Origin of the sequence: Pseudomonas sp. YY-1 (genome assembly GCF_002843095.1) — a bacterium.
Classification (GTDB): Bacteria; Pseudomonadota; Gammaproteobacteria; order Pseudomonadales; family Pseudomonadaceae; genus Aquipseudomonas; species Aquipseudomonas sediminis_A.
Genome location: NZ_PJLX01000005.1, coordinates 1 through 52,991 on the forward strand (window position 1 = coordinate 1; position 52,991 = coordinate 52,991).

General features: G+C 62.3%; 66 protein-coding genes and 2 riboswitches (1 of these 68 running past the window's edge). Of the genes, 54 read left to right on the forward strand and 12 right to left on the reverse strand.

What is annotated here, in order from left to right:
- The first annotated feature begins 184 nt into the window (after positions 1-184).
- The 30 genes from rpsJ (at position 185) to bfr (ending at position 17,004) form a co-directional block, all read left to right on the forward strand.
- Positions 185-496 carry a 30S ribosomal protein S10 gene (gene rpsJ, locus CXP40_RS08485; protein ID WP_003463313.1) on the forward strand — a complete coding sequence of 104 codons (312 nt, stop codon included), beginning with the start codon at positions 185-187 and terminating at the stop codon, positions 494-496.
- A gap of 83 nt (positions 497-579) precedes the next feature.
- Positions 580-1,209 carry a 50S ribosomal protein L3 gene (gene rplC / locus CXP40_RS08490; RefSeq protein WP_017675621.1) on the forward strand — a complete coding sequence of 210 codons (630 nt, stop codon included), beginning with the start codon at positions 580-582 and terminating at the stop codon, positions 1,207-1,209.
- Between the two features lie 14 nt (positions 1,210-1,223).
- Positions 1,224-1,826, forward strand: a complete 603-nt coding sequence (rplD, locus tag CXP40_RS08495) for a 50S ribosomal protein L4 (RefSeq protein WP_036999711.1) — start codon at positions 1,224-1,226, stop codon at positions 1,824-1,826.
- The gene (gene rplW, locus CXP40_RS08500; protein ID WP_003463306.1) at positions 1,823-2,122 is read left to right on the forward strand and encodes a 50S ribosomal protein L23; all 300 of its coding nucleotides are present in this window, start codon (positions 1,823-1,825) and stop codon (positions 2,120-2,122) included. Before rplD ends, rplW begins: the two co-directional genes overlap by 4 nt.
- A 14-nt stretch (positions 2,123-2,136) precedes the next feature.
- A complete protein-coding gene (rplB, locus tag CXP40_RS08505) occupies positions 2,137-2,961 on the forward strand; it encodes a 50S ribosomal protein L2 (RefSeq protein WP_106733404.1) in 825 nt (274 codons plus the stop codon).
- 16 nt (positions 2,962-2,977) lie between these two features.
- Entirely contained in the window at positions 2,978-3,253 is a 276-nt protein-coding gene (gene rpsS, locus CXP40_RS08510) for a 30S ribosomal protein S19 (RefSeq protein WP_003463302.1), read from the forward strand.
- An 11-nt stretch (positions 3,254-3,264) separates the two neighbouring features.
- Positions 3,265-3,597 carry a 50S ribosomal protein L22 gene (rplV, locus tag CXP40_RS08515; RefSeq protein WP_003103908.1) on the forward strand — a complete coding sequence of 111 codons (333 nt, stop codon included), beginning with the start codon at positions 3,265-3,267 and terminating at the stop codon, positions 3,595-3,597.
- Positions 3,598-3,610: 13 nt separating this feature from the next.
- Positions 3,611-4,297 (forward strand): 30S ribosomal protein S3, encoded by a 687-nt coding sequence (rpsC, locus tag CXP40_RS08520; protein WP_017675617.1) that lies wholly within the window; start codon positions 3,611-3,613, stop codon positions 4,295-4,297.
- Positions 4,298-4,309: 12 nt separating this feature from the next.
- Entirely contained in the window at positions 4,310-4,723 is a 414-nt protein-coding gene (gene rplP / locus CXP40_RS08525) for a 50S ribosomal protein L16 (protein ID WP_003243901.1), read from the forward strand.
- Positions 4,723-4,914, forward strand: a complete 192-nt coding sequence (rpmC, locus tag CXP40_RS08530) for a 50S ribosomal protein L29 (RefSeq protein ID WP_003463299.1) — start codon at positions 4,723-4,725, stop codon at positions 4,912-4,914. Before rplP ends, rpmC begins: the two co-directional genes overlap by 1 nt.
- A 2-nt stretch (positions 4,915-4,916) precedes the next feature.
- Entirely contained in the window at positions 4,917-5,183 is a 267-nt protein-coding gene (gene rpsQ / locus CXP40_RS08535; RefSeq protein WP_026088453.1) for a 30S ribosomal protein S17, read from the forward strand.
- Positions 5,184-5,206: 23 nt separating this feature from the next.
- Positions 5,207-5,575, forward strand: coding sequence for a 50S ribosomal protein L14 (gene rplN / locus CXP40_RS08540; RefSeq protein ID WP_003243907.1), 369 nt, complete (start codon positions 5,207-5,209; stop codon positions 5,573-5,575).
- 11 nt (positions 5,576-5,586) lie between these two features.
- Complete coding sequence (rplX, locus tag CXP40_RS08545) at positions 5,587-5,901, forward strand: 50S ribosomal protein L24 (RefSeq protein ID WP_017675615.1); 315 nt, start codon at positions 5,587-5,589, stop codon at positions 5,899-5,901.
- A gap of 19 nt (positions 5,902-5,920) precedes the next feature.
- Positions 5,921-6,460, forward strand: coding sequence for a 50S ribosomal protein L5 (gene rplE, locus CXP40_RS08550; RefSeq protein WP_017675614.1), 540 nt, complete (start codon positions 5,921-5,923; stop codon positions 6,458-6,460).
- Positions 6,461-6,475: 15 nt separating this feature from the next.
- Positions 6,476-6,781 (forward strand): 30S ribosomal protein S14, encoded by a 306-nt coding sequence (rpsN, locus tag CXP40_RS08555; protein ID WP_003463288.1) that lies wholly within the window; start codon positions 6,476-6,478, stop codon positions 6,779-6,781.
- 325 nt (positions 6,782-7,106) lie between these two features.
- Entirely contained in the window at positions 7,107-7,499 is a 393-nt protein-coding gene (gene rpsH, locus CXP40_RS08560; RefSeq protein WP_003243915.1) for a 30S ribosomal protein S8, read from the forward strand.
- A 12-nt stretch (positions 7,500-7,511) separates the two neighbouring features.
- The gene (gene rplF, locus CXP40_RS08565) at positions 7,512-8,045 is read left to right on the forward strand and encodes a 50S ribosomal protein L6 (protein WP_017675613.1); all 534 of its coding nucleotides are present in this window, start codon (positions 7,512-7,514) and stop codon (positions 8,043-8,045) included.
- A gap of 11 nt (positions 8,046-8,056) precedes the next feature.
- Entirely contained in the window at positions 8,057-8,407 is a 351-nt protein-coding gene (gene rplR / locus CXP40_RS08570) for a 50S ribosomal protein L18 (RefSeq protein ID WP_017675612.1), read from the forward strand.
- Between the two features lie 3 nt (positions 8,408-8,410).
- Positions 8,411-8,911, forward strand: a complete 501-nt coding sequence (rpsE, locus tag CXP40_RS08575; RefSeq protein ID WP_099526267.1) for a 30S ribosomal protein S5 — start codon at positions 8,411-8,413, stop codon at positions 8,909-8,911.
- A 2-nt stretch (positions 8,912-8,913) separates the two neighbouring features.
- Positions 8,914-9,093, forward strand: a complete 180-nt coding sequence (gene rpmD / locus CXP40_RS08580) for a 50S ribosomal protein L30 (protein WP_003243922.1) — start codon at positions 8,914-8,916, stop codon at positions 9,091-9,093.
- 2 nt (positions 9,094-9,095) lie between these two features.
- A complete protein-coding gene (gene rplO / locus CXP40_RS08585) occupies positions 9,096-9,527 on the forward strand; it encodes a 50S ribosomal protein L15 (RefSeq protein ID WP_099526268.1) in 432 nt (143 codons plus the stop codon).
- A complete protein-coding gene (gene secY / locus CXP40_RS08590; protein WP_099526269.1) occupies positions 9,528-10,856 on the forward strand; it encodes a preprotein translocase subunit SecY in 1,329 nt (442 codons plus the stop codon).
- Positions 10,857-10,884: 28 nt separating this feature from the next.
- Positions 10,885-11,001 (forward strand): 50S ribosomal protein L36, encoded by a 117-nt coding sequence (rpmJ, locus tag CXP40_RS08595; protein WP_002555468.1) that lies wholly within the window; start codon positions 10,885-10,887, stop codon positions 10,999-11,001.
- 133 nt (positions 11,002-11,134) lie between these two features.
- Positions 11,135-11,491, forward strand: a complete 357-nt coding sequence (rpsM, locus tag CXP40_RS08600; RefSeq protein ID WP_003463275.1) for a 30S ribosomal protein S13 — start codon at positions 11,135-11,137, stop codon at positions 11,489-11,491.
- Between the two features lie 30 nt (positions 11,492-11,521).
- Positions 11,522-11,911: a 30S ribosomal protein S11 gene (gene rpsK, locus CXP40_RS08605; RefSeq protein WP_003243933.1), complete on the forward strand. Its 390-nt coding sequence runs from the start codon at positions 11,522-11,524 to the stop codon at positions 11,909-11,911.
- A gap of 17 nt (positions 11,912-11,928) precedes the next feature.
- Positions 11,929-12,549, forward strand: a complete 621-nt coding sequence (gene rpsD, locus CXP40_RS08610) for a 30S ribosomal protein S4 (protein WP_099526270.1) — start codon at positions 11,929-11,931, stop codon at positions 12,547-12,549.
- 22 nt (positions 12,550-12,571) lie between these two features.
- Positions 12,572-13,573 (forward strand): DNA-directed RNA polymerase subunit alpha, encoded by a 1,002-nt coding sequence (rpoA, locus tag CXP40_RS08615; protein WP_099526271.1) that lies wholly within the window; start codon positions 12,572-12,574, stop codon positions 13,571-13,573.
- Positions 13,574-13,617: 44 nt separating this feature from the next.
- Positions 13,618-14,004 (forward strand): 50S ribosomal protein L17, encoded by a 387-nt coding sequence (rplQ, locus tag CXP40_RS08620; RefSeq protein ID WP_003243945.1) that lies wholly within the window; start codon positions 13,618-13,620, stop codon positions 14,002-14,004.
- Between the two features lie 249 nt (positions 14,005-14,253).
- Positions 14,254-16,404 carry a catalase/peroxidase HPI gene (gene katG / locus CXP40_RS08625; protein ID WP_106733405.1) on the forward strand — a complete coding sequence of 717 codons (2,151 nt, stop codon included), beginning with the start codon at positions 14,254-14,256 and terminating at the stop codon, positions 16,402-16,404.
- A gap of 135 nt (positions 16,405-16,539) precedes the next feature.
- Positions 16,540-17,004: a bacterioferritin gene (gene bfr / locus CXP40_RS08630; RefSeq protein ID WP_106733406.1), complete on the forward strand. Its 465-nt coding sequence runs from the start codon at positions 16,540-16,542 to the stop codon at positions 17,002-17,004.
- 46 nt (positions 17,005-17,050) lie between these two features.
- Here the strand turns inward: bfr and uvrA are convergent, their stop codons facing one another.
- Positions 17,051-19,885 (reverse strand): excinuclease ABC subunit UvrA, encoded by a 2,835-nt coding sequence (gene uvrA / locus CXP40_RS08635; RefSeq protein ID WP_106733407.1) that lies wholly within the window; start codon positions 19,883-19,885, stop codon positions 17,051-17,053.
- 291 nt (positions 19,886-20,176) lie between these two features.
- On the opposite strand from uvrA, the gene CXP40_RS08640 reads away from it, so the two are divergent.
- Genes CXP40_RS08640 through CXP40_RS08655 form a run of 4 tightly spaced genes read left to right on the forward strand, consistent with a single transcriptional unit; the run spans position 20,177 to position 23,892 of the window.
- Complete coding sequence (locus CXP40_RS08640; protein ID WP_106733408.1) at positions 20,177-21,562, forward strand: MFS transporter; 1,386 nt, start codon at positions 20,177-20,179, stop codon at positions 21,560-21,562.
- Between the two features lie 18 nt (positions 21,563-21,580).
- On the forward strand, positions 21,581-22,072 hold the full coding sequence (locus CXP40_RS08645; RefSeq protein ID WP_003463262.1) for a single-stranded DNA-binding protein: 492 nt from the start codon (positions 21,581-21,583) through the stop codon (positions 22,070-22,072).
- A gap of 19 nt (positions 22,073-22,091) precedes the next feature.
- Positions 22,092-22,976 carry a sugar nucleotide-binding protein gene (locus CXP40_RS08650; RefSeq protein WP_099526276.1) on the forward strand — a complete coding sequence of 295 codons (885 nt, stop codon included), beginning with the start codon at positions 22,092-22,094 and terminating at the stop codon, positions 22,974-22,976.
- Complete coding sequence (locus tag CXP40_RS08655) at positions 22,969-23,892, forward strand: NAD-dependent epimerase/dehydratase family protein (protein ID WP_106733409.1); 924 nt, start codon at positions 22,969-22,971, stop codon at positions 23,890-23,892. The genes CXP40_RS08650 and CXP40_RS08655 overlap by 8 nt, the downstream gene beginning before the upstream one ends.
- A 55-nt stretch (positions 23,893-23,947) precedes the next feature.
- Here CXP40_RS08655 and CXP40_RS08660 read toward each other — a convergent pair whose 3' ends face one another.
- On the reverse strand, positions 23,948-24,640 hold the full coding sequence (locus CXP40_RS08660; protein WP_106733410.1) for an OmpW family protein: 693 nt from the start codon (positions 24,638-24,640) through the stop codon (positions 23,948-23,950).
- Between the two features lie 193 nt (positions 24,641-24,833).
- Between CXP40_RS08660 and CXP40_RS08665 the strand changes: the two genes are divergently transcribed.
- The 6 genes from CXP40_RS08665 to CXP40_RS08690 are packed head-to-tail and all read left to right on the forward strand — an operon-like array spanning position 24,834 to position 29,699.
- Positions 24,834-25,607 (forward strand): DUF3450 domain-containing protein, encoded by a 774-nt coding sequence (locus tag CXP40_RS08665; RefSeq protein WP_099526279.1) that lies wholly within the window; start codon positions 24,834-24,836, stop codon positions 25,605-25,607.
- Positions 25,604-26,953, forward strand: a complete 1,350-nt coding sequence (locus CXP40_RS08670) for a MotA/TolQ/ExbB proton channel family protein (RefSeq protein WP_106733411.1) — start codon at positions 25,604-25,606, stop codon at positions 26,951-26,953. The genes CXP40_RS08665 and CXP40_RS08670 overlap by 4 nt, the downstream gene beginning before the upstream one ends.
- Complete coding sequence (locus CXP40_RS08675) at positions 26,946-27,494, forward strand: MotA/TolQ/ExbB proton channel family protein (protein WP_003463249.1); 549 nt, start codon at positions 26,946-26,948, stop codon at positions 27,492-27,494. Before CXP40_RS08670 ends, CXP40_RS08675 begins: the two co-directional genes overlap by 8 nt.
- A gap of 11 nt (positions 27,495-27,505) precedes the next feature.
- Positions 27,506-27,916, forward strand: coding sequence for a biopolymer transporter ExbD (locus CXP40_RS08680; RefSeq protein ID WP_003463247.1), 411 nt, complete (start codon positions 27,506-27,508; stop codon positions 27,914-27,916).
- Positions 27,916-28,599: an energy transducer TonB gene (locus CXP40_RS08685; protein ID WP_106733412.1), complete on the forward strand. Its 684-nt coding sequence runs from the start codon at positions 27,916-27,918 to the stop codon at positions 28,597-28,599. The genes CXP40_RS08680 and CXP40_RS08685 overlap by 1 nt, the downstream gene beginning before the upstream one ends.
- Before the next feature lie 2 nt (positions 28,600-28,601).
- Entirely contained in the window at positions 28,602-29,699 is a 1,098-nt protein-coding gene (locus CXP40_RS08690; RefSeq protein ID WP_106733413.1) for a tetratricopeptide repeat protein, read from the forward strand.
- 152 nt (positions 29,700-29,851) lie between these two features.
- On the opposite strand, the gene CXP40_RS08695 is transcribed toward CXP40_RS08690, so the two are convergent.
- The 4 genes from CXP40_RS08695 to CXP40_RS08710 form a co-directional block, all read right to left on the reverse strand.
- Complete coding sequence (locus CXP40_RS08695) at positions 29,852-30,373, reverse strand: DUF3299 domain-containing protein (protein WP_106733414.1); 522 nt, start codon at positions 30,371-30,373, stop codon at positions 29,852-29,854.
- Positions 30,374-30,431: 58 nt separating this feature from the next.
- On the reverse strand, positions 30,432-31,838 hold the full coding sequence (locus CXP40_RS08700; protein ID WP_106733415.1) for an FtsX-like permease family protein: 1,407 nt from the start codon (positions 31,836-31,838) through the stop codon (positions 30,432-30,434).
- 1 nt (position 31,839) lies between these two features.
- Positions 31,840-32,547 (reverse strand): ABC transporter ATP-binding protein, encoded by a 708-nt coding sequence (locus CXP40_RS08705; RefSeq protein WP_099526285.1) that lies wholly within the window; start codon positions 32,545-32,547, stop codon positions 31,840-31,842.
- Positions 32,548-32,622: 75 nt separating this feature from the next.
- A complete protein-coding gene (locus CXP40_RS08710) occupies positions 32,623-33,210 on the reverse strand; it encodes a DUF2796 domain-containing protein (protein ID WP_106733416.1) in 588 nt (195 codons plus the stop codon).
- A gap of 113 nt (positions 33,211-33,323) precedes the next feature.
- Here CXP40_RS08710 and CXP40_RS08715 point away from each other — a divergent pair, with 113 nt between their 5' ends.
- A complete protein-coding gene (locus tag CXP40_RS08715; protein ID WP_106733417.1) occupies positions 33,324-33,665 on the forward strand; it encodes a hypothetical protein in 342 nt (113 codons plus the stop codon).
- A gap of 232 nt (positions 33,666-33,897) precedes the next feature.
- Here CXP40_RS08715 and trxA read toward each other — a convergent pair whose 3' ends face one another.
- The 3 genes from trxA to CXP40_RS08730 are packed head-to-tail and all read right to left on the reverse strand — an operon-like array spanning position 33,898 to position 35,921.
- On the reverse strand, positions 33,898-34,770 hold the full coding sequence (trxA, locus tag CXP40_RS08720; RefSeq protein WP_106733418.1) for a thioredoxin: 873 nt from the start codon (positions 34,768-34,770) through the stop codon (positions 33,898-33,900).
- Between the two features lie 54 nt (positions 34,771-34,824).
- Entirely contained in the window at positions 34,825-35,484 is a 660-nt protein-coding gene (locus CXP40_RS08725) for a methyltransferase (protein ID WP_106733419.1), read from the reverse strand.
- The gene (locus CXP40_RS08730; RefSeq protein ID WP_099526290.1) at positions 35,481-35,921 is read right to left on the reverse strand and encodes a hypothetical protein; all 441 of its coding nucleotides are present in this window, start codon (positions 35,919-35,921) and stop codon (positions 35,481-35,483) included. The genes CXP40_RS08725 and CXP40_RS08730 overlap by 4 nt, the downstream gene beginning before the upstream one ends.
- A gap of 143 nt (positions 35,922-36,064) precedes the next feature.
- Here CXP40_RS08730 and nrdR point away from each other — a divergent pair, with 143 nt between their 5' ends.
- The 13 genes from nrdR to CXP40_RS08795 all read left to right on the forward strand — a co-directional run bounded on the left by nrdR (position 36,065) and on the right by CXP40_RS08795 (position 45,914).
- Positions 36,065-36,532 carry a transcriptional regulator NrdR gene (gene nrdR, locus CXP40_RS08735; protein WP_003243991.1) on the forward strand — a complete coding sequence of 156 codons (468 nt, stop codon included), beginning with the start codon at positions 36,065-36,067 and terminating at the stop codon, positions 36,530-36,532.
- Positions 36,529-37,644, forward strand: a complete 1,116-nt coding sequence (gene ribD / locus CXP40_RS08740; protein ID WP_106733420.1) for a bifunctional diaminohydroxyphosphoribosylaminopyrimidine deaminase/5-amino-6-(5-phosphoribosylamino)uracil reductase RibD — start codon at positions 36,529-36,531, stop codon at positions 37,642-37,644. Before nrdR ends, ribD begins: the two co-directional genes overlap by 4 nt.
- 64 nt (positions 37,645-37,708) lie before the next feature.
- Positions 37,709-37,863: riboswitch (FMN riboswitch) on the forward strand.
- A 126-nt stretch (positions 37,864-37,989) separates the two neighbouring features.
- Positions 37,990-38,652, forward strand: coding sequence for a riboflavin synthase (locus CXP40_RS08745; RefSeq protein ID WP_106733421.1), 663 nt, complete (start codon positions 37,990-37,992; stop codon positions 38,650-38,652).
- 12 nt (positions 38,653-38,664) lie between these two features.
- The gene (ribBA, locus tag CXP40_RS08750) at positions 38,665-39,744 is read left to right on the forward strand and encodes a bifunctional 3,4-dihydroxy-2-butanone-4-phosphate synthase/GTP cyclohydrolase II (protein WP_106733422.1); all 1,080 of its coding nucleotides are present in this window, start codon (positions 38,665-38,667) and stop codon (positions 39,742-39,744) included.
- Between the two features lie 228 nt (positions 39,745-39,972).
- Complete coding sequence (ribE, locus tag CXP40_RS08755; protein WP_064495009.1) at positions 39,973-40,449, forward strand: 6,7-dimethyl-8-ribityllumazine synthase; 477 nt, start codon at positions 39,973-39,975, stop codon at positions 40,447-40,449.
- The gene (nusB, locus tag CXP40_RS08760; RefSeq protein WP_106733423.1) at positions 40,446-40,925 is read left to right on the forward strand and encodes a transcription antitermination factor NusB; all 480 of its coding nucleotides are present in this window, start codon (positions 40,446-40,448) and stop codon (positions 40,923-40,925) included. Before ribE ends, nusB begins: the two co-directional genes overlap by 4 nt.
- Positions 40,926-41,075: 150 nt before the next feature.
- Positions 41,076-42,029 carry a thiamine-phosphate kinase gene (thiL, locus tag CXP40_RS08765; RefSeq protein WP_106733594.1) on the forward strand — a complete coding sequence of 318 codons (954 nt, stop codon included), beginning with the start codon at positions 41,076-41,078 and terminating at the stop codon, positions 42,027-42,029.
- Positions 42,030-42,044: 15 nt separating this feature from the next.
- Entirely contained in the window at positions 42,045-42,572 is a 528-nt protein-coding gene (locus CXP40_RS08770) for a phosphatidylglycerophosphatase A (protein WP_106733424.1), read from the forward strand.
- Between the two features lie 14 nt (positions 42,573-42,586).
- Positions 42,587-43,315, forward strand: a complete 729-nt coding sequence (locus CXP40_RS08775; RefSeq protein ID WP_106733425.1) for an ABC transporter substrate-binding protein — start codon at positions 42,587-42,589, stop codon at positions 43,313-43,315.
- An 18-nt stretch (positions 43,316-43,333) separates the two neighbouring features.
- Complete coding sequence (locus CXP40_RS08780; protein WP_106733426.1) at positions 43,334-43,978, forward strand: TIGR02281 family clan AA aspartic protease; 645 nt, start codon at positions 43,334-43,336, stop codon at positions 43,976-43,978.
- A gap of 111 nt (positions 43,979-44,089) precedes the next feature.
- Entirely contained in the window at positions 44,090-44,710 is a 621-nt protein-coding gene (ribA, locus tag CXP40_RS08785) for a GTP cyclohydrolase II (RefSeq protein ID WP_104730380.1), read from the forward strand.
- Positions 44,707-45,120, forward strand: a complete 414-nt coding sequence (locus CXP40_RS08790; RefSeq protein ID WP_090337664.1) for an MFS transporter — start codon at positions 44,707-44,709, stop codon at positions 45,118-45,120. Before ribA ends, CXP40_RS08790 begins: the two co-directional genes overlap by 4 nt.
- On the forward strand, positions 45,120-45,914 hold the full coding sequence (locus CXP40_RS08795; RefSeq protein WP_106733427.1) for a cobalamin-binding protein: 795 nt from the start codon (positions 45,120-45,122) through the stop codon (positions 45,912-45,914). Before CXP40_RS08790 ends, CXP40_RS08795 begins: the two co-directional genes overlap by 1 nt.
- A 64-nt stretch (positions 45,915-45,978) precedes the next feature.
- Here CXP40_RS08795 and CXP40_RS08800 read toward each other — a convergent pair whose 3' ends face one another.
- From CXP40_RS08800 to CXP40_RS08810, 3 genes are all read right to left on the reverse strand, one after another.
- On the reverse strand, positions 45,979-47,826 hold the full coding sequence (locus CXP40_RS08800; RefSeq protein WP_106733428.1) for a TonB-dependent receptor domain-containing protein: 1,848 nt from the start codon (positions 47,824-47,826) through the stop codon (positions 45,979-45,981).
- A gap of 82 nt (positions 47,827-47,908) precedes the next feature.
- Positions 47,909-48,115: riboswitch (cobalamin riboswitch) on the reverse strand.
- 72 nt (positions 48,116-48,187) lie between these two features.
- Positions 48,188-50,083 (reverse strand): 1-deoxy-D-xylulose-5-phosphate synthase, encoded by a 1,896-nt coding sequence (dxs, locus tag CXP40_RS08805; protein ID WP_106733429.1) that lies wholly within the window; start codon positions 50,081-50,083, stop codon positions 48,188-48,190.
- Between the two features lie 104 nt (positions 50,084-50,187).
- Positions 50,188-52,991 carry the 3' portion of a carboxyl transferase domain-containing protein gene (locus CXP40_RS08810; protein ID WP_106733430.1) on the reverse strand. It continues 469 nt past the right edge of the window, so the window shows 2,804 of its 3,273 coding nt (coding positions 470-3,273); the start codon falls outside the window, past its right edge; the stop codon is at positions 50,188-50,190.

Consider the following 52,991-nt stretch of genomic DNA (forward strand, 5'->3'; position numbering starts at 1 on the left):
CTGGCGTGGTTGCCAAGATCGTCGAGTAATCAACGATCCGCGGTATAGAAAAGGGCCCTTCGGGGCCCTTTTCTTTTGGATTGGTTAAAAGTTGACACCCCCAGGGGGCATCCGTACAATTGCGCCTCCCTTGAACGGGCGTAGTCCGTCTGTGGGGATTAGCAGCTTGGAATCTGAGGTCAAAATGCAAAACCAACAAATCCGTATTCGGTTGAAGGCTTTTGACCATCGCCTGATCGATCAATCTACCCAGGAAATCGTGGAAACCGCGAAACGTACTGGTGCTCAGGTGCGTGGTCCGATTCCTCTGCCTACTCGTAAGGAGCGGTATACCGTTCTGGTCTCCCCGCACGTCAACAAAGACGCGCGCGATCAGTACGAAATCCGCACTCATAAGCGTGTTCTGGACATCGTCCAGCCGACGGATAAAACCGTTGATGCGCTGATGAAGCTCGACCTTGCGGCAGGCGTGGAAGTGCAGATCAGCCTCGGCTAAAACCTGGCGGTTTTAGTCGTGTAACGCTCTGAAATGGGCGGCCATAGCGGGTGAAAGCCCCGTACACTCATGAGGTTTACAACATGACTATTGGTGTAGTCGGTCGTAAAGCGGGTATGACCCGTATTTTCACCGAAGAAGGTGTCTCCATTCCGGTTACGGTCATTGAGATCGAGCCGAATCGCGTCACCCAGTTTAAAACCGAAGAATCCGATGGCTATCGCGCAGTGCAAGTCACTGTTGGCGAGCGTCGTGCTTCGCGTGTCACAGCAGCTCAAGCTGGCCACTTCGCCAAGGCGAACGTCGCGGCAGGTCGTACCGTTCTGGAGTTCCGTCTTGAAGAAGGCGACTACCAGGCTGGCGATCTGATCAACGCTGAAATTTTCCAAGCTGGTCAACTGGTCGATGTGACCGGTCAGTCCAAAGGTAAAGGCTTCGCCGGTACCATCAAACGTTGGAACTTCCGCGGTCAGGACAACACTCACGGCAACTCCGTGTCCCACCGTGTTCCGGGTTCCATTGGCCAGTGCCAGACCCCGGGTCGCGTATTCAAGGGCAAGAAGATGTCCGGCCACATGGGTGCTGAGCGCGTTACCGTGCAGTCCCTGGAAGTCGTGCGCGTAGACGCCGAGCGTAATCTGTTGCTGGTCAAGGGTGCCGTTCCTGGCGCTACTGGCGGCGACGTTATCGTTCGTCCGGCTGCCAAGGCGTAAGGGGAGAATCTGAGATGCAATTGAATGTAAATGGCGCTCAGGCGATCGAAGTGTCCGAAGCGACCTTCGGTGGCGAGTTCAACGAGACTCTGGTTCACCAAGCTGTCGTCGCCTACATGGCTGGCGGCCGTCAGGGCACCAAAGGTCAGAAGTCCCGTTCCGACGTTTCCGGTGGCGGTAAGCGCCCATGGCGTCAGAAGGGCACTGGTCGTGCTCGTGCTGGTACCACTCGTGGTCCGATCTGGCGTGGCGGTGGTGTGACCTTCGCAGCGTCCACCCGTAACCATGATCAAAAGCTGAACAAGAAGATGTACCGCGCAGCTCTGCGCTCCATCCTTGCTGAGCTGGTTCGTACCGACCGTCTGGTCGTAGTCGAAGACTTCGCCGTTGATGCGCCGAAGACCAAGACTCTGCTGGCCAAACTCAATGGCCTGGGCCTGACCGACGTGCTGATCGTATCCGACGCTGTCGATGAGAACCTGTACCTGGCTGCCCGCAACCTGCCGCACGTTGATGTACGTGACGTTCAGGGTTCCGATCCGGTCAGCCTGATCGCGTACGAGAAGGTGCTGGTCACCGTTTCGGCCGTGAAGAAATTCGAGGAGCTGCTGGGATGAACCAGGAACGCGTATTCAAAGTGCTGCTTGGCCCGCACATCTCCGAGAAGGCCACGGTTCTGGCTGACAAACAAGGTCAGTTCGTTTTCAAAGTCGCTACCGATGCGACCAAGCTGGAAATCAAGAAGGCTGTCGAAGGCCTGTTCGGCGTGAAGGTTGAGCGCGTTACTACTCAGAACGTTCTGGGTAAGAGCAAGCGCACCGCTCGCGGTCTGGGCAAGCGTAACGACTGGAAGAAGGCAGTTATCTCCCTTCAGCCGGGCCAAGAACTCGATTTCACCAGCAGTGCTGAGTAAGGAAGGGGTGCATCATGGCAATCGTTAAATGCAAACCGACTTCCGCTGGCCGCCGTTTTGTGGTCAAGGTGGTCAATCAGGAGCTGCACAAAGGCGCTCCGTACGCTCCGCTGCTCGAGAAAAAGTCGAAGTCCGGTGGTCGTAACAACAATGGCCGTATTACCACCCGTCATATCGGTGGTGGTCATAAGCAGCATTACCGTCTGGTCGACTTCCGTCGCAACGACAAGGATGGCATTCCTGCCACCGTCGAGCGCGTGGAATACGATCCGAACCGTACTGCTCACATCGCTCTGCTGAAATACGCTGACGGCGAACGTCGCTACATCATCGCTCCGAAGGGCGTGGTAGCTGGCGACCAGCTGATTGCGGGCATCATGGCTCCGATCAAGCCGGGCAACAGCCTGCAGCTGCGCAACATTCCGGTAGGTTCGACCGTTCACGGTATCGAGCTGAAGCCGGGTAAAGGCGCTCAGATCGCTCGTTCCGCTGGCGCTTCCGCTCAGCTGATCGCTCGTGAAGGTGCCTATGTGACTCTGCGTCTGCGCTCCGGCGAAATGCGCAAAGTCCTGTCCGAGTGCCGTGCGACCCTGGGCGAAGTCTCGAACTCCGAGCACAGCCTGCGTTCGCTGGGTAAGGCCGGTGCCAAGCGCTGGCGCGGTGTTCGTCCGACCGTTCGTGGTGTTGCCATGAACCCGGTTGATCACCCGCACGGTGGTGGTGAGGGTCGTACCTCCGGTGGTCGTCATCCGGTGTCGCCATGGGGCTTCCCGACCAAGGGCGCGAAAACCCGTGCTAACAAGCGCACCGACAACATGATCGTCCGTCGTCGCAAGTAAATAGAGGGATACGACAGTGCCACGTTCTCTGAAAAAAGGTCCTTTTATCGATCTTCACCTACTGAAGAAGGTCGAAGCGGCGGTGGAAAAGGGCGAGCGTAAACCAGTCAAAACCTGGTCGCGTCGCTCCATGATCCTGCCGCAGATGGTCGGTCTGACCATCGCTGTGCATAACGGTCGTCAACATGTCCCGGTCCTCGTGAACGAAGACATGGTCGGCCACAAACTGGGCGAATTTGCCGGCACGCGTACCTATCGTGGTCACGTTGCCGACAAGAAAGGCAAGCGTTAAGGGGTTTGGAAATGGAAGTAGCCGCTAAGTTGTCGGGCGCTCGCATCTCCGCCCAGAAAGCTCGCCTGGTCGCCGACCAGATCCGCGGGAAGAAGGTGGGCGAAGCGCTCAACCTGCTGGCTTTCAGCAGCAAGAAAGCCGCCGAGATCATGAAGAAAGTGCTGGAGTCGGCCGTTGCCAACGCCGAGCACAACGAAGGCGCAGACGTTGATGACCTGAAGGTCAGCACCGTTTTCGTCAACGAAGGGCGTTCGCTTAAGCGCATCATGCCGCGTGCCAAAGGCCGTGCTGATCGCATCGTCAAGCGGTCTTGCCATATCACTGTCAAGGTTGCGGACAAGTAACGGAGTCGATCAGATGGGTCAGAAAGTACATCCCGTTGGCATCCGCCTGGGAATCGTCAAGGATCACACTTCGGTTTGGTATGCAGATGGTCGCACTTACGCCGACTACCTGAATGCCGACCTGAAGGTTCGTGCATACCTGCAAGACAAACTAAAAAGCGCGTCCGTTAGCCGTATCGACATCGCTCGCCCGGCTCAAACCGCACGCATCACCATCCACACCGCTCGTCCCGGCATCGTGATCGGCAAGAAAGGTGAAGATGTTGAGAAGCTGCGTCAGGACCTGACCAAGCAAATGGGTGTGCCGGTGCACATCAACATCGAAGAGATCCGCAAGCCGGAACTCGACGGTATGCTGGTTGCACAGAGCGTAGCTCAGCAGCTGGAGCGCCGCGTAATGTTCCGTCGCGCCATGAAGCGCGCCGTACAGAACGCCATGCGTATTGGTGCCAAGGGCATCAAGATCCAGGTGAGTGGTCGTCTTGGTGGCGCTGAAATCGCCCGTACCGAGTGGTATCGCGAAGGTCGTGTGCCCCTGCACACCCTGCGTGCAGATATCGATTACGCCACCTACGAAGCGCACACCACTTACGGTGTGATCGGCGTCAAGGTTTGGATCTTCAAGGGTGAGGTCATTGGTGGCCGCACTGAAGAGCTGAAGCCGCAAGCGCCCGCTCCTCGTAAAGCTGCTAAGAAATAAGGAGTACGCATCATGTTGCAACCAAAGCGTACGAAGTTCCGCAAGCAGATGACCGGCCACAACCGTGGTCTGGCTCAGCGCGGTAGCAAGGTCAGCTTCGGCGAGTTCGCGCTGAAGTCTGTAGCCCGCGGTCGTCTCACCGCCCGTCAGATCGAGTCCGCTCGTCGTGCTCTGACTCGTCACGTAAAACGTGGCGGCAAGATCTGGATTCGCGTATTCCCGGACAAGCCGGTTACCAAGAAGCCTCTCGAAGTGCGGATGGGTAAAGGTAAGGGTGGCGTCGAATATTGGGTAGCCCAGATCCAGCCAGGCAAAGTCCTGTACGAGATCGAAGGCGTTTCCGAAGAGCTGGCGCGTGAGGCTTTCGCCCTGGCTGCTGCAAAGCTGCCGCTCGCCACCACCTTTGTTAAGCGGACGGTGATGTGATGAAAGCGACCGAACTTCGTGAAAAAACCGCACAGCAACTGAACGAGCAACTGCTCGGTCTGCTGCGCGACCAGTTCAATCTGCGTATGCAGAAAGCAACTGGCCAGTTGGGGCAGTCTCACCTGCTCTCGCAAGTTAAGCGCGACATCGCTCGTGTGAAAACTGTGCTCAACCAGCAGGCAGGTAAGTGATCATGGCTGAAGCCGAAAAAACAGTCCGTACGCTGACCGGCCGTGTTGTCAGCGACAAGATGGACAAGACCATCACCGTTCTGATCGAGCGCCGCGTTAAGCACCCGATCTACGGTAAATACGTCAAGCGTTCGACCAAACTGCACGCTCACGACGAAACCAACCAGTGCAAGATCGGCGACAAGGTTTCCATTCGCGAAACCCGTCCGCAGTCCAAGACCAAGTCCTGGGCTCTGGTTGAAGTCGTCGAACGCGCAGTTGACGTCTAAGGGCTAGGGGTCGGAGAAATTTTATGATTCAGACTCAATCCATGCTCGATGTTGCTGACAACAGCGGTGCACGTCGCGTTATGTGCATCAAGGTGCTGGGCGGCTCTCATCGTCGCTACGCCGGCATCGGCGACATCATCAAGGTCACCGTCAAGGAAGCAATTCCGCGCGGCAAAGTGAAGAAAGGTCAGGTCATGACCGCAGTGGTTGTTCGTACCCGTCACGGCGTTCGTCGTGCCGACGGTTCGATCATCCGCTTCGACGGCAACGCTGCTGTTCTGCTGAACAACAAGCAAGAGCCGATTGGTACCCGTATCTTCGGGCCAGTGACCCGTGAACTGCGTTCCGAGAAGTTCATGAAGATCGTCTCGCTCGCCCCTGAAGTGCTTTAAGGAGATCCGACATGCAAAAGATTCGTCGTGACGACGAGATCATCGTGATCGCCGGTAAAGACAAAGGTAAGCGCGGTAAGGTGCTCAAGGTTCTCGCTGACGACCGTCTGGTCGTCGGTGGCATCAACCTGGTGAAGCGTCATACCAAGCCGAACCCGATGTCGGGCGTTCAAGGCGGTATCGTCGAGAAAGAAGCGCCTCTGCACGCTTCCAACGTTGCCATCTTCAACTCTGAAACCAACAAGGCTGACCGCGTTGGCTTCAAGACCGAAGACGGCAAGAAAATTCGTGTCTTCAAGTCCACCCAGAAGCCGGTTGGCGCTTGAGAATCCGTAGGTAAATACCATGGCACGACTGAAAGAGATTTACCGGAAGGAAATCGCGCCCAAGCTGAAGGAAGAACTGAAGCTGGCGAACGTGATGGAAGTTCCGCGCATCACCAAGATCACCCTGAACATGGGCCTGGGCGAAGCGATCGGTGACAAGAAGATCATCGAAAACGCTGTAGCCGACCTCGAGAAGATCACCGGTCAGAAAGTCGTTGTGACTCATGCCCGTAAGTCGATCGCAGGCTTCAAGGTTCGTGAAGGTTGGCCGATTGGCGTCAAGGTCACTCTGCGTCGCGAGCGCATGTACGAGTTCCTGGATCGTCTGCTGTCCATCTCCCTGCCGCGCGTGCGTGACTTCCGCGGCCTGAATGCCAAGTCCTTCGATGGCCGTGGCAACTACAGCATGGGCGTGAAAGAGCAGATCATCTTCCCGGAAATCGATTACGACAAAATCGATGCGCTGCGTGGTCTGGACATCACCCTGACTACCACTGCCCGTAACGATGATGAAGGCCGCGCTCTGCTGCGTGCTTTCAACTTCCCGTTCCGCAACTGATCGGAGTCCTGGACAATGGCCAAGACAAGCATGAAGAACCGCGAGCTGAAGCGTCAGCAAACGGTTGCCAAGTACGCCAAGAAGCGTGCCGAGCTGAAAGCTACCATCGCTAATCCGAACACCAGTCCGGAAGCGCGTTGGGAAGCCCAGGTCGCTCTGCAGAAGCAACCACGTGACGCCAGCGCCTCGCGCCTGCGTAACCGTTGCCGCATCACCGGCCGTCCGCACGGCGTTTATCGCAAGTTCGGTCTGTCGCGTAACAAGCTGCGCGAAGCCGCCATGCGCGGTGACGTACCAGGCCTGGTGAAAGCCAGCTGGTAAGGCGTAGTAAAAAAGCGAAGCCGGCCTAGTGCCGGCTTTGTCTTTATGGCGGTCTGCTGCTCGTCGGCCATGCCGCGTTGCAAGTAGGTTCGGATTGCTCATTTTTACTACAGTAAACTCCGCATCCTCACCTCCTTGCGCCTTGCCTGGCTCTAGCTCGCAAGACTACCAGCAGAATAATGAATCAAGCCCCTTTTGGGGCTTGCTTCATTTTTGATCGGTCTCTAGAATGTCCGGCTCTCCTGAGCCTGGCATTTCCATGCCGAGCTTTTGGATGATCCCACAGCCCTCGGGCTGTTCTTTTTGTATCAGGAGCGTCTAGCCCATGAGTATGCAGGACCCGTTAGCGGACATGCTAACTCGTATCCGTAATGCCCAGATGGCTGAAAAGTCCGTCGTAAGCATGCCTTCTTCCACTCTGAAGGTAGCCGTAGCCAAAGTTCTCAAAGACGAAGGTTACATTGCGGGTTATGAAGTCAATGGTGAAGCCAAGCCACAACTGTCCATCGAGCTGAAGTACTTCGAAGGCCGTCCGGTCATCGAGGAAGTCAAGCGCGTGAGCCGTCCTGGCCTTCGTCAGTACAAATCCGTCGATGACCTGCCGAAGGTTCGCGGCGGTCTCGGTGTTTCCATCGTCTCCACCAACAAAGGTGTGATGACGGATCGCGCTGCGCGCGCTGCCGGTGTCGGCGGCGAAGTGCTCTGCACCGTGTTCTAAGGGGGGATAAGCATGTCTCGCGTTGCTAAGAACCCCGTAGTGCTGCCAGCTGGTGTCGAGATCAAACTCGCCGGTCAGCAGCTCTCGGTCAAGGGTGCCAAGGGTGCTCTGGAACTGAATGTTCACTCGTCCGTTGAAGTGATCCAGGAAGGTAGCGAACTGCGTTTCGCCGCTCGTAATGGCGACCAGCAGAACCGCGCTATGGCCGGTACTACTCGCGCCCTGGTGAACAACATGGTCATCGGTGTCAGCCAAGGCTTCGAGCGTAAGCTGCAGCTGGTCGGCGTGGGCTACAAAGCTCAAGCCAAAGGCCAGGTGCTGAACCTCGCACTGGGCTTCTCCCACCCGATCGACTACGAACTGCCGGAAGGCGTCGTGGCTGAAACCCCGAACCAGACCGAAATCCTGATCAAGGGTATCGACAAGCAACTGGTGGGTCAGGTGGCTGCGGAAATCCGTGACTTCCGTCGTCCTGAGCCCTACAAGGGCAAAGGCGTTCGTTACGCGGATGAAGTTGTCCGTCGTAAAGAAGCCAAGAAGAAGTAAGGGGCTGAAAAATGACCGACAAAAAAGTTACTCGTCTGCGTCGCGCTCGCAAAGCACGCCTGAAAATGCACGAGCTCGAAGCCGTGCGTCTGTGCGTGTACCGCTCTTCGCAGCACATCTACGCCCAGGTCATCTCGGCCGACGGCAGCAAGGTTCTGGCCAGCGCCTCTACCTTGGACAAAGCACTGCGTGATGGCGCCACCGGCAACGTCGACGCAGCCAAGAAAGTTGGTGCGCTGGTTGCTGAGCGTGCGAAAGCCGCTGGTGTGACCCAGGTGGCATTCGACCGTTCTGGCTTCAAGTACCACGGCCGCGTCAAGGCGCTGGCTGATGCTGCTCGTGAAGGCGGGCTGGAGTTCTAAGTTATGGCAAATAACGACCAAAAGCGCGACGAAGGCTACATCGAGAAGCTGGTTCAGGTTAACCGCGTTGCCAAGACCGTAAAGGGTGGCCGTATCTTCACTTTCACCGCGCTGACCGTGGTAGGTGATGGTAAGGGTCGCGTCGGTTTCGGCCGTGGCAAATCCCGCGAAGTTCCAGCTGCCATCCAGAAAGCGATGGAAGCTGCTCGTCGTAACATGATCCAAGTTGATCTGAACGGCACCACTCTGCAGTACCCGGTCAAGTCCGCTCATGGCGCCTCCAAGGTGTACATGCAGCCGGCGTCCGAAGGTACCGGTATCATCGCCGGCGGCGCCATGCGTGCCGTTCTGGAAGTGGCTGGTGTGCAGAACGTTCTGGCCAAGTGCTACGGCTCGACCAACCCGGTGAACGTGGTTCATGCCACCTTCAAGGGCCTGAAGACCATGCAGTCTCCAGCATCCGTTGCAGCCAAGCGTGGCAAGAGCGTCGAGGAGATTCTCTAACCATGGCTAATACCGTCAAAGTGACTCTGATCAAGAGCACCAATGGCCGTCTGGCCAATCACAAAGCTTGCGTCAAGGGCCTGGGCCTGCGTCGCATCGGTCACACCGTAGAGGTTCTGGATACTCCGGAAAACCGCGGCATGATCAACAAGGCTTACTACCTGCTGAAGGTGGAGGGTTAATCATGCAACTGAACGATCTGCGTTCCGCGCCGGGTGCCCGTCGCGAGAAGCACCGTCCGGGCCGTGGCATCGGTAGCGGTCTGGGTAAGACTGGTGGCCGTGGCCACAAAGGTCAGACCTCTCGCTCCGGTGGCTCCATCGCTCCGGGCTTCGAGGGTGGTCAGCAGCCGCTGCACCGCCGTCTGCCGAAGTTCGGCTTCGTCTCCCTGAAGGCTATGGATCGCGCCGAAGTGCGTACCTCCGAGCTGAACAAGGTAGAGGGTGTTGTAACTCTGCAGGCTCTGAAGGATGCCAATCTGGTTGGCCAACACGTACGGCGTGTGAAAGTCATGCTGTCCGGTGAGGTTACCCGTGCGGTCACCCTGAAAGGTATCGCTGCCACCAAAGGTGCGCGTGCGGCTATCGAAGCAGCTGGCGGTAAGTTCGAGGAATAAATGGCTAAGCAAGGTGCTCTCTCTGCTCTGGCTGGTGGCGGGTTGTCCGAACTCTGGGCTCGTCTGCGTTTTCTGTTCATGGCGATCATCGTCTATCGAATCGGCGCGCATATCCCAGTTCCCGGTATAAACCCTGACCGTCTGGCCGATCTGTTTCGACAGAATGAGGGGACCATTCTTAGCTTGTTCAACATGTTTTCCGGCGGCGCGCTGGAGCGGATGAGCATCTTTGCACTGGGGATCATGCCGTACATCTCGGCATCGATCATCATGCAACTGATGACCGCCGTCAGCCCGCAGCTGGAGCAGTTGAAGAAGGAAGGTGAAGCTGGCCGTCGCAAGATCAGCCAGTACACCCGCTACGGCACACTCGTCCTGGCGTTCGTTCAGGCCATCGGTATGTCCGCTGGTCTGGCTAGCCAGGGCGTTGCGTTCTCGGGCGATTTCGGCTTCCACTTCGTGGCGGTCACCACTTTCGTGGCGGGCGCGATGTTCATGATGTGGCTGGGCGAGCAGATCACTGAGCGCGGTGTCGGTAACGGTATCTCGATGCTGATTTTTGCGGGCATCGTAGCCGGTCTGCCGTCGGCAATCGGGCAGTCTTTCGAGTCTGCTCGCCAGGGCGATATCAACATCTTCGCTCTGATCGCCATCGGCCTGTTGGCAGTAGCGATCATCGGTTTCGTGGTGTTCATTGAGCGTGGTCAGCGTCGCATTGCGGTGCACTACGCCAAGCGTCAGCAGGGCCGCAAGGTCTTTGCTGCGCAGACCAGCCACTTGCCGTTGAAGGTGAACATGGCGGGCGTAATCCCGGCCATCTTCGCTAGCAGCCTTCTGCTGTTCCCGGCCTCGCTGGGTGCCTGGTTTGGTCAGTCCGAGGGTTTGGGCTGGCTGCAGGACATTTCGCAGGCTATCGCTCCTGGTCAGCCGTTGAACATTTTGCTGTTTAGTGCAGGGATCATTTTCTTCTGCTTCTTCTACACAGCGCTGATGTTCAACCCGAAAGACGTAGCGGAAAACCTGAAGAAGTCCGGTGCCTTTATTCCGGGCATCCGTCCGGGCGAGCAGTCTGCGCGCTATATCGATGGCGTTCTGACTCGCTTGACCATGTTCGGTGCTCTGTACATGACGGCCGTGTGCCTGCTGCCCCAGTTCCTGGTGGTTGCAGCCAACGTTCCGTTCTACCTTGGCGGGACCTCGTTGCTGATCGTGGTCGTGGTTGTGATGGACTTCATGTCCCAAGTGCAATCGCACCTCGTGTCTCACCAGTACGATTCCCTGATGAAGAAAGCCAACCTGAAGGGCTATGGCAGCGGCATGCTCCGCTGATCCACCCGTAAGGTTCGAGGAGTTGGTAATGAAAGTTCGTGCATCGGTGAAAAAGCTGTGCCGTAACTGCAAAATTATCCGTCGCGAAGGTGTCGTGCGGGTGATCTGCAGCGCAGAGCCGCGTCACAAGCAGCGCCAAGGCTGAGTGTGAACCACGCGTGATAAGCCCGGCAGCTAGTGCGCTGCCGGGTTGATTATTTGTTATTACAGCGTTAATATCTCGCGCCCTATTTCTTGGCTTCCGGGGCGTAGGTAGCTGTCAATTGGAGTTCCACTGAATGGCCCGTATTGCAGGCGTTAACATTCCGGATAACAAGCACACTGTTATCTCGCTGACCTACATCTTTGGTGTTGGTCGCACCACTGCACAGAAAATCTGTGCCGCTACCGGTGTAAATCCGGCTGCGAAAATCAAGGATCTGACTGACGAGCAGATCGAACAGCTGCGTGGCGAAGTAGCCAAGGTGAATACCGAAGGCGACCTGCGTCGTGAAGTGAATATGAAGATCAAGCGCTTGATGGATCTGGGTTGCTACCGCGGTCTGCGTCATCGTAAAGGTCTGCCGGTTCGCGGTCAGCGTACCAAGACCAACGCTCGCACCCGTAAGGGCCCGCGTAAGCCGATCCGCAAGTAATCGCATTCGCGAATCGACAGGAATTTAGTCATGGCAAAACCTGCTGCTCGTACTCGTAAAAAAGTCAAAAAGACAGTGGTTGATGGCATCGCCCACATCCATGCGTCTTTCAACAACACTATCGTGACCATTACCGACCGTCAGGGTAACGCCCTGTCCTGGGCTACCTCCGGTGGTTCGGGTTTCCGCGGCTCGCGTAAGTCCACTCCATTCGCTGCCCAGATCGCCGCTGAGCGTGCTGGTCAGGCTGCACTGGAATACGGTCTGAAGAACCTCGACGTCAACGTCAAAGGTCCAGGTCCGGGTCGCGAATCCGCCGTGCGTGCTCTGAACGCCTGCGGCTACAAAATCGCCAGCATCACCGACGTGACGCCAATCCCGCACAACGGGTGCCGTCCGCCGAAGAAGCGTCGCGTGTAATCAGGAGACAGTGAGAAATGGCTCGTTACATTGGTCCCAAATGCAAACTGTCTCGTCGTGAAGGCACCGATCTCTTCCTGAAGAGTGGTGTTCGCGCGCTTGAATCTAAGTGCAACATCGAAGCAGCTCCGGGTATCCACGGCCAGCGCCGTGGCCGTCAGTCCGACTACGGCACCCAGCTGCGTGAGAAGCAAAAAGTTCGTCGTATCTACGGCGTACTGGAGCGTCAATTCAGCGGTTACTACAAGCAAGCTGCCAGCCAGAAAGGCGCCACCGGCGAGAATCTGCTGCAACTGCTGGAGTGCCGTCTGGACAACGTGGTTTACCGTATGGGTTTTGGCGCTACTCGTGCCGAGTCCCGTCAGCTGGTTTCGCACAAAGCGATCAGCGTCAACGGTCAGACCGTAAACGTACCGTCCTACCAAGTTAAGGCTGGCGACGTCGTTGCTGTTCGCGAGAAATCGCGCAATCAGCTGCGCATCGTTCAGGCTCTCGAGCTCTGCGCCCAACGTGGCCGTGTTGAGTGGGTAGAAGTAGACGCCGAGAAGAAGTCTGGTGTGTTCAAGAACGTACCGGCTCGTGGCGATCTGTCCGCTGACATCAACGAGAGCCTGATTGTCGAGCTCTACTCCAAGTAAGGGCTAGAAAATAGGTGCATCCATGCAGATTTCGGTAAATGAGTTCCTGACCCCCCGTCACATTGATGTGCAGGAGGTCAGTTCGACCCGCGCCAAGATCACCCTCGAGCCTCTCGAGCGTGGCTTTGGCCATACCCTGGGCAACGCGCTGCGTCGCATCCTGTTGTCCTCCATGCCTGGCTGTGCAGTAGTCGAGGCCGAGATCGATGGCGTACTCCATGAGTACTCCGCGATCGAAGGTGTGCAGGAAGATGTCATCGAGATCCTGCTCAACCTGAAAGGTCTGGCTATCAAGCTGCACGGCCGTGACGAAGTGACCCTGACTCTGGCTAAAAAGGGCCCGGGCGTAGTTACCGCTGCCGATATTCAGCTGGATCACGATGTCGAAATCGTCAATGGCGACCACGTAATCGCCAACCTGGCCTCCAATGGCGCGCTGAACATGAAGCTCACCGTAGCTCGTGGTCGCGGCTATGAGCCGGCTGACGCACGTCAGAGCGACGAAGATGAAAGCCGCAGCATTGGTCGCTTGCAGCTGGATGCTTCGTTCAGCCCTGTGCGTCGGGTTGCTTACGTGGTGGAAAACGCCCGTGTCGAGCAGCGCACCAACCTGGACAAGCTGGTTATCGATCTGGAAACCAACGGTACTCTGGACCCTGAAGAGGCTATCCGCCGTGCCGCGACCATTCTGCAGCAGCAGTTGGCCGCGTTCGTCGACCTCAAAGGTGATAGTGAGCCTGTGGTGGTCGAGCAGGAAGACGAAATCGATCCGATCCTGCTGCGCCCCGTCGATGACCTGGAGCTGACCGTACGTTCGGCCAACTGCCTCAAGGCAGAGAACATCTACTACATCGGTGACCTGATTCAGCGCACTGAAGTAGAGCTGCTCAAAACCCCGAACCTGGGCAAGAAATCCCTGACCGAAATCAAGGATGTTCTGGCTTCTCGCGGTCTGTCCCTCGGTATGCGCCTCGACAACTGGCCGCCGGCAAGTCTGAAGAAAGACGATAAGGCCACTGCCTGATCGTCATCATCACCGAACGAACAAGTTTGGTAAGGAATTGAACCATGCGTCATCGTAAAAGTGGCCGTCACCTCAGCCGCACCAGCGCTCACCGCAAGGCCATGTTCCAGAACATGGCGGTCTCGCTGTTCGAGCACGAGCTGATCAAAACTACCCTGCCGAAAGCCAAGGAACTGCGTCGCGTTGCCGAGCCGCTGATCACCCTGGCCAAGGAAGACAGCGTTGCCAACCGTCGTCTGGCTTTCGATCGTACTCGTTCGAAAGCTATCGTTGGCAAACTGTTCAACGATCTGGGCAAGCGCTACGCCACCCGTAACGGCGGCTACCTGCGCATCCTCAAGTGCGGTTTCCGCGCTGGTGACAATGCTCCGATGGCTTACGTTGAACTGGTCGACCGTCCGGTCGGCGGTTCGGTAGAAGCTGCCGAGTAAGTTGCTGGTTGTACAAGAAACCGGGCCTAGCGCCCGGTTTTTTGTTGCCTGAAATATCGCGCTCCGGGCCCGTTCTTGAGCGCCTGCTGCACAAACAGGGGTGTTGCCGAAGCGCTGCGTTTAGCAAAAGAAAATAACTATCGCGCCGTTACGCTTCATGCATTGGTTTGCCTGGTAAAGCCGGTCTAGTCTTGTTCCATCGTTGGTCGCACTCGTTGGGACCGACCCGATGAGGAGAAGGAGAGAATCATGTCGAACCAAGGTAAGTGTCCGTTCAACCATGTGGCCGGTGGCGGCACAGCCAACAAAGATTGGTGGCCGAATCAGCTGCGTGTGGACTTGCTGAATCAGCATTCGGACCGATCCAATCCGCTGGGCGAGAAATTCAACTACGCCGAAGCTTTCAAGAAACTCGACTACAAGGCCCTCAAGGCCGATCTGGTCAAACTCATGACCGACAGCCAGGACTGGTGGCCCGCTGACTTCGGGCATTACGGCCCGCAGTTCATCCGTATGGCCTGGCACTCTGCCGGTACCTACCGCACTACCGACGGCCGTGGCGGTGGCGGTCGTGGTCAGCAGCGTTTTGCGCCGCTCAACTCCTGGCCGGATAACGTCAACATCGACAAGTCGCGTCGCCTGCTGTGGCCGATCAAGCAGAAGTATGGCCAGTCGATTTCCTGGGCTGACCTGTACATCCTCGCCGGTAACGTTGCGCTGGAGTCCATGGGGTTCCGCACCTTCGGATTTGCCGGTGGCCGTGAAGATGTGTGGGAGCCGGATCAGGACGTGAACTGGGGCGCCGAAGTCGCCTGGCTGGGGGTCGACCCTAAGCGCGTCAATGACGATCGCGAGCTGACTGCGCCTTTCGGCGCTACTCACATGGGTCTGATCTACGTGAACCCGGAAGGTCCCAACGCTAGCGGCGACTATATGGCTGCAGCCAAGGATATTCGTGCCACGTTCTATCGCATGGCAATGGACGACGAAGAGATCGTCGCGTTGATCGCCGGCGGTCACACCTTCGGCAAATGCCACGGCGCAGCCCCTGAATCGCACAAGGGACCGGAGCCGGAAGGCGGGCCCATCGAAGCACAGGGCCTGGGCTGGACCAGTAACTTCGGCAGTGGCTCGGGCAAGGACACGGTGTCCAGTGGCCTGGAAGTGACCTGGACGAAGACACCGGCGCTGTGGAGTAACAACTTCTTCGAGAACCTGTTCAAGTTCGAATGGGAACTGACCAAATCGCCAGCTGGCGCCAAGCAGTGGGTGGCCAAGGACGCGCCGGAGATCATTCCAGACGCGCATGTGCCGGGAAAATTCCACAAACCGACCATGCTTACTACCGACCTCACCCTGCGCTTCGATCCAGAGTTCGGCAAGATTTCCAAGCGCTTCTATGAAGATCCGCAGTCCTTCGCCGATGCCTTCGCCCGTGCCTGGTACAAGCTGACTCACCGTGACATGGGGCCGAAAGCCCGCTACCTCGGCCCGGAAGTGCCGAAAGAGGACTTGATCTGGCAAGACCCGCTACCGGCTGCCACCCATAACCCAGGCGCTGCCGATATCGCCGATCTGAAAGCGAAGATCGCTACTTCGGGGATTTCGATCGGTGATCTGGTGTCCGTGGCCTGGGCTTCGGCCTCGACCTTCCGCGGTGGTGACAAGCGTGGTGGTGCCAATGGTGCGCGCCTGGCTCTGGCGCCGCAGAAAGATTGGGCGGCCAACCAGCGGGCAATCCAGGTGCTGCCGAAGCTGGTGGCAATCCAGCAGGCATCCGGCAAGGCTTCTCTGGCTGACGTGATCGTGCTGGCCGGCAATGTCGGTGTCGAGCTGGCCGCCAAGGCTGCCGGGGTCGCCGTAGACGTACCCTTCGCGCCGGGCCGTGTCGATGCGCGTCAGGATCAGACCGATGTCGAGTCCTTCGACGTGCTGGAGTCTGCTGCCGATGGTTTCCGTAACTTCAGCAAAGGCAATCTGGGCGTGCCCACCGAGGCAATGTTGATCGACAAGGCGCAGATGTTGACACTGACCGCACCGGAGCTGACTGCATTGGTCGGCGGCCTGCGTGTACTGGGCGCCAACCACGACGGCAGTCAGCATGGTGTGTTCACTGACAAGGTCGGTGTGCTGTCCAACGATTTCTTCGTCAACCTGCTGGATATGGGCACCGTATGGAAGGCCGCCGATGACAGCAACGAAGTCTTCGAGGGGCGTACACGCAAGGATGGCCAGGTGAAATATACGGCCACCCGTAACGACCTGGTGTTCGGCTCAAACTCGGTGCTGCGCGCCTACGCCGAGGTGTATGCCAGTGCTGACGGTAAGGAGAAGCTGGTCAAGGACTTCGTCGCCGCCTGGACCAAGGTGATGAACCTGGATCGTTTCGATCTGGCCTGAGCCTGAGTGGCGCACCAGCGGTGCGTCAGTAAACCGCAACGCCTCCCTCGTGGAGGCGTTGTGCTTTTGCTTGACCGAGCCGGGCGTCAGGCGGAGCATTACCAATTGCTCACGAATGCAACAAGGATTGCCGGCATGAAAGGCCATACCGAAGTCATCGACTATCTCAAGCATCTGCTCAAGGGCGAACTGGCTGCGCGCGACCAGTATTTCATCCATTCGCGGCTGTATGAGGACTGGGGGTTCAGCAAGCTCTACGAGCGCATCAACCACGAGATGGAAGAGGAAACCCAGCACGCCGATGCTCTACTCAAGCGCATCATCTTCCTCGAGGGTGTGCCGGACATGGCGCCCAATGCCTTCAAGTTCGGCCAGACCGTCCCAGAAGCACTGAAGCTCGATCTTGATCTGGAGTACGAAGTGCGAGCCGCCCTGAGCAAAGGCATCGAACTCTGCGAGAAACATCAGGATTATCAGAGCCGCGACATCCTCTTGCTGCAGCTCAAGGACACCGAGGAAGACCACGCCTACTGGCTGGAGATCCAGCTGCAGCTGATCGACAAGCTGGGTCTGGAGAAGTACCTGCAAAGCCAGATGTAAGCTGACTTGCCCAAAAAGAGCCCCGCATGTGCGGGGCTCTTTCGTTTCAGGCGCGGTCGCGTTCCAGCAGTGGTTTGAGGAAGTGCCCGGTATGCGAGGCCGGGTTGGCTGCAACATCCTCTGGTGTGCCGGTGGCGATGATCATGCCGCCCTTGGAGCCGCCTTCCGGGCCGAGATCCACCAGCCAGTCGGCCGTCTTGATCACGTCCAGGTTGTGCTCGATCACCACCACGGTATTGCCGTGGTCACGCAGGCGGTGCAGCACGTCCAGCAGTTGCTGGATATCGGCGAAGTGCAGGCCGGTGGTTGGCTCGTCGAGGATGTACAGGGTCTTGCCGGTATCGCGCTTGCTCAGCTCGCGACTCAGCTTGACCCGCTGCGCCTCACCGCCGGACAGGGTGGTCGCGCTCTGGCCCAGCTTGATATAGGACAGCCCGACGTCCATCAACGTCTGCAGCTTGCGGGCGATGGCCGGCACGGCGTCGAAGAAGGTGCGGGCCTCCTCGATGGTCATGTCCAGCACTTCGGTGATGCTCTTGCCCTTGTACTTCACTTCCAGGGTTTCGCGGTTGTAGCGCTTGCCCTTGCACACGTCGCAGGGCACGTAGATGTCCGGCAGGAAGTGCATCTCCACCTTGATCACGCCGTCGCCCTGGCACGCCTCACAGCGCCCGCCCTTGACGTTGAAGCTGAAGCGGCCTGGGCCATAACCGCGCGAGCGCGATTCCGGCACGCCGGCGAACAGCTCGCGAATCGGTGTGAACAGGCCGGTGTAGGTGGCCGGGTTGGAGCGTGGCGTACGGCCAATCGGGCTCTGGTCGATGTCGACCACCTTGTCCAGGTGCTGCAGGCCGTCGAAGGAGTCGTGCGCCGCCGCTTCCAGAGTAGTTGCACCGTTCAAGGCCGTAGCGGTCAGCGGGAACAGGGTGTTGTTGATCAGCGTCGACTTGCCCGAGCCGGATACACCGGTGACGCAGGTAAGCAGGCCCACCGGAATTTCCAGATCGACATTGCGCAGGTTGTTGCCCCGTGCGCCCTTGAGCTTGAGCAGTTTCTTCTTGTCACGCGGCGTGCGCTGCGCTGGATAACGGATCTTCTCGCGGCCTGACAGGTATTTGCCGGTCAACGAGTCGGGGTGATTCATCACCTCGTCCGGCGTGCCTTCGGCGACGATGCGTCCGCCGTGCACGCCGGCGCCCGGGCCGATATCGACCACGTAGTCGGCCATGCGAATGGCGTCTTCGTCGTGTTCGACCACGATCACCGTATTGCCCAGGCTGCGCAGGTGGTTGAGGGTGCCCAACAGGCGCTCGTTGTCGCGCTGGTGCAAGCCGATGGACGGTTCATCGAGGATGTACATCACGCCCACCAGGCCGGCGCCGATCTGGCTGGCCAGGCGGATGCGCTGCGCTTCGCCGCCGGACAGGGTGTCGGCGCTGCGATCCAGAGTCAGATAATCGAGGCCGACGTTGACCAGGAACTGCAGGCGCTCGCGGATTTCCTTGAGGATCTTTTCGGCGATCTCGCCGCGTCGTCCGGTCAGACGCAGATTGGCGACGTAATCGCAGGCATCGCCGACCGGCAGGCCGGTCACTGCCGGCAGAGTCTTCTCGCCGACCCAGACATGCCGCGCTTCGCGGCGCAGGCGGGTGCCCCGGCAGTCGGGGCAGGGCTGAGTGCTGAGGAACTTGGCCAGCTCCTCACGCACGCTGGCCGACTCGGTCTCGCGGTAGCGGCGTTCGAGGTTGGGAATGATGCCCTCGAAGGGATGCGAGCGTTTGACGATATCGCCGCGATCATTGAGGTACTTGAAGTCGACGCTCTGCGTGCCACTGCCGCTGAGGATGGCTTTCTGGTGTTCGGCGGCCAACTCGTCGAAGGGCTCTTCCAGGCTAAAGCCATAGTGCGCGGCCAGTGAGCCGAGCATCTGGAAGTAGTAGACATTGCGCCGGTCCCAACCGCGTATGGCGCCTTCGGCCAGAGTCAGCTCGCCGTTGACCAGGCGCTTGCCGTCGAAGAACTGCTTCACGCCCAGGCCGTCGCAGGTTGGGCAGGCGCCGGCCGGGTTGTTGAAGGAGAACAGCTTGGGTTCCAGCTCGCTGATCGAGTGGCCGCAGTGCGGGCAGGCGAAGCGCGCAGAGAAGATGATCTCGTCGCCTGGCTCATCATCCATGGGGGCGATCAGAGCGATGCCGTCGGCCAGGCCAAGCGCTGTCTCGAACGACTCGGCCAGGCGCTGCTGCAGGTCTTCACGGACCTTGAAGCGATCCACCACCACGTCGATGGAGTGCTTCTTCTGCTTGTCCAGCTTGGGCAGCTCGTCCAGTTCGAACAGCTTGCCGTTGACGCGGGCACGGACGAAGCCCTGCGCGCGCAGCTCCTCGAATACCGACAGATGCTCGCCCTTGCGCTCGCGGATCACCGGTGCCAGCAGCATCAGCTTGCGGCCTTCCGGCAGGGCCAGCACCTGGTCGACCATCTGACTGACGGTCTGCGCCTCCAGGGGCACATCGTGATCCGGGCAGCGCGGAATACCGGCGCGGGCATACAGCAGGCGCAGGTAATCGTAGATTTCGGTGATGGTGCCGACGGTCGAGCGCGGGTTGTGCGAGGTGGATTTCTGTTCGATGGAAATCGCCGGCGACAGGCCTTCGATGGTGTCGACATCGGGCTTTTCCATCATCGACAGGAACTGCCGGGCGTAAGCCGACAGCGACTCGACATAACGGCGCTGGCCTTCGGCGTACAGCGTGTCGAACGCCAGGGAAGATTTGCCGGAGCCGGACAGGCCGGTGATCACGATCAGCTTGTCACGCGGCAGGGTCAGGTCGATGTTCTTCAGGTTGTGGGTACGGGCCCCACGAATCAGAATCTTGTCCACTTAGGGAACCTCTAAAAGCTATCTGCGTTGCAAGCGCTGCGTTGAAAGCCGGCTCAGAATGCTCATTTACAGCTCGTAAACCCGGATGCGGGCCCAGTGCATTCTTCGCCTGCTTTCGCCTTGCGCTAGCTGCCTCGCTAACGCTTTTACAGGCTCCCTACAACGGCTTCGCTGGGCGGGCGGAAAACGGTCGAGTATAGGGCTTGCTGCTGCCCTGCGGCAAAGTGTGCGCCTGTGCCGAAACGATGGCGGCTGCTAGAATCGCCGGCTGATTTCCTCAGGGTTTATTCGATGCACGATTCGCACAGCGAGCGCATGAGTAGTAGCGAGACCCGCGCGGCCGGCGGCCTGGCTATGGTGTTCGCGTTTCGTATGCTGGGCATGTTCATGGTGCTGCCGGTGCTGGCCACCTACGGCATGGATCTGGCGGGCAGTACACCCGCGCTGATCGGCCTGGCCATCGGTGCCTATGGTTTGACCCAGGCTGTGCTGCAAATTCCCTTCGGCATGCTCAGTGATCGTATTGGCCGACGCCCGGTGATCTACGTCGGGTTGCTGATCTTCGCCGCTGGCAGCGTGCTGGCGGCCAATGCCGATTCGATCTGGGGCGTTATCGCCGGACGTGTGCTGCAGGGTGCTGGCGCGATTTCCGCGGCGGTGATGGCGCTGTTGTCCGATCTGACTCGCGAGCAACATCGCACCAAGGCCATGGCCATGATCGGCATGAGCATTGGCCTGTCGTTCGCTGTGGCCATGGTGGTCGGTCCGCTACTGACCCGCGCCTTCGGCCTGTCGGGTCTGTTCTGGGCAACGGCCGCGATGGCGTTACTCGGTATGCTGATCGTCGCCGGCATCGTGCCGAAAGATGCCGGCCCACTGCAGCATCGGGAGTCCGGCGTAGCGGCGCAGGCGCTGTGGCCGACGCTCAAGCACGCCGATTTGTTGCGTCTGGACTTCGCCATCCTGGCCTTGCATGCAGTGCTCATGGCCAGTTTCGTCGCCCTGCCGCTGGCGCTGGTGGAGCAGGGCGGGTTGGTCAAGGAGGAGCACTGGTGGGTGTATCTCACAGCGCTGCTGATCGGTTTCTTTGGCATGGTGCCCTTCATCATTTACGGCGAGAAAAAACGCCAGATGAAGCGCGTGCTGCTCGGCGCCGTCAGCGTATTGCTGGTCTGCGAGCTTTACTTTGCCTTCTTCGGCAGCAGTTTGCGTGCGCTGGTACTGGGCATCGTGGTGTTCTTCACCGCGTTCAACTTGCTCGAAGCCTCGCTGCCGTCGCTGGTCAGCAAGGTGGCGCCAGCTGGAGGCAAGGGCACGGCGATGGGGGTGTACTCCACCAGTCAGTTCCTCGGCGCGGCATTGGGCGGCATTCTTGGCGGTTGGCTGTATCAGCACGTTGGCCTTGGCGGTGTCTTCATCGGCTGCGCAGCGCTCTGTGCAATTTGGCTGGCTATTGCTGTTACTATGCGCGAACCGCCGTACGTGACCAGTTTGCGCCTGCCGCTCGATGCCGCGGCACTGGCCGATGTCGGACTGGTCGAACGCCTCAGGGCGACGCCGGGAGTGGCGGACGCCGTGGTGGTGGTCGATGAAGCGGCCATCTACATTAAAGTCGATACCCAACAAGTGGATCGCACGTCAATCGAGCGCCTGATCGCATCGGCGCCCGGGGCGTGAGGAGTCTAGGAGAACGTTATGGCCCGTGGGGTTAACAAAGTCATTCTGGTCGGTACCTGCGGCCAGGACCCGGAAACACGCTACCTGCCCAGCGGCAACGCGGTCACCAACCTGAGCCTGGCAACCAGCGAGCAGTGGACCGACAAGCAGACCGGGCAGAAGGTAGAAAAGACCGAGTGGCACCGCGTCGCCCTGTTCGGCAAAGTCGCCGAGATCGCCGGCGAGTACCTGCGCAAGGGTTCGCAGGTGTACATCGAAGGCAAGCTGCAGACCCGCGAGTGGGAAAAGGACGGCATCAAGCGCTACACCACCGAGATCATCGTCGACATGCAGGGCACCATGCAGCTGCTGGGCGGTCGTCCTAGCGGCGACGAAGGTGGCGCTCCGCGTCAATCGCGTCCGGCCCCGCAGCGTGAACCGCAGCAGGCTCCGCGCCAGGAGCGTCCGGCTCCGCAGCAGGCCCAGCCAGCGCCTGACTACGACAGCTTCGATGACGATATCCCGTTCTGATCTGAGCGGGCTCTAGCCTATGCGAATGCGCCTGATGCTGCTGGGCGGCGGTAGTGCCCTGGGGCAAGCGCTGATCCGTCTTGGCGCCGAGGAAGACATCGGCTTCCTCGCGCCTCGTCCGCCGGAAGACGGTTGGGATGCCGCCAGCCTGACTGAGCTGCTCGACGATACCCGCCCGGATGCACTGATCAACCTGGCTTACTACTTCGACTGGTTCCAGGCCGAGTCGGTGGCCGAGTCGCGCCTGCAAACGCAGGAGCGCGCTGTGGAGCGTCTGGCCGAGCTGTGTCAGCACCATTCCATCGTCTTGCTGCAGCCGTCCAGCTATCGGGTTTTCGATGGTTCGCGAATCACGGCTTACAGCGAGAAGGAAGAGCCGATCCCGCTCGGACTGCGCGGCCAGGCGCTGTGGCGTCTGGAGCAGAGCGTGCGGGCGATCTGTCCGCGTCATGTGCTGCTGCGCTTTGGCTGGCTGCTCGATGACAGTCGTGAAGGGCTGCTGGGGCGCTTTCTAGTACGTGCCGAGCGCGACGATGCCCTTTATCTCGCCGATGACCGGCGCGGCAACCCGACGCCAGTGGACGATGCCGCACGGGTGATTCTGGCCGTGCTCAAGCAACTCGATTGCGAGTCGCCGCTGTGGGGCACCTATCATTACGGTGGTCACGAGACCAGCACATCGCTGAGTCTGGGGCAGGCGGTGCTGAGCGAGGCGCGTCACTATCGCAGCAATCTGGTCGAGGACGTCGCGCCGCAGGCGCACGCTGCTCGCCCGGATGCAGCCGATGAACCGCAACACGCCGTGCTGGCCTGCAAGAAGATTCTTCACACCTTCGGCATCAAACCGCGCGCCTGGCGCTCTGGTCTGCCGAGCTTACTGGATCGTTACTATCGCCATGGCTGAATTTCTCGTAACGGGTGGTGCGGGTTTTATCGGTTCAAACCTGGTCGACGCCTTGCTGGCCGCTGGCCACGAAGTGCGCGTGCTGGACAATCTGTCCATGGGCAAGCGCAGCAACCTGCCGCTGGACAATCCGCGCTTGCGCTTCATTGAGGGCGATGTCGCTGATGCCGAAGTGGTCGCGCAGGCGGTCGCCGGTTGTGCAGGGGTAGCGCATCTGGCAGCGGTGGCGTCGGTGCAGGCCTCGGTGGATGACCCCGTGTCCACGCACCAGAGCAACTTCATCGGTACCCTGAATGTTTGCGAGGCCATGCGTCAGCATGGTGTGCGACGTGTGGTCTATGCCTCCAGCGCGGCTATTTACGGCAACAACGGCGAGGGCGTGGCAATCGACGAAGCCACTGCCAAGGCGCCGCTGACGCCTTACGCGTCCGACAAGCTGTCCGGCGAACACTATCTGGACTTCTACCGCCGTCAGCATGGCCTGGAACCGGCGGTGTTTCGTTTCTTCAATATCTTCGGCCCGCGCCAGGATCCGTCCTCGCCATACTCCGGGGTGATCAGCATCTTCACCCAGCGCGCGCAGCAGGGGCTGCCGATCAGCGTCTTCGGTGATGGTGAGCAGACCCGAGATTTCTTCTATGTTGGTGATCTGGTCGTGCTGTTGATGCAGGCGCTGCTCAACGATCAGGTGGTGAGTGATCCGGTCAACGTGGGGTGGAGTCAGGCGGTAAGCCTCAATCAATTGCTGGCGGAGATCGGCGCGCTTTGTGGCGGCTTGCCGCAGGTGACGCATTTGTCGGCCCGTGCCGGTGATATCCGCCACTCGCGTGCCGACAATGCGCGCTTGCAGGCTCATTACTGCATGCCGGAACAGACGCCGCTGCGTGAAGGATTGCGCCAACTGCTCGGTTTGTGAGTCGAGCCCATGAAAAAGCCGGCATGCGCCGGCTTTTTCATTTCTGCGAGGCTTATCAGAACTTGTAACCCAGGCCGACCATGTAGATGAAGGGGTCTACGTCCACATCAACCTTGGCGCGCACGCCGAGGGCGTTGTTGTCGACATAGGCAGTAGTGTCGATGTCGATGTAACGCACTTGGGCGTTGAGCATCAGGCTGTCGGTCAGCATGTAGTCGGCACCCACCTGCCAGGCCAGGCCCCAGGAGTTCTTGGCGCGGAAGTTGTCGAAGCCGTTGGCGCTGGCGGCGCTGCCGACGTGCTCGTCGAAAATCCAAGTGTAGTTGATGCCTGCTCCGACATAGGGCTGGAAGGCTGACTTGGCGTCCAGCGGGTAGTACACCAGGCTCAGGGTCGGCGGCAGGTGCTTGAGGCTGCCCAGCTTGCCATTGGCTGCATCGAGGACGGTGCCTTTGATCTTCACATCGTGCTCGAATGGGGTTGCCGCCAGCAACTCGATGCCCAGATTGTCGGTGAGCATGTAGGCGAAGTTCAGGCCCAGTTGGGTGTCACTGCTCATGGTTGCTTTGCCGCCCAGGTCGGTGCCGGCGAGGCCGCCGCGATCAACCTTGACGCTGGAGGAGTCGGCCTCCGGGTTGACGGTGATGGCGCCGGCACGGATGAGGATGTCGCCAGCCTGGTGGGCCTGGGCGACAGGGGCAGCGATGGCGAGGGCCAGCAGTGAGGCAGTGAACAGTGACTTGTACATAGCGAGCTCCAGTTCGAGTCGGTTGTGTGTCTTGGCTGAAATCAATGCTAAGCCAAGCAACAATTCACTTTTTGACCTGGCTCAATAGATCGACGGGCTCTGCTGCGGTGTTTTGTCCATTGCTTCGAATGCATCTGTAGATGATAATGTTTCTCTTTTTGAAGCAAGCCCGTCTGTCGAGGACCCTCTGCGCATGAATCGCTTCCCCCACCGTTCCCTGGTCGTGGCACTGATGTTGAGCAGCGGCTCGCTGCTCGCCGCGCCGCTGGATGCTGCGCTCGACGAAAGCCAGCGCCTGGCCGCCGAGGCGAAAGCCTCCCAGGGCCGTGTCGAACAGCTGGATGACGCCAGCCGTGAGATGCTCAATGAGTACCGAAATGCCTTGCAGCAGGCTGAGGCTTTGAAAGGTTATAACAGTCAACTTCGTGACCTGGTCGAAGCCCAGCGTCAGGAGCTGGCCAGTTATCAGAAGCAGCTCGATGGCATCGAACGCACCCAGGAAGCGGTAAGCCCGCAGATGGTCAAGATGGTTGAGGTGCTGGGTGAGTTCATCGCCGCCGATCTACCCTTCCTGCCCGAGGAACGTGAAGACCGTCTGGCTCAGCTGCAGGACCTGCTACCGCGCGCCGATGTCAGCCTGGCCGACAAATATCGCCGCATCCTCGAGGCTTACCAGATTGAAAGCGACTACGGTCGCACCCTGGAGGCCTGGCGTGGCGAACTGAACCAGGCCGATGGCGGCTCGCGTAGCGTCGAGTTCCTGCGCCTGGGCCGCAGCATGCTCTATTACCAGACCCTCGATGCCCACGAGAGCGGCTGGTGGAACCCGCAGACCAAGGCCTGGGAAGTGCTCGACGGCAGCGCGCGTCGTCCGCTGACCCAAGCTATCGCCATCGCCCGTCAGCAACAGGCGCCCGCCGTGCTGTCCCTGCCGATCAAGACCCTGGCCGAGGAGGCCGCACAATGAGTCGTCGTGTTGTAGCCGTATTGGCGCTCAGCCTGTTGCCGGCACTGGCCGCCGTGGCCGAAACCCTCAACCCCGATCAACTGCTGCAGCGCATCCGTAGCGAGCGCGCTGCCGAAGTCAGCGCCATGCAGGAGCGCGAGCAGGCGTTTCTCGCCAAACGTAGCGAGCAGGCGCAGTTGCTGGCTGCCGCACGTTCCGCGCTGAATACCCAGAAAGCCGAAAGCGAACGCCTCAAGGCCGAGTTCGACCGGCAGGAGGCCGAACTGGCCGAGCAGGAAAAACTGCTGGCACAGCGCGTTGGTCACCTCGGTGAGCTGTTTGGCGTGGTGCGCCAGAGCGCGGGTGATGTCGCCGGGCAATGGCAGGACAGTCTGCTCAACGCCCAGTATCCGGAGCGTCTGAAGCGCCTCAAAGCATTGGCCGAAAGCCGCTCGCTGCCGTCCGCTGACGATCTTGACGGCTACTGGATGCTGCTCCTCGAAGACCTGGCTGCCAGCGGCCGTATCGAGCGCCTGCAACTGCCGGTGGTGAGTGCCGATGGTTCGCGTCAGGAGCAGCAGGTACTGCGTGTTGGCGCCTTCGCTGTGTATGGCGAGGATGCCTTCCTGCGTTACGACGCCGATGCCGGGCAATTGGTGGCGCCGCCGCGTCAGCCATCCGGTCTGGGGCAGGTCAAGGACTACCTGAGCAGCACCGATGCGCTCGCCACGCTGCCCATCGATCCGAGCCGTGGCAGCCTGCTGGCGCAGCTGCAGCAGCAGCCGACTCTGTGGGACCGTCTGCAACAGGGTGGTCTGGTCGGCTGGGTGATCGTTGTGCTGGGTGCTTTCGGCCTGCTCCTCGCTGTGTGGCGCATGGTCTACTTGGCTCGCGTTGGTAGCGGCGTCAAGGCGCAGATGCACGACCTCAGTGCGCCGCGTAATGACAACCCACTAGGCCGCGTGATTGGTGTACTGGGCGCCAAGCCGCAACTGGCTGACCTGGAAACCCTGGAGCTGAAGCTCGACGAAGCGATCCTGCAGGAAACGCCGCCGCTGGAGAAAGGCCAGGGCCTGCTCAAGCTGCTGGCAGCCGTGGCACCGCTGCTCGGCCTGCTGGGCACCGTGACCGGCATGATCGTGACCTTCCAGGCCATCACCCAGAGCGGTGGCGGCGACTCGCGCCTGATGGCCGACGGTATCTCCCAGGCGTTGGTAACCACCGTGCTGGGCCTGGTGGTAGCCATTCCGCTGCTGTTCCTGCACAGCCTGCTGGCCAGCCGCAGCAAGGGCCTGATCCAGATTCTGGAACAGCAGAGCGCTGGTCTGATTGCCCTGCACCTGTCGGGAGCGCCGCGCCGTGACTGATCTGTTCGCCTTCTGGCTACGTGCAGTCGACAGTGCTCATGCACTGCTCGACTTCATGAGCGCTGGCGGCGTGGTGATGTGGGCGCTGGCGGTGCTCTGCGTGGTGTTCTGGACCCTGGTGTTCGAGCGTTTCTGGTACATGCGCAGGATTTTCCCGCGCTGGGTGCAGGAGCGCCGCGAGGCCTGGCAGCAGGTGCTGGCTGATGACAACGGCAACTGGCAGCGCGCCGTTCGCCTGGCCTGGCTGGCGCAGGCGCGTCAGCAACTGGCCGCGCCGCTGCGCCTGGGCAAGACCCTGGTGGCGCTGTATCCGCTGCTCGGCCTGCTCGGCACCGTGCTTGGCATGATCGCCGTATTCGATGTGCTCGCCCTCAACGGCACCGGTAACCCTCGCGGCATGGCCGCAGGCGTGTGGCAGGCGACCCTGCCGACCATGGCCGGCATGGTTCTGGCCATTCCTGGATTGTTCAGCCTGGCGCGCCTCGAACGCGAAGCCAGCCAGGCCATCGAGCGGCTGGCCGACCAGCTGCGTCACGACTGAGATCGCCCAACATGAGAATGCGTCGTCACCACCAGCAGGACGAAGACACCGGCATCGACCTCACGCCGATGCTCGACGTGGTCTTCATCATGCTGATCTTCTTCATCGTCACCAGCTCCTTCATTCGTGAGTCTGGCGTCGAAGTGCAGCGCCCGCAGGCGGAAACCGCCAGCCCGCAGGACAAGGGCAATATCCTCATTGCCGTCACCGCCGACGGGCAGATCTGGATGGACAAGCAGCCGGTGGACATCCGCAGCGTACGGGCGCATGTCGAGCGCATGCGCGTCGATCAGCCGGATGGTGCCGTGGTGGTGCAGGCCGATCAGGATGCGCGTACCGGCCTGGTGGTTCAGGTGATGGATCAGGCGCGTCTGGCCGGTGTGCAGGATGTCGCTCTGGCCGCCGGTAGCGGAGTCAACTGATGCGCCTGCCGCTGTCTTTTCTCGGCGCCTGCCTGATGGCCTTGGGGCTGTTCGCCCTGATGCTGTACATGGTCGCGCCACCGAGCGCCAAGGTGAGTCAGGAACCGGTCAGCGTGGCCAATTTCGTGCGCATGGACGGTAACGCCAGCGAGACCGCCAGCCGCACCCGTCAGCAGGCACCGCAGCCGCCGCAACCGCAGACGCCGCAGCCACCCACGCCACCGACGCCGCAAACGGCCACGCCGAATGCCAACCTGCCGGCGCTGGACATCCAACTGCCCAGCCTGGCCAGTGGTATTGCCGTCAACAGCGCGCCGGCACCGAGCTTGTCCGGTCTTGCACCGGGGGCTCCGGCACCGACGCCGCCGAGCGAGGCAGCCGAGTCCGGCGGGCAGATGGGCGGTATGGAGAGCGAAGTCATGCCGCTCAATGACGTGCGCCCGGATTACCCGCGTTACGCCCTGCAACGTGGCATTGAAGGCTTCGTCAAACTGGCGTTCACCATCAATCGTTCCGGCAACGTGGAGAACATCCGCGTGCTGGAAGCCAATCCACGTAACGTGTTCGAGCGCGAAGCGCGCCGTGCCGCCTCTCGCTGGCGCTTTGCGCCACGCATCGAGGGTGGCCTGGCAGTGGACCGCGAAGCGGTGAAGACCCTCTACTTCCGTCTGGAAAGGAGCTGACCATGTACCGTTGGTTGTTGCTCGTGATGCTCAGTGCTGCGGCCGTGCCTGGCATGGCTCAGCAGACCGTCGATCCGGCCGTGTTCAAGGCCCTGAACACGGCGCAGGTCGCGCAGCAGAAAGGCGACTATGCCGCCGCGCAGCGTGCACTCGATGATGTCCAGGCCAAGAGCGGCAGCCTCGAAGAGGCACTGGTCTGGCGTAGCAAGGCCTATGTGGCCTGGTCGGCCGGCAACAATGTTCAGGCCATTGAGTGGCTGGACAAGGCCGTGCGCAGCGGCAAGCTGGATGCGGAGATGCTGGCCGGCGAGCGTCTCAACCTGGCCAAGCTCAACCTGGGCGAGCGCCGCTATGCCAAGGTCGTCGAGCTTCTGGCGCCCGAGCAGGGCAAGGCTTCCGAAGAGGTGCTGCAGATCCTGGTGCAGGCCTACCAGGGCATGAACCAGCCGGCCAAGGCGCTGCCGCTGGCCGAGCGCTACGTGCAGGCCAATCCCAAGGCCGATGACATCTGGCTGCAGTTCCTGGTGGGGGCCAATGCCGACCTCAAGCGCTATGCCGAGGCCGAGCGCTGGCAGCGTCAGTTGCTCGCGCGCCAACCGAACGATGCCAAGGGCTGGCGCCAGCTGGCCGGCCTGCAGCAGATGGCTGGCAGCAATGACAAGGCACTGGCGACCCTGCGCGCTGCACATAGCAAGGGCCTGCGTTTCAGCGAGTCGGAGCTGGACAACCTGGTCCTGCTCGCCGGTGCCGCCGATCAGCCATGGCAGGGCGCCAAGCTGCTGGCCGGCATGCTCGACAGCGGCCTGCTGGCCAACACCGCCGCGCGTCAGGAGCGCCTGGGCCTGTTCTGGTGGCAGGCGCGTGATCGCGCTGCTGCGGTGCGCGTACTGCGCCCGCTGGCCGAGCGCAGCGGCAACGGCAAGCACTGGCTTTATGTCGCACAGCTGGAGCTGGAACAGTCGCGCTGGCAGGCTGGCCTGGATGCGCTGGCGCGTGCCGAACGTGGCGGTGCCGAGCGAGCCAAGGTGCGCTCCTGGCGGCAGTGGGCGGAAAGCGAGCTGCGCTTCGAGCGGGAGAACCGCGTCGCCAGTCGTAGCTGACGATGGCGATAGCTGAAAAAGCCAGACTCGATGTCTGGCTTTTTCTTGGGCGGGGTATTTGTAGGAGCGGCGGGCGGCGTTGCGATTTATCCGTGAATCTTTTCGCGGCTGAAGCCGCTCCTACAGCCACAGCTACGAATCCCTGGCAGGGGTCAGCTATCAGGCAATTCGTAGGCGTAGATCTTGTCCGCTTCCATCTGGTAGCCGACCTCCGCCAGCTCGCTGCTGACGTGTTCGACCTTCAGCGGGCCCTCCACCCAGAACGGTTGGTACAGCGCATCGAGCAGCACGCCCAGCTCGCTGGTGACGTGGACGATCTGGTTCGAGGGCGGTGGCGGCACGTGGATGCAGGCGCCAAAGTAGGGCACCAGCAGGAATTCCACCACGCGGCCTTCGTCGGTCACGTCCAGTGGCACGATATAACCGGGCAATTTCACGGCCTGGCCGTTGAGCTCCTTGACCACTGGTGCGGCCGGAGACTGTTGCATGGCTGCCGGGCCGGCTTCGGCCAGGGCGTCGGCCAATTGCGAGAGGTCGTGGATCGGCGCTGGGTTGATGACCTGCGGCGGAGCGTCCGATGGAATCAGCTCGGACCAGGTGAGTTCGCGCACATCAGCGGCGGCCAGCGGCAGTGCCAGGGTCAGCAGCAGAGTGGCGAGCAGGGGGCGGGACATGAGGAACCTCGTAATAAGAGCGCCTGCGCAGTGTACGCCAGGCACTCTCAACTTTCCCTCAGAGCCTGATCGACAGCCCATCGGCCAACGACTGCCGATAGGCCCGCCAGGCCGGTACGCTGCCCATCGCCACGGCCGCGGCGAGAATGCTGCCCAGCAGTTTCCACTCGTAGCTCGACGGTGCACTGAGTGCCAGGTACAGGCCGTAGTTGGCCTGTACGTAGCCCTGGCTGCCGGCGATACCGAGGTACAGCAGGGCCAGGCCGAGCACCACGCCGGCCAGCGCCAGGGCAAAGGCCTCGAGCACCAGCAGGCTGGCGATATGCCAGGGACGTGCGCCCACCGAGCGCAGGATGGCCATTTCCCGGCGGCGTTCGTTGAGGCTGGTGAGGATTGCCGTCAGCATGCCGATCAGACCGGTGAGCACGACGAACAGCGAGACCACGAACAGCGCCTGTTCGGCGGTGCCCATCAGGCTCCACAGTTCCTGCAGGGCGACGCCGGGCAGGATCGCCAGCAGCGGCTCGCCGCGAAACTCGTTGATCTCGCGTTGCAGGCTGAACGTCGCGATCTTGCTGTTGAGGCCGAGCATGAAGGCAGTGATCTGCTTGGGCTGCAGCGCCTGTCCACAAGCTACTGCGCTTGACGCTGCTGCGTTGAAAGCGGGCTCGGAATGCTCATTGAGACTCGACTCAACTGCGCTTCCTCGCCCGCTTTCGCCTTGCCCCGTCTGCGCTCGCGACGCTTGTGAACAGGCACTTGCCCACTCTCGCACCTGATCCGCGCTGATCTGCGCCGCGCCGCGTGCCGGCATGCCGTTCTGCCAATCGATATGCAGCGCCTCCATTCCGGCCAGGGAAATGTGCAGCGTGCGGTCGACCGGTGTGCCGGTGCGTTCGAGGATGCCGACCACGGTGAACGGCTTGTCGTCATGCTTGACCAGGCTGATGGTGGCGACGCCGTGTGCCAGAACGATGTTCTCGCCGAGGCCGTAGCCCAGCGCCTGGGCCACTTCCGCGCCGAGTACTACCTCGAACGGGTCGTCGGCAAACTCGCGGCCCTGGGCCAACTTCAGCGCCTGGCTGCGGGCGTAGCGGTAGTGCTCGAAATAGGCGGTGCTGGTGCCCATGACTCGATAGCCGCGGTGCGAGTCACCGAGGGAAATGGGGATAGCCCACTTCACCTGACGATGGTTGGCGAAGTGCTCGAAACTGTCCCAGCGGATGTTGTTGGTGGCGTTGCCGATGCGGAACACCGAGTAGAGCAGCAGGTTCACGCTGCCGGAGCGGGCGCCGACGATCAGGTCGGTGCCGCTGATGGTGTTGGCGAAGCTGGCGCGGGCTTCGGTACGTACACGCTCCACGGCCAGCAGCAGGCAGACCGAAAGGGCGATGGCGAATACCGTGAGCAGGGCGGTGAAACGGCGATTGGCCAGGCTGGCCAGGGCGATGCGGATCAGATGCATCTCAGGCCTCCTGCGGGCGCGTGGCGCGGTTGAGTTCGGCGAGCGACAGGTTGCGGTCGAACAGCGAAGCCAGGCTCTGATCGTGACTGACGAACAGCAGGCTGGCGCCGGCGGCGCGGCATTCGGCGAAGAGCAACTGCAGGAAGGCCTCGCGGGCGTCGAAGTCCAGCGCCGAGGTCGGCTCGTCGGCGATCACCAGCTCTGGTTGGCCGATCAGTGCGCGCGCGGCGGCGACCCGCTGTTGCTGGCCGATGGACAGTTCGTCGGCGCGGCGGCCGAGCAGGTCTGCGCGCAGGCCGAGATGGTCGAGCAGCGCTGCTGCGGCGGCATCGATGCTGCCGTGACGCTGGCGCGCGCGTTCGGCGCGCAGGCGCGAGAAGCGGCAGGGCAGCTCGACGTTCTCGCGCACAGAAAGAAATGGCAGCAGGTTGAACTGCTGGAAGATGTAGCCAGTGTGGTCGACGCGAAAACGGTCGCGGGCACCGGCGGAGAGTTGGCCGAGGTCCTGGCCGAGCAGGCGGATATGGCCGCTTTGCGCACGTTGTACGCCGCCTAGCAGGCCGAGCAAGGTGGTTTTGCCGCTGCCACTTGGGCCTTTGAGAAACAGGGTTTCACCGCGTGCCAGGGTGAAGGCGGGGATATCCAGCAGCTGCGCCTGGCCGGGCCAGGCGAAGCCGAGATTGGCGAGTTCGATCAGAGGTTCGGTCATTGTCTGCAGCGTGTCGGGAGAAGGCGTTTATTGCCGGAGCGAGGGGCGCTCACTCCGGCAATTAGACGTGGCAGGTCAGAAGCTCAAGCGTGGCTGTGCTGGCGTCAGTTCCACGCCCTGCTGACCATTCGGGCCGATCAGTTGTACCTGAATCTTCTCGGTGGCGGGGAAGCGTTTGAACAGTTCGGCGAGATCCAACTGTTTCAATTCGTTGGCCTTGGCGCATTCGAAGCGATAGTGCGCATGGATGTCGCTGTGCTCGCCTTCGTGATCGTGATCGTGATCGTGATCGTGATCGTGATCGTGGTCAGCGTCGCCGAACAGTGGGCTTTCCAGTTCGACCTGGGTGGCCTTGCAATCGCCGCTGTTCAGGGCGAACAGGCTGATGGGCTGCTCCAGTTCACGCTTGGCGGCGGCGACCTTGGCCTTGTCGGCATCGCTCTTGGCGGCATGTTCGAAGCCCACCAGGTTCATTGCCGGGCTTTCGAGCTGCAGCTCCAGCAGGTTGCCGTCCAGTGCTGCGTTGAGGCTGGCGACGCCGTGTTCGTGGGCACCCAGGCTGTCGTGGGAATGTTCGTGGTCGTGATCATGGCCGTGTTCATGGGCCTGGGCGGCGACCAGGGGCAGCAGGGCGAAGGGCAGGGCGAGCAGCAGGTGGCGCATGGGTGTCTCCAGCTTGGGTGCGAGTTAACTGTTACGTTATAACAACTTTCGTGGCGAACTGGCCAGCCTGACGCTGTCATGGGAGCATGCAAGATCCTGACTGGAGGCTGAACATGGTGCGAATACGTGGGCGCATTGGCGACTGGCCGGTGGATCTGACGCTGGAGCTGGATGCCGAGGACTGGACGCAACTGGCGCAGCATGTAGCTGTTACGCCGACACCCAGCGTCGCTGCAGCGACTGCCGCAGCTGACGCGGGTGATGCGCTGTGGCAGACCGCGCTGCAACTGGTGCGCGATGCAGGACAGGTGGAAGGGCCGAAGCTGATGGCGCAACTGGCCGCGCTGGCCGGGGGGGAGGTTGCAGGCAAGCGCTTGTTGGTGCGTTTGCGTCATTGCGAGCAGATCCGCATGGAAACCGGCGCGGACGCGCCGATCTATCACTGGCAGGAGTAGTCGCTCAGGGTGTCGTGGGACAGCTCTGCTGTGAGCAGCGAAACATGAGCGGTTTCATCGGAGGTGCGCACGGCCTAGGCGGCCCCGCGACACCCTACAAAGGCCATCCGTGTCAGGCCGGAGCCTTATCTGTGTCGCCGTAGAGTGCGCCGCGCGCACCGAGCTCACCTGCTTGAGCTGGCGAGCCGATGCGCAAGGCGCGCCCCACGGCGAGCGCGATCCAACGCTGGAATCAGTAGATCGCCTGATACAGCTTGCGGCGGTAGGTGGTGACCAGCGGGTGATCGCCGCCGAGCAGGTCGAACACTTGCAGCAGGGTCTTGTGCGGCAGGCCTTCGCTGTAGCTGCGATTACGCACGAACAGCTTGAGCAGGCCGTCCAGCGCCGCTTCGTACTGCTGGCGCGCCAGTTGTTGCACGGCCAGTTGATAGAGCGCCTCGTCGTCCTCTGCGTTCTGCGCCAGGCGGCTTTTCAGCGTGGCTGCGTCTGGCAGGTCGGCGGCCTGACGCAGGAAGGTCAATTGCGCCTTGGCACCGGCCAGTGCCTGCTTGTGCTCGTCATTCTTGACGGCGTTGAGCACAGTTTCCGCCTCGCCCAACTCGCCGCGCTCGGCCAGGCAGCGCGCGTAGAGGATCAGCGCGGCAGCATTTTCGTTGTCTTCGGTCAGCACCTGCTTGAGCAGTGTTTCGGTATCGGCAAAACGGCCTTCGGCGAACAGCGCCTGAGCGGCCTCCATCGGGTCGGCGGCGGTAGGAGCCGGTTCAGTGACATGAGGCTTGAGCATCTCGCGGATCGCCGCTTCCGGCTGGGCACCGGCGAAGCCATCCACCGGCTGACCGTCCTTGAACAACACCACTGTGGGCAGGCTGCGAATGCCGAAACGCATGACGATATCCTGCTCGATATCGCAGTTGACCTTGGCCAGCAGCAGCTCACCGGCATATTCCTCGGTGATCTTCGCCAGCATTGGCATCAGCGCCTTGCACGGCGCGCACCACTCGGCCCAGAAGTCCACCAGCACCGGTTTGTGGAAGGAGTTCTCGATCACCAGTTGCTCGAAGCTGGCGGCGCCGGAGATGTCGAAGATGTAGGGGGAGTCGCTCATGGTCGGTCTCGAAAAGCAGGGCAATGTTCTATTAATGCGGGCAGCAGCGCGCGGTTACAAGGGGCGCGCGGCGTGATACAGGCTGACTTCGCGGAATTCCGCCGGTTCGGCCAGGTCCGGCCAGGTGCAGCCATCGAGCAGCGCCAGGCGTTGATAGAGTGGATGCTGAAAGTCCTTGACCCGCGAATCGGCCACCAGTGCCTGACGCCCGCGGCTGAGAAAATGATCGAGCAGCGGCAGATTGGCGCGATCGTAGAGCACGTCGGCGACCAGAATCAGGTCGTAGCGATCCGCTTCGGCGAAGAAATCGTCCGAGTAGTTCAGCGTCACACCGTTGAGTGCGGCGTTGGCGCGGCTGGCGGCCAGCGCCAGTGGGTCGAGGTCGCAGGCCACCACTTCTGCCGCACCCGCCTTGGCCGCGGCGATGGCCGCTACGCCGGAACCAGCGCCGAAATCCAGTACGCGCTTGCCGCGTACCCATTCGGGGCGCTCGGCCAGCCAGCGTGCCAGCACCAGGCCGCTGGCCCAGCAGAAGCACCAGTAGGGCGGCTCTTCGAGGATGCGCCTGGTTTCCTCAGGGTTGAAGGCGCGTTCCATGTTGCTGGCATCGATCAGCCACAGGGCGATATCTGTACCGGGTAGTGTTTCGGCCACCAGGCGGGCATCGCCGAGTAATTCGCTGAGCGCGTGCTGCAGCGGTACGGGTGGCCTCATGGCGCCGGCACCAGGTGCAGCGGGCCAAGGTCCTGGTCGTTCAGTTCGGCGATGGTGCGTGCCGGCAAGCGCTGTACCAGGCGTCCGGATTGACTGACGCGGCCGCGCAGTTCCAGGCGCAGATCCTGAGGCGCCTGCTGCGTGTTCAGTGGCAGATGGAACGGCAGCGCTTCGCCGTCGCCACGCAGATGAACCTGGCCAAGCAAGGCACGCGGGCGACCGCGCATGTCTACGCCCAATAATGCGAGGTCGACATCGGCGCCTGCGGCGACGCCAAGCAATTCGCCGCGCAGGCCTGGGCCCTGGATCGGTGCAGCGATGGGTTCTGCCTGCGCAGGTGCTGGAGTGGGTGGCGGCGCAGTGCTCGTGGGCTCGCCGGCGCAGGCCGCAAGCAGGCCGCTCAGGGCAATGGGTAGAAGGGGCAGATATCGATTCATGGCAGGTTCTGCTTTTGACGGGGCATGGGCATAGCTTAATTTGTCTTGCCGCCGTAAGCAGGCGATCTCAAGGCTCCTTACATTTTTCAATGGCGTGCTATGCGCTACCATGGCGACTTTGCCGCCATTCGTCAGCCCTCACCATGCATTGTCCGTTCTGCGCTGCCAACGACACCAAGGTCATCGATTCCCGTCTGGTCGCCGAGGGCGACCAGGTCCGCCGCCGCCGCGAATGCGTGGCCTGCGGTGAGCGCTTCACCACCTTCGAAACCGCCGAGCTGGTGATGCCGCGCCTGATCAAGCAGGACGGTAGCCGCCAGCCTTTCGACGAAGAAAAGCTGCGCGCCGGCATGCAGCGCGCGCTGGAAAAACGCCCGGTGAGCGTCGAGCGCCTGGAGGAAGCCATCGCCCGTATCAAGCAGCAACTGCGCGCCACTGGCGAGCGCGAGGTGAAGTCGCTGGTGCTGGGTGAGTTGGTGATGACCGAACTGAGCAAGCTCGACGAGGTGGCCTACATCCGCTTCGCCTCGGTCTACCGCCGTTTTCAGGACCTCAACGAATTCCGCGAGGAAATCGAACGCCTGGCCCGCGAGCCGTCGAAAAGCCGATGAGCGAACGCGACCAATTCTTCATGGCGCGCGCCCTGCGGCTGGCGCGCAAAGGCGTGTACTCCACCCATCCCAATCCACGAGTCGGCTGCGTCATCGTGCGTGATGGCGAGATCGTCGGCGAAGGCTGGCATGCCCGTGCCGGTGAGCCGCACGCCGAGGTGCACGCACTGCGCCAGGCCGGCGACAAGGCGCGTGGCGCAACGGCGTACGTGACACTGGAGCCCTGCAGCCATCATGGGCGCACGCCGCCTTGCGCCGATGCGCTGGTCGCCGCCGGGGTCAGTCGGGTCGTTGCGGCGATGCAGGACCCCAACCCGCAGGTGGCCGGCAGTGGCCTGCTACGCCTGGCCCAAGCCGGTATCGAGGTCGCCAGTGGCGTGCTGGAAAGCGAGGCGCGAGCGCTCAATGCCGGTTTCATCAAGCGCATGGAGAGCGGGTTGCCGTTCGTGCGGGTCAAGTCGGCGATGAGCCTGGATGGCCGCACTGCCATGGCCAGCGGTGAGAGCCAGTGGATCACTGGTCCGGCGGCGCGCGCTGAGGTGCAGCGTTTACGCGCGCAGTCCAGCGTGGTGCTCAGTGGTGCCGACACCGTGCTGGCGGACGACGCCCGGCTGACGGTGCGTCCCGACGAGCTGGGGTTGGGGGTCGAAGCCACTTTCATGGCTGCTTCGCGACCACCGCTGCGGGTATTGGTCGATGGTCGTCTACGCGTGCCGCTGAGCAAAGCCTTCTTCCAGGCCGGTCCGGCGCTGGTGGCCACCTGTGCGGCTGCCGCCGCCCGTGATCGCTATCTGGCCGATGGTCACGAACTGCTCGCCGTGCCGGGCAGCAATGGTCACGTCGACTTGCGCAAGTTGCTGCTGGAACTGGCCGGCCGTGGCGTCAACGAAGTGCTGGTGGAAGCCGGGCCGCGTCTGGCCGGCGCTTTCGCCCGTTCCGGTTTGGTGGACGAGTACCGTATCTTCGTCGCGCCCAAGCTGCTCGGCTCCAGTGCGCGGCCGCTGTTCGAATTGCCGCTCAACCGGATGGCCGAAGCGCCGGAGTTGCAGATTCTCGATATTCGCGCCGTCGGCGACGACTGGCAGATCACCGCGGTGCCCAAGGCCAGATAGCGCACGGGCCATGCGTCGCGGCGAGAAATGTGATAAAACGCCACGCGGTCATTTCACATGGCCGCAACGTTCTCAGGGCGGGGCGAAATTCCCCACCGGCGGTGATGGTTCGTAGAACCTAGCCCGCGAGCGCTCGCCACGGCACCTGCCAGGCGAGGTCCAGCAGACCCGGTGTGATTCCGGGGCCGACGGTATAGTCCGGATAAAGAGAGAGCGGGATTCCCTCCACGGGCGCCTAGTGCGTGTCCGCGAAATCCCTATCGATCGGCATTGCCCTGTTTTTGACCAAAACAGGAGTTCGTCCATGCTGTTCAGCACCATCTTCAACGTGAAACCGGAGGGCTTATGTTCACCGGCATAATCGAAGCCATCGGCAGTATCCGCGCCATGACGCCGAAAGGCGGCGACGTGCGCGTTTACGTGGCCACCGGAAAACTCGACCTGGGCGACGTCAAGCTCGGCGACAGCATCGCCGTCAACGGCATCTGTCTGACCGCCGTGGAACTGCCCGGCGACGGCTTCTGGGCTGACGTCAGCCGCGAGACGCTGGCGCGCACCGCCTTCGTTGACCTCAAGCCCGGCAGCGCGGTCAATCTGGAAAAGGCCCTGACGCCCACCAGTCGCCTCGGCGGCCATCTGGTCAGCGGCCACGTCGACGGTGTCGGCGAGATCGTCTCGCGCGCCGATAACGCTCGCGCCGTGCAGTTCACGGTGCGCGCCCCGCGCGAGCTGGCCAAGTACATCGCGCACAAGGGTTCGATCACCGTCGATGGCACCAGCCTGACGGTCAACGCGGTCAATGGCGCCGAGTTCGAACTGACCATCGTGCCGCACACCCTGGCCGAGACCATCATGGTCGACTACCAGGCCGGGCGTAAGGTCAACCTCGAGGTCGACCTGCTGGCGCGTTACCTGGAGCGCCTGCTGCTCGGCGACAAGGCCGCAGAGCCCAAGGCCTCGGGCCTCACCGAAAGCTTTCTCGCCGAACACGGCTACCTGAAGAATTGAGGAGACGCCCCGATGGCGCTCAATACCGCTGAAGAACTGATCGAAGACATCCGCGCCGGCAAGATGGTCATCCTCATGGATGACGAGGACCGCGAGAACGAAGGCGACATCATCATCGCCTCCGAATGCGTCACCGCCGAGCACATCAACTTCATGGCCCGCTTCGCCCGTGGCCTGATCTGTATGCCCATGACCCGCGAGCGCTGCGAACTGCTCAAGCTGCCGCTGATGGCGCCGCGCAACGGTTCCGGTTTCGGCACCAAGTTCACCGTCTCCATCGAGGCGGCCGAAGGTGTGACCACCGGCATTTCCGCCGCCGACCGCGCGCGCACCGTGCAGGCTGCCGTAGCGCGCAATGCGGTGGCCGAGGATATCGTCAGCCCTGGCCACATCTTCCCGCTGATGGCCCAGCCCGGCGGTGTGCTGGCCCGTGCCGGCCACACCGAAGCCGCTTGCGACCTGGCGCGCATGGGCGGTTTCGAACCGAGTGGGGTGATCTGCGAGATCATGAACGACGACGGCACCATGGCCCGTCGTCCGGAGCTGGAAAAGTTCGCTGAAGAGCACGGTCTGAAGATTGGCACCATTGCCGACCTGATCCACTACCGCCTGATCCACGAGCGCACCGTCGAGCGCATCAGCGAGCAGCCGCTGGACACCGAGTTGGGTCAGTTCAATCTGGTGACCTACCGTGACGGCGTCGAGGACACCGCACACATGGCGCTGACCCTGGGCACCATCTGCGCCGAAGAGCCGACCCTGGTGCGCGTGCACAACATGGACCCGCTGCGCGACCTGTTCATGGTCAACCAGCCGGGCCGCTGGAGCATGCGTGCTGCCATGGCGGAAGTGGCCAAGGCCGGTAGCGGCGTGGTGCTGCTGCTCGGCAATCCGCTGACCGGGCCGGAGCTGCTGGCACTGATCAGCCGCCAGCAGCCAGCCAACCCGGCGACCTACAGCACCGTGGGTGCGGGCTCGCAGATTCTGCGTGATCTTGGCGTGCGCAAGATGCGTCTGATGAGCTCGCCGATGAAGTTCAACGCGATATCCGGCTTCGATCTCGAAGTTGTAGAATACCTGCCGGCTGATTAAAAGCGGCCCGAAGGGCCAAAGCTGATGACCCTCTCCCATTTATGGGAGAGGGTGCCCGTAGGGCGGGAGAGGGTGTTGTGGCCAACGCCTAACCCTCTCCCTACGCGGGCCGCCCCAACCCCTCTCCCGCAAGCGGGAGAGGGGAGCAAAGCCAGCTCCCTAGGGAGCACGAATTTTATTTTCGGAGCGCACCGCCGCTCCGGCTCTTTAACCCATGTGAGACCTGTCATGACCCTGAAGACCATCGAAGGTACCTTCATCGCCCCGAAGGGCAAATACGCCCTGGTGGTAGGCCGTTTCAACAGCTTCGTCGTCGAGAGCCTGGTCAGTGGCGCCGTCGACGCCCTGGTACGCCACGGCGTGAGCGAGAGCGAGATCACCATCATCCGTGCGCCGGGTGCATTCGAGATTCCGCTGGTCACCCAGAAGGTCGCTCAGCGTGGTGAATACGCGGCGATCATCGCCCTTGGTGCGGTCATCCGTGGCGGCACCCCGCACTTCGAATACGTCGCCGGCGAGTGCACCAAGGGTCTGGCCCAGGTCTCCATGGAATATGGCGTACCGGTCGCCTTCGGCGTGCTGACTGTCGACTCCATCGAGCAAGCCATCGAACGTTCCGGCACCAAGGCAGGTAACAAGGGTGCCGAAGCTGCGCTGTCTGCCCTGGAAATGGTCAGCCTGCTGGCGCAGTTGGAGGCCAAGTGAGCAACTCCGGTAACGGCCAGCCGGCCAAGAAGGGGCCCAGCGGCAAGATTCTCGCACGCCGCGAGGCCCGTACCCTGGCCATGCAGGCGCTTTATTCCTGGCACATTGCCGGGCAGCCGCTGAACGAGATCGAAGCGCAGTTTCGTGTCGACAACGATTTCAGCAAGGTCGATGGCGCTTACTTCCACGAAATTCTGCACGGCGTGCCGCGGCAGAAGACCGAGCTGGAAGAAGCCTTCACGCCGCTGCTCGATCGCCCGCTGGAAGAGATCGATCCGGTCGAGCTGGCCATCCTGCGCCTGTCCACCTACGAGCTGAAGAACCGCGTCGATGTACCCTACAAGGTAGTGATCAACGAAGGTATCGAGCTGGCCAAGGTGTTCGGTGCCACTGACGGGCACAAATTCGTCAACGGCATCCTCGACAAGCTCGCGCCCAAGCTGCGTGCGGCCGAAGTCAACGCCAACAAACGTTGAGGCCTATGGGGATGCTCGATTCACGATCTTGCGAGCTAGAGCCATGCAAGGCAAAAGCAGGCGAGGAAGCGCAGTGTGCTGTAGCACATGAGCATTCCGAGTCTGCTTTTAACGCAGCAGGGCCGACGCGCAGCAGATCGTTGCTTGCCCGTGAATGAGTTCGAGCTGATCCGTCGCTACTTCGCCGCCGCCCGTTGCGCTCAGGGCGGTGACGGCGTGGTTAGCGGTATCGGCGATGACTGCGCCCTGCTGGCGTTGCCAGCGGGCGAGCAGTTGGCGGTGTCCACCGATACGCTGGTTGCCGGGGTTCACTTTCCCGACGCCTGCGATGCCTTTCTTCTCGGTCAGCGTGCGCTGGCCGTCTCTGCCAGTGACCTGGCTGCCATGGGCGCTACGCCGCTGGCCTTTACTCTCGCGCTTACCTTGCCGAACGCCAGTGAAACCTGGTTGGCCGAGTTCGCGCGTGGCCTGCAGCAGATGGCCGAGAACTGCTCGCTGGCGTTGGTCGGTGGCGACACCACGCGTGGCCCGCTGAGCCTGACGCTGACCGTGTTCGGCCGTGTGCCGGCCGGGCAGGCACTGTTGCGCAGCGGTGCGCAGGTGGGTGATCTGCTGTGCGTGGGTGGCGAGCTGGGTGACGCTGCTGGCGCCCTGCCGCTGGTATTAGCCCAGCGTGATGCAATGCCTGAAGTCGCCGAGCCTTTGCTGGCTCGTTACTGGTCGCCGCAACCGCAACTGGCCCTGGGGCAGGCACTGCGCGGCCGAGCCACGGCAGCACTGGATATTTCCGACGGCCTGCTCGCTGACTGCGGGCATATCGCCAACGCCTCGCAGGTCGCGCTGCACATTGAGCTGGCGCGTGTGCCGATGTCTGCGCCGCTGCGCGCCTTCGCCGGTGAAGAGCAGGCGCGGGGCTGCGCGCTCGGTGGTGGCGATGACTACCGCCTGGCCTTTACCCTACCGCCAACGCTGCTCGTCGACATTCAGCGTGACTGGCCTGAAGTCCGAGTTATCGGCCGTGTACTGAACGGCACCGGGGTGCAGCTGCTGGACGCCAACGGCCAGCCAATCGAACCGCCGCGCGGCGGCTATCAACATTTCTGACAGGACGGAGTGCGTGTGACCGATCACCCCAACCAGGTTCCCGCCGAATACGTACCGCCCTCGGTGTGGCGCAATCCGTGGCACTTCATCGCCTTCGGCTTCGGTTCCGGCACGCTGCCCAAGGCGCCGGGTACCTGGGGCTCGCTGGTGGCGCTGCCGTTCGTGCCGCTGTGGCAGATGCTGCCGGACTGGGGCTACTGGCTGCTGCTCGGGGTCACCATGCTGTTCGGCTTCTGGTTGTGCGGCAAGGTCGCCGACGACCTGCGCGTGCACGACCATGAAGGCATCGTCTGGGACGAAATGGTCGGCATGTGGATCACCCTCTGGCTGGTGCCCGAGGGTTGGGTCTGGTTGCTGCTAGGCTTTCTCATGTTTCGTTTGTTCGACATCGTCAAGCCCTGGCCCATCCACTGGGTTGACCGGCATGTGCATGGCGGAGTCGGCATCATGCTCGATGACGTGATCGCCGGGGTATTCGCCTGGCTGGCCATGCAGGGGCTGGTGTGGGGGTGGGATCGTTATGCAGCGCTGTTGGGCTTTTAGAGAGGCAAGCAAAGATGGCTGCGAGGCTGTTGGCATTGCTGCTGGGCATGAGCGGAATCCTGACGGCGCATGCCGAACTGCAGCCGCCGGACGAGATTCAGGTGGCCAGCGAAGTCTGGGAAGGGCACACCAATGCCGACGGCACGGGCATGGCCTGGGATATCCTGCGTGAGGTGTTCGAGCCGGTCGGGGTGCGCTTGCATGTGCAGAGCGTGCCTTACACCCGTGCGGTAGGTCTGGTTCAGCGTGGCAGTGCCGATGCCTGGGTGGGTTCCTACCGCAATGAGATAGATGAAGGTGTGCTGTATCCGCGCTGGCATTACGACGGCGAGCGCGTCAGTGCGCTCGGTCTGCGCGGCAAGCCGGCCCCCACGCTGGAGTCGCTCGGTGAGTTGCATCTGGTCTGGAAACGCGGCTACGAATACCAGCGCTATCTGCCGAATGTGCGGCATTACCGGGAAGTTCGGCAGCATAGCGATATTCTTGGCATGCTTGATCAGGGGCATGCCGATTTCCATATCGACTCCCATTCGGAACTCGAGCTGCTGCTGGCGAATGTTGCGCGACGCGGCCGCTATCAGTTGGTCGAGCTGACCTGGTTGCCGCTTTACATCGGTTTTGCCGATAACCCCAAAGGGCGCGCTCTGGCTGAGCTCTTCGACCGCCGTATGACGCAATTGGTGGAGGCAGGAACGCTCAAGCCGATTTTCGCGCGCTGGCAGCAGCCTTATCCCTTCGATTGAGCCGGGAGGCCGTCCTACATGCAGTTTCGTCACTGTCTCGCCGTGTTGGCGCTGTTGGGGTCGAGTGTTGTCTGCGCTGCTTCTCAGGTTCAGGTGGTTGGCCTGTTTCCCGGCGCTGCGGTGGTCAATGTCGATGGGCAGCGGAAGCTGGTGCGGGTCGGACAGACCGGTCCGGGTGGGGTGGAGGTCGTCAGTGTGGACAAGCAGGGTGCGGTACTGCGTGTCGAGGGTGTCGAGCGCGCCTATCCACTGAGTCGGGAATACAGTGCCGGTTTTGCCGAGCCGGTAAGAAAGCGTTTGAGCATCGCCAAGGGTATTGGTGGCCACTATTGGGTCGCCGGGTCGGTCAACGGCCAGACGGTGCAGTTTCTAGTGGATACCGGTGCCACCTCGGTGGCTCTTAATGACGCGCATGCCCGGCGCCTAGGTATCGATTATCGAGTCAGTGGCCGGCCTCTACAGGTCAACACCGCCAGTGGTGTCGCTCGCGGCTGGCGCGTGATGCTTGACCGGGTCAAGGTCGGCGATCTCGAGGTGCTCGGCGTCGAGGCAGTGGTGCTGGAGGGGAATGCACCGCATGAAGCCCTGCTGGGCATGAGCTTCCTCAGTCGGGTGGGCTGGCGCGAGGAGCAGGGCATGCTGGTGCTCGAATCCAAACTCTGAGACTTTCATTGAGCGTTTCGATACCGATGATCGGCAATTCTGACTGACCCGCCAGTGGGGCCTGCTGATACAATGCCGGCCCTGTTTAGTACTCATTGCCAGGAGCATCCGGTGTCCGTCGTGTTCGTCGCCGCCTCCCAACTGCCCACGCCCTTCGGTGTGTTTACCATGCATGGTTTCCTCGATGAGGTTACCGGCAAGGAACATGTCGCCCTGACCTTCGGCAATGTCGCCGACGGTGCACCGGTGCTCGGGCGTCTGCACTCCGAATGCCTGACCGGCGACGCGCTGTTCAGCCTGCGTTGCGACTGTGGTGCCCAACTGCAGGCTGCGCTGCAGGCCATCGCCAACGAAGGTCGCGGCGTATTGCTGTATCTGCGTCAGGAGGGCCGGGGCATTGGTCTGCTGAACAAGATTCGCGCCTATGAACTGCAGGACGGTGGGGCCGATACCGTGGAAGCCAACGAGCGCCTGGGTTTCGGCGCTGACCAGCGTGACTACGCCATCTGCCTGCCGATGCTCGAGCACCTGGGCATCGACAGCCTCAAGCTGATGACCAATAACCCGCGCAAGGTCAAAGCGCTGGGTGACATGGGTATCGCCGTGGACCATCGTGTGCCACTGCAGATTGCACACAACCCCTACAACAAGCGCTATCTCGCCACCAAGGCCGGCAAGCTCGGTCATATGCTGGGCAACCAGCATCAGGGTGAGACCGAGGAGCGCCTGTGACCCGAGGCCAGGTAAAGCGGCGTCTTGCGCTGGCCTGGTGGCGTCAACTGGGCGTGGCGCTGGCGCCCTTGTTCATGTTCAACCTGCTGTTCGGCGGTGGCGGTCACACGGTCATGAGCATGCCGATGTTCATTGCCGGCCTGGCCTCGATGTTTGTCAGCCTGCCGCTGTTCTCTGCCTACAAGCACGCCCTTATCGCCACCCAGAAAGCCCTCGATAGTGACGAGGAACCCGCCGCCTGGCTGGAGCTGGATCGTGTTCGTTTGCGCGCCCTGCTTGGCGCTGCGCTGCCTGCGTGGATCGCCGCGTTGGCAGTCCTTGCTGGCCTCGAGGCGATCCCGCTGGTACTGCTGGCGCTGTCGTCCATCGTGCTGCACAGCCTCTACCGCATACCCCGCCAGTTGGGTTGATGCGCACGCTGCTGCTCGCGCTTTGCCTGCTGGCGTTGCCGCTGTCAGCTGCCGAGCGGGTAATCAGCCTGGCACCCTCGCTCAGTGAAATCATGCTCGACCTGGATGCTGCTGATCTGCTGGTCGGCGTACTCGAAGGGGATGAGCGTCCCGCAGAGCTGGCGCATCTGCCCACAGTCGGGCGTTATGGCCAGCTGGAATTCGAGCGCCTGCTGCAGCTGGAGCCGGATCTGATCCTTATCGCACCCGGTAGCGTGCCGCCGGCGCAACAAGCGCAGTTGCAGCGTTTCGGTATCGACCTGCTGATCGTCGAGCCGCAGCGCCTTGACCAACTCGGCGAGGCCTTCGTGCGTATTGGCGAGCGAGTGGGCCGGACGGAGCAGGGCGAGCGGCTGGCGGCCGAGTTTCGCGCCGAGCTGCACGTGCTGCGCCAGCGCTACCAGCGGGAGCAGCCCCTGACGGTGTTCTATCAGGTCTGGCACCAACCGCTTTACACCATCGGTGGCGAGCAATTGATCGGTGACGCCTTGCAGGTGTGCGGCGCGCGCAACCTGTTCGCCGATCTGCCGCAACCGGCGCCACAGGTCAGTGTGGAGGCTGTGTTGGCGCGTGACCCAGACGTGATACTCGGCGGCAGTAATGCCGAGTTGAGCGCCTGGCAGGCCTGGCCGCAGTTGCATGCCGTGCGTCTGGAGCAAGTCTGGGCGGTGCCGGACAGGGGCCTGGAAAGGCCCAGCCGGCAGATGCTGGGCGCCATCGAGCAGTTATGTGAGCGGATGGCGGGTGCGCGGTAGCACCTTCAGGCGGTGCGCACGGCGCACCCTACAGCGGTGGTAGGGTGCGCCGTGCGCACCAAGGTCAGAGTTGCGGCGTCCAGCTGACCGCGAACAACGCGGTACGCCCGGCGCTGTTGTAGCCGAAACGGCCATTGGGTGTGCTGTAGGTCGCTTCTGCATGATCCTTGTCCAGCAGATTATCCAGCTTCAGGCTCAGCCCCAGTTCCTCATTGGCCTGCCAGGCGGCGCGCAGGCTTAGCAGACCGTAGCCGCTCATTTCGATCTCGTTGTCGGCATCGTCGTAACGGCCATTGATCGCACGCCAGCCTGCGCCCACCGACACATCACCAAAGCGGCGGTCAAGGTCCAGGCTCAACGTGCGTTTGGCGCGGCGTTGCAGGGTATGACCGCTGGCGCGGTCACGCGGGTCGATCAGGGCCAGCGCGAGATTGCCTTGCCAGCCGAACAACTCCTGCTGCACGGCGGCTTCGAAGCCATTGATCCGGGCTGTCTGGACGTTCTGTGGAATGAAGTTCTCGTCCAGGACGATGGCGTCCTCGATATCAGTTCGATACACGGAAGCCTGCAATGATCCTGTGTCGCTGTAGCGGCTGCGCCATTGCAGCTCGTAGCTCTTGGAGCGTTCCGGGGCGAGGTCGGGGTTGCCGTACCACTGATCGTAGAGATCGTTGAAGGTCGGTGCGCGGAAACCTTCGCTGTACGACAGGATCAGGTCGTTGGCCCTGTTCAGGGGCAGGGTCAGTGCCGCGTTCCAGGTGTTCTCGCTGCCGAACTGCTGGTTGTCGTCGTGGCGCAGTCCCAGCTCGGTCGAGAAGGTGTCGCCGGTGTAGCGGTGTTGCACGAAGGCCGCGCGGTTCCAGCGTGAATCCTCCGCGAAGTCCGCGCTGCTATGCAGGCGATCCTCATACCAGTCGGCGCCAGCCAGAATTTGCTGGTGGTCGGTGAGGGTCAGGGTGTTCACCCAGCTCGCGGAGTCGCGATAGGTGGTGTAGGTAAAGAATGAATAGTCGGGCGCTGCCGGTGAGTCATCACCCGTGTCGCGCTGGTCTTTGCTGTGACCCATTTCCAGGCGGCTGCTCCAACGCTCGTTGAGGCGGCCGTCGATGAACCCGGAAAGGCTACTGACCTGAAAGTCAGTTGTCGGTAGCAGGCCGGTAAAAACATCGTCGTATTCAACCTGCCCGCGCTGATCGAGAGCACTAAAGCCCACCTGCAGATCGTCACTGAAACGGTGCGACAGACTCAGGCTGAGCGAGCGGTTGCGGTAGGCGTCATCGTCGCCATTGGCGCCGAAACCGTCTCGGGTGGCGTCGATGCCGGCTGTCTCGTCCAGGGCCGCTCCCAGGTGAAAGCGTGTGCGTTCGTCGCCGCCGGAGAGGCCGAGGCTGCGCTGGTAAGTGCTGTCGCTGCCAGCCGCCAGGCGCGCGTAAGGCTTGAGGCCCTGGCCATCGCCTTGGCGAGTGAAAATCTGAATCACCCCGCCAATGGCGTCGGAGCCATACAGCGCCGAGCGCGCTCCACGAACCACTTCGATACGCTCGATCTGCTCGGGGGCGAGAAACTCCAGGCTGCTGGTGCCGCTGGAGGCGGCCGCGATACGTTGGCCGTCGACCAGGACCAGGGTTTGTGCCGTGCTGGTGCCGCGCAGGAACACGCCCGTCTGGCTGCCGGCACCGCCAGTGCGGACGACGCTGAGGCCGGGCACACGCTCCAGTAGCTCGGTAACGCTGCTGACCTGCAGGCGCTCGATGTCGTCCCGCTCGAACACCGTGGTGGCAGCGGTGGCCTGCGCTTGCGGTTCGGACAGGCGCCCGGAGGTGACGACCAGCGGCTCGGCCACGTAGGGCTCGGCGGCCAGCGAGAGACCTGGCATGACGGCGATGGCCAGAGCCAGACGGGACAGTTTCATTCTCTTTCCTCAACGGTCGGCAGACGGTCGAGGAGGGCAGGCGCAAGCGCAGGACGGCGCTTGACCGTGCTGCCCTCCGCAACACCAGTCGCACCGCCTTGGCCGGTCTCCGGGCTCTCGACCCGCGTCCGCCTTCCCAGGCAGGGCCCAGTGGCTGTTGGACGTGGCGCACGCTCAGCGCGTGCAGTCGATTACCGTTGCGGGGGCAGCGTCGGCATTGCTCGTGACGAGCGCACCGACTTCCCGTTTAACACTGCTTGCGCAGCGCACCCTGGCGGAACATTAATGGCGCGCACCTTAGTGCGCACGCACATGAATCACAAGCAAGCGCCGCTCATTCAGCGATGAGCGGGCTTCATGCTCAGGCCTGAAGCAAACTCAGACGCTCACGTACCGCGCGTTCGATGCCGGCTTCGTCGAGACCGCACTCGGCGAGCATCTGGCTGGGCTTGGCGTGCTCGACGTAGTAGTCGGGCAGGCCCAGGTGCAGCATCGACATCTGGATGTTCTCGGCGGCGAAGAATTCGCTGACCGCGCTACCGGCGCCGCCCATGATGCTGTTTTCTTCGATGGTCACCAGCAGCTCGTGGCTGCCTGCCAGTTCGCGCAGCAGGGCTTCGTCCAGCGGTTTGACGAAGCGCATGTCGACCACCGTGGCATCCAGCGTTTCACCGACGCGCAGGGCTTCGGCCAGTTGCACGCCGAAGGCCAGCAGGGCTACGCCCTTGCCCTGGCGGCGTACCAACGCCTTGCCAATGTCCAGCGGCTCCAGGCCGGCATCGAGCGGCGCGTTGGGGCCGGTGCCACGTGGGTAGCGTACCGCCGCCGGGCCGTCGAACAGGTGGCCGGTGGTGAGCATGCGGCGCATCTCGTTTTCGTCGCTCGGCGTCATCACCAGCATGCCGGGGATGCAGCGCAGGTAGGACAGGTCGAAGCTGCCGGCGTGGGTCGGGCCGTCTTCGCCGACCAGACCAGCACGGTCGATGGCGAACAGCACATCGAGGTGCTGCACCGCCACGTCGTGAATCAGTTGGTCATAGGCGCGCTGGAGGAAGGTGGAGTAGATCGCCACCACCGGTTTGGCACCTTCGCAGGCCATGCCGGCGGCCAGGGTCACGGCGTGCTGCTCGGCAATCGCCACGTCGAAGTAACGATCAGGGAAGCGCTCGCTGAACGCCACCAGATCCGAGCCTTCCTTCATCGCCGGGGTGATGCCGACCAGGCGCGCGTCCTGCTCGGCCATGTCGCACAGCCACTGGCCAAAGACGTTGGAGTACTTCGGGCCGGAAGGCTTCTTCGGTGCCGCGACTGGCGTGACCGGTTCCAGCTTGGTGATTGCGTGGTAGCCGATGGGGTCGACCTCGGCCGGGGCGAAGCCCTTGCCCTTCTTGGTCACCACATGGAGGAACTGCGGACCGTCGAGGTCGCGCATATTGCGCAGGGTGGCGAGCAGGGTGGGCAGGTCGTGGCCGTCGATGGGGCCGACGTAGTTCCAGCCCAGCTCCTCGAACAGGGTGCCGGGTACCAGCATGCCTTTGGCGTGCTCCTCGACCTTGCGCGCTATTTCCCAGGCGCCAGGCAAGCGCGAGAGGATCTTCTTGCTGCCCTCGCGCATGCTGGCGTAGGTGCGGCTGGAGATGATCTTGGCCAGGTAGTTGGACAGGCCGCCGACATTCTTGGAGATCGACATGTCGTTGTCGTTGAGGATCACCAGCATGTTGGCGCCGACGTCGGTGGCGTGGTTGAGCGCCTCGAAGGCCATGCCGGCGGTCAGTGCGCCGTCGCCGATCACCGCCACGCTCTTGCGCTTCTCGCCTTTCAGACGGGCGGCGATGGCCATGCCCAGTGCCGCGCTGATGCTGGTGCTGGAGTGGCCGACGCCGAAGGTGTCGTACTCGCTCTCGCTGCGCCGTGGGAAGGCGGCCAGGCCGTCCTTCTGGCGCAGGCTGCCCATGCGCTCGCGACGACCGGTGAGGATCTTGTGCGGGTAGGCCTGATGGCCGACGTCCCACACCAGACGGTCATCGGGGGTGTCGAGGACGTAATGCAGGGCGATGGTCAGCTCGATCACGCCGAGGCCGGCACCGAAGTGCCCGCCGCTCTGGCCAACGCTGTAGAGCAGGTATTGGCGCAGTTCGTCAGCGAGGGTTTCCAGGTCCGCTTCGGCCAGGCGGCGCAGTTCGTCGGGCGTGTTGGCGCTGTCGAGCAGCGGCGTCAATGGGCGCTCGCGGGGGATCTCGTGGAAAGTGGTCGGCATCAGGCGAATCGTTATAGGTGTAAAAAGATGCGGCAGTTTACCCGAAAAAGGTGGCTGCAAGCTTCACGCCCCGTGCGACAAGCCAGCGCTCGCGCACGGAGGCCCTACCAGGTGTCGACAAAGGGGCGCTTCTTGCCATCACGCCGGGGCGGACGCGGCGCCGCGTTGAGCCCGCGCAGCAGCCAGGCGCGGCTGTCGGCCGGGTCGATCACGGCGTCGATCTCAAGATAGCTGGCCATGTTCAGCGCCTTGCCGTTGTCGTAGGCCTTGGCCACCAGCTTGTCGAACAGCGCCTGGCGCGCGGCCTCGTCCGGCTGGGCTGCCAGTTCCTTGGCGAAGCCCAGGCGCACCGCACCTTCCAGGCCCATGGCGCCGAACTCACCACTGGGCCAGGCGGCAGTGAACAGCGGCGAATGAAAGCTGCCAGCCGCCATTGCCTGGGCGCCGAGGCCGTAGCCCTTGCGCAGCACCAGGGTGAAGATCGGCACCGTGAGGCTGGCGGCGGTGACGAACAGGCGCGAGACGTGGCGCACCGTGGCCTGTTTCTCCGCCTCCGGCCCGACCATGAAACCGGGGGTGTCGCACAGCGAAACGATGGGCAGGTCATGGGCTTCACACAACTGCAGGAAGCGCGCGGCCTTGTCGCCGGCCACGGCGTCGATGGCGCCACCCAGGTGCGCGGGGTTGTTGGCGATCAGCCCGAACGGCTTGCCCTCGATGCGGATCAGCGCGGTGATCAGGCCGGGAGCGAACTGGCGGCGCAGTTCCAGCACGCTGCCGTGATCGGCCAGCAGCTCGATCACCTTGCGCATGTCGTACACGCGCAGGCGGTTTTCCGGGATCACATGGCGCAACTCGCGGCTATCGCTGCACTGCCAGTCGCTCACTGAGCCCTGGAAATAGCCCAGGTACTGCTTGGCCACGGCGACCGCTGCGGTTTCGTCCTCCACCAGCACATCGATCACCCCATTGGGGCCTTGCACGTTGGTCGGGCCGACCTGCTCGGGGGTGAAGCTGCCCAGACCGCCGCCTTCGATCATCGCCGGGCCGGCCATACCGATAGTCGCGTTCTTCGTTGCGATGATCACGTCGCAGCAGCCGAGCAGCGCGGCGTTGCCGGCGAAGCAGCGGCCAGAGACCACGCCCACCGTCGGCACCAGGCCGGAGAGTTTGGCCATGGCGACGAAGGTGTGGCAGTCCAGCCCGGCCACGCCGACGAAGTCGGTATCTCCCGGTCGGCCGCCGCCGCCTTCGGCGAACAGCACCACGGGCAGGCGCCACTGCTCGGCCAGGGCCAGCATGCGGTCGGTCTTCTTGTGGTTCATCACGCCCTGAGTGCCGGCGAATACCGTGTAGTCGTAGGCGATGGCCATACAGCGCGCGGCCTCGGCACCGAAACTCGCGGCGTTGACTGTGCCGATGCCGGCGACCAAACCGTCGGCCGGGCTTAGCTCCAGCAGCTCCTCGGGCGAGCGTCGACGGCGCTGGGCGGCCAGGGCCATGGCGCCGTATTCGATAAAGCTGTCGGCATCGAGCAAGTCCGCGAGGTTTTCCCGCACCGTGCGCTGGCCGGTCTTGCGCCTTTTCGCCACGGCCTCGGGGCGGCGCGCATCGGTCAGACGTGCATGGCGCTCGAGCACTTCGGCCAGGTCGGCGCGGATATGCGCCAGGTCGACTGCCTGTTCGCCGTGGGCGTCGAGGCCATCCACCTCGGCCGGTTCTAGGAATACGAGCGCCTGGCCCTCACCGATGGCGTCGCCGGGGATCACGGCCAGCGCGCGGACGATGCCGCTGTGCTCGGCCTTGACCTCGAACTCCATCTTCATCGCTTCCAGCACGGCGATGCGCTGGCCGGCGGCCACGGCGTCGCCTTCTGCCACCGCCAGGCTGACCAGCATGCCAGCGCTGGGGGCGCTCAGGGCCAGGGTGCCAGGCGGTGCATCGACAGTGGCCTTGGCGCTGTGCAGCGAAGCATCGGTGGCGAAGTAGCGATGTGGATGGGCCTGCTCGCGAGCGGCCAGCAAGGTATCGAGATGGCGTTCGACGTAGGTGGTGTCGACCTGGTTGGCGATCACCGCCTCGCATTGCAACAGGTTCTGCAGCAGGTGCAGGTTGCTCGCCACGCCGTCGATACGGAACTCGCACAGCCCGCGGTAGGCGCGGCGCAGGGCGCCGGGGTAGTCACCGGCGCTGGCGATCAGCTTGGCGATCAGCGAGTCGTAGGCCGGGCTGACGACGTAGCCGGCATAGCCGCAGCCATCCACACGCAGGCCGGGGCCACTGGGCGGCTGGTAGGCACCGAGCACGCCGCTGGCCGGACGCGCGCTGCCATCGGCGAGCAGGGTCTCCAGATTCAGGCGCACCTGCACGGCATAGCCCTTGGTCGCGGGCGGTGTGAGCAGGTTCAGCTCGGCCAGGCTTTTGCCGGCGGCCAGGTGCAATTGCGTGTGCAGCAGCTCGACGCCGGTGACCTGCTCGGTGACGGTGTGCTCCACCTGCACGCGCGGGTTGGCTTCCATGAAGTAGAAGTGCCCCGGCTGGTCGAGGTCGAGCAGAAACTCGAAGGTGCCGATGCCGTGATACTGCACCTCGGCCGCCAGGCGCAGGGCGCTGGCGATGATGGCGTCACGGGTGGCCGCATCCAGCTCGGGGCTGGGGGCGATCTCCACCAGCTTCTGGTGGCGGCGTTGCAGGCTGCAGTCGCGCTCCCACAGGTGGCTGACCGCGCCGCTGCCGTCACCGAGCACCTGCACTTCGATATGCCGGGCGCGGCGCACGCGCTTCTCCACGTACAGCGCGCCGCTGCCGAAGGCGCCCTGAGCCTCGGAGGCGCAGCGGGCGAAGGCCTCGCCCAGTTGCGCGGCGTCATCCACCGCACGCATGCCGCGCCCGCCGCCACCGGCCAGGG

Excerpts from the sequence above, each read along its gene's own strand:
- rpsJ (WP_003463313.1), top strand. The coding sequence starts at position 185 with ATGCAAAACCAACAAATCCGTATTCGGTTGAAGGCTTTTGACCATCGC.
- rplC (WP_017675621.1), top strand. The coding sequence starts at position 580 with ATGACTATTGGTGTAGTCGGTCGTAAAGCGGGTATGACCCGTATTTTC.
- rplD (WP_036999711.1), top strand. The coding sequence starts at position 1,224 with ATGCAATTGAATGTAAATGGCGCTCAGGCGATCGAAGTGTCCGAAGCG.
- rplW (WP_003463306.1), top strand. The coding sequence starts at position 1,823 with ATGAACCAGGAACGCGTATTCAAAGTGCTGCTTGGCCCGCACATCTCC.
- rplB (WP_106733404.1), top strand. The coding sequence starts at position 2,137 with ATGGCAATCGTTAAATGCAAACCGACTTCCGCTGGCCGCCGTTTTGTG.
- rplV (WP_003103908.1), top strand. The coding sequence starts at position 3,265 with ATGGAAGTAGCCGCTAAGTTGTCGGGCGCTCGCATCTCCGCCCAGAAA.
- rpsC (WP_017675617.1), top strand. The coding sequence starts at position 3,611 with ATGGGTCAGAAAGTACATCCCGTTGGCATCCGCCTGGGAATCGTCAAG.
- rplP (WP_003243901.1), top strand. The coding sequence starts at position 4,310 with ATGTTGCAACCAAAGCGTACGAAGTTCCGCAAGCAGATGACCGGCCAC.
- rpmC (WP_003463299.1), top strand. The coding sequence starts at position 4,723 with ATGAAAGCGACCGAACTTCGTGAAAAAACCGCACAGCAACTGAACGAG.
- rpsQ (WP_026088453.1), top strand. The coding sequence starts at position 4,917 with ATGGCTGAAGCCGAAAAAACAGTCCGTACGCTGACCGGCCGTGTTGTC.
- rplN (WP_003243907.1), top strand. The coding sequence starts at position 5,207 with ATGATTCAGACTCAATCCATGCTCGATGTTGCTGACAACAGCGGTGCA.
- rplX (WP_017675615.1), top strand. The coding sequence starts at position 5,587 with ATGCAAAAGATTCGTCGTGACGACGAGATCATCGTGATCGCCGGTAAA.
- rplE (WP_017675614.1), top strand. The coding sequence starts at position 5,921 with ATGGCACGACTGAAAGAGATTTACCGGAAGGAAATCGCGCCCAAGCTG.
- rpsN (WP_003463288.1), top strand. The coding sequence starts at position 6,476 with ATGGCCAAGACAAGCATGAAGAACCGCGAGCTGAAGCGTCAGCAAACG.
- rpsH (WP_003243915.1), top strand. The coding sequence starts at position 7,107 with ATGAGTATGCAGGACCCGTTAGCGGACATGCTAACTCGTATCCGTAAT.
- rplF (WP_017675613.1), top strand. The coding sequence starts at position 7,512 with ATGTCTCGCGTTGCTAAGAACCCCGTAGTGCTGCCAGCTGGTGTCGAG.
- rplR (WP_017675612.1), top strand. The coding sequence starts at position 8,057 with ATGACCGACAAAAAAGTTACTCGTCTGCGTCGCGCTCGCAAAGCACGC.
- rpsE (WP_099526267.1), top strand. The coding sequence starts at position 8,411 with ATGGCAAATAACGACCAAAAGCGCGACGAAGGCTACATCGAGAAGCTG.
- rpmD (WP_003243922.1), top strand. The coding sequence starts at position 8,914 with ATGGCTAATACCGTCAAAGTGACTCTGATCAAGAGCACCAATGGCCGT.
- rplO (WP_099526268.1), top strand. The coding sequence starts at position 9,096 with ATGCAACTGAACGATCTGCGTTCCGCGCCGGGTGCCCGTCGCGAGAAG.
- secY (WP_099526269.1), top strand. The coding sequence starts at position 9,528 with ATGGCTAAGCAAGGTGCTCTCTCTGCTCTGGCTGGTGGCGGGTTGTCC.
- rpmJ (WP_002555468.1), top strand. The coding sequence starts at position 10,885 with ATGAAAGTTCGTGCATCGGTGAAAAAGCTGTGCCGTAACTGCAAAATT.
- rpsM (WP_003463275.1), top strand. The coding sequence starts at position 11,135 with ATGGCCCGTATTGCAGGCGTTAACATTCCGGATAACAAGCACACTGTT.
- rpsK (WP_003243933.1), top strand. The coding sequence starts at position 11,522 with ATGGCAAAACCTGCTGCTCGTACTCGTAAAAAAGTCAAAAAGACAGTG.
- rpsD (WP_099526270.1), top strand. The coding sequence starts at position 11,929 with ATGGCTCGTTACATTGGTCCCAAATGCAAACTGTCTCGTCGTGAAGGC.
- rpoA (WP_099526271.1), top strand. The coding sequence starts at position 12,572 with ATGCAGATTTCGGTAAATGAGTTCCTGACCCCCCGTCACATTGATGTG.
- rplQ (WP_003243945.1), top strand. The coding sequence starts at position 13,618 with ATGCGTCATCGTAAAAGTGGCCGTCACCTCAGCCGCACCAGCGCTCAC.
- katG (WP_106733405.1), top strand. The coding sequence starts at position 14,254 with ATGTCGAACCAAGGTAAGTGTCCGTTCAACCATGTGGCCGGTGGCGGC.
- bfr (WP_106733406.1), top strand. The coding sequence starts at position 16,540 with ATGAAAGGCCATACCGAAGTCATCGACTATCTCAAGCATCTGCTCAAG.
- CXP40_RS08640 (WP_106733408.1), top strand. The coding sequence starts at position 20,177 with ATGCACGATTCGCACAGCGAGCGCATGAGTAGTAGCGAGACCCGCGCG.
- CXP40_RS08645 (WP_003463262.1), top strand. The coding sequence starts at position 21,581 with ATGGCCCGTGGGGTTAACAAAGTCATTCTGGTCGGTACCTGCGGCCAG.
- CXP40_RS08650 (WP_099526276.1), top strand. The coding sequence starts at position 22,092 with ATGCGAATGCGCCTGATGCTGCTGGGCGGCGGTAGTGCCCTGGGGCAA.
- CXP40_RS08655 (WP_106733409.1), top strand. The coding sequence starts at position 22,969 with ATGGCTGAATTTCTCGTAACGGGTGGTGCGGGTTTTATCGGTTCAAAC.
- CXP40_RS08660 (WP_106733410.1), bottom strand. The coding sequence starts at position 24,640 with ATGTACAAGTCACTGTTCACTGCCTCACTGCTGGCCCTCGCCATCGCT.
- CXP40_RS08665 (WP_099526279.1), top strand. The coding sequence starts at position 24,834 with ATGAATCGCTTCCCCCACCGTTCCCTGGTCGTGGCACTGATGTTGAGC.
- CXP40_RS08670 (WP_106733411.1), top strand. The coding sequence starts at position 25,604 with ATGAGTCGTCGTGTTGTAGCCGTATTGGCGCTCAGCCTGTTGCCGGCA.
- CXP40_RS08680 (WP_003463247.1), top strand. The coding sequence starts at position 27,506 with ATGAGAATGCGTCGTCACCACCAGCAGGACGAAGACACCGGCATCGAC.
- CXP40_RS08685 (WP_106733412.1), top strand. The coding sequence starts at position 27,916 with ATGCGCCTGCCGCTGTCTTTTCTCGGCGCCTGCCTGATGGCCTTGGGG.
- CXP40_RS08690 (WP_106733413.1), top strand. The coding sequence starts at position 28,602 with ATGTACCGTTGGTTGTTGCTCGTGATGCTCAGTGCTGCGGCCGTGCCT.
- CXP40_RS08695 (WP_106733414.1), bottom strand. The coding sequence starts at position 30,373 with ATGTCCCGCCCCCTGCTCGCCACTCTGCTGCTGACCCTGGCACTGCCG.
- CXP40_RS08700 (WP_106733415.1), bottom strand. The coding sequence starts at position 31,838 with ATGCATCTGATCCGCATCGCCCTGGCCAGCCTGGCCAATCGCCGTTTC.
- CXP40_RS08705 (WP_099526285.1), bottom strand. The coding sequence starts at position 32,547 with ATGACCGAACCTCTGATCGAACTCGCCAATCTCGGCTTCGCCTGGCCC.
- CXP40_RS08710 (WP_106733416.1), bottom strand. The coding sequence starts at position 33,210 with ATGCGCCACCTGCTGCTCGCCCTGCCCTTCGCCCTGCTGCCCCTGGTC.
- CXP40_RS08715 (WP_106733417.1), top strand. The coding sequence starts at position 33,324 with ATGGTGCGAATACGTGGGCGCATTGGCGACTGGCCGGTGGATCTGACG.
- trxA (WP_106733418.1), bottom strand. The coding sequence starts at position 34,770 with ATGAGCGACTCCCCCTACATCTTCGACATCTCCGGCGCCGCCAGCTTC.
- CXP40_RS08725 (WP_106733419.1), bottom strand. The coding sequence starts at position 35,484 with ATGAGGCCACCCGTACCGCTGCAGCACGCGCTCAGCGAATTACTCGGC.
- CXP40_RS08730 (WP_099526290.1), bottom strand. The coding sequence starts at position 35,921 with ATGAATCGATATCTGCCCCTTCTACCCATTGCCCTGAGCGGCCTGCTT.
- nrdR (WP_003243991.1), top strand. The coding sequence starts at position 36,065 with ATGCATTGTCCGTTCTGCGCTGCCAACGACACCAAGGTCATCGATTCC.
- ribD (WP_106733420.1), top strand. The coding sequence starts at position 36,529 with ATGAGCGAACGCGACCAATTCTTCATGGCGCGCGCCCTGCGGCTGGCG.
- CXP40_RS08745 (WP_106733421.1), top strand. The coding sequence starts at position 37,990 with ATGTTCACCGGCATAATCGAAGCCATCGGCAGTATCCGCGCCATGACG.
- ribBA (WP_106733422.1), top strand. The coding sequence starts at position 38,665 with ATGGCGCTCAATACCGCTGAAGAACTGATCGAAGACATCCGCGCCGGC.
- ribE (WP_064495009.1), top strand. The coding sequence starts at position 39,973 with ATGACCCTGAAGACCATCGAAGGTACCTTCATCGCCCCGAAGGGCAAA.
- CXP40_RS08775 (WP_106733425.1), top strand. The coding sequence starts at position 42,587 with ATGGCTGCGAGGCTGTTGGCATTGCTGCTGGGCATGAGCGGAATCCTG.
- CXP40_RS08780 (WP_106733426.1), top strand. The coding sequence starts at position 43,334 with ATGCAGTTTCGTCACTGTCTCGCCGTGTTGGCGCTGTTGGGGTCGAGT.
- CXP40_RS08795 (WP_106733427.1), top strand. The coding sequence starts at position 45,120 with ATGCGCACGCTGCTGCTCGCGCTTTGCCTGCTGGCGTTGCCGCTGTCA.
- CXP40_RS08800 (WP_106733428.1), bottom strand. The coding sequence starts at position 47,826 with ATGAAACTGTCCCGTCTGGCTCTGGCCATCGCCGTCATGCCAGGTCTC.
- dxs (WP_106733429.1), bottom strand. The coding sequence starts at position 50,083 with ATGCCGACCACTTTCCACGAGATCCCCCGCGAGCGCCCATTGACGCCG.